The organism is Kitasatospora sp. NPDC096128, from assembly GCF_040303105.1.
Classification (GTDB): Bacteria; Actinomycetota; Actinomycetes; order Streptomycetales; family Streptomycetaceae; genus Kitasatospora.
In genome coordinates this window covers 1-54,105 of the sequence record NZ_JBEOSP010000029.1, presented here as the reverse complement: position 1 = coordinate 54,105, position 54,105 = coordinate 1, and the positions used below count along the sequence as shown (strand labels likewise).

At 70.8% G+C, this 54,105-nt stretch carries 59 protein-coding genes and 2 pseudogenes (1 of these 61 only partly in view); 33 read left to right on the top strand and 28 right to left on the bottom strand.

The window, feature by feature from the left end; genetic code table 11:
- Both ABTY61_RS28215 and ABTY61_RS28210 read left to right on the top strand, forming a co-directional pair.
- Positions 1-617, top strand: partial view of an alpha/beta hydrolase gene (locus tag ABTY61_RS28215; protein WP_350507906.1) — the 3' end only. The gene continues 1,045 nt to the left of window position 1, outside the view; only the last 617 of its 1,662 coding nucleotides appear in the window; its start codon lies off the left edge, out of view; the stop codon is at positions 615-617.
- A gap of 391 nt (positions 618-1,008) precedes the next feature.
- Positions 1,009-2,202: a tetratricopeptide repeat protein gene (locus ABTY61_RS28210; RefSeq protein WP_350507905.1), complete on the top strand. Its 1,194-nt coding sequence runs from the start codon at positions 1,009-1,011 to the stop codon at positions 2,200-2,202.
- Between the two features lie 256 nt (positions 2,203-2,458).
- Here the strand turns inward: ABTY61_RS28210 and ABTY61_RS28205 are convergent, their stop codons facing one another.
- Positions 2,459-4,351, bottom strand: a complete 1,893-nt coding sequence (locus ABTY61_RS28205; protein ID WP_502895448.1) for an alkyl/aryl-sulfatase — start codon at positions 4,349-4,351, stop codon at positions 2,459-2,461.
- Positions 4,352-4,652: 301 nt separating this feature from the next.
- The gene (locus ABTY61_RS28200) at positions 4,653-5,243 is read right to left on the bottom strand and encodes a TetR/AcrR family transcriptional regulator (protein WP_350507904.1); all 591 of its coding nucleotides are present in this window, start codon (positions 5,241-5,243) and stop codon (positions 4,653-4,655) included.
- A gap of 131 nt (positions 5,244-5,374) precedes the next feature.
- On the opposite strand from ABTY61_RS28200, the gene ABTY61_RS28195 reads away from it, so the two are divergent.
- From ABTY61_RS28195 to ABTY61_RS28185, 3 genes are all read left to right on the top strand, one after another.
- Positions 5,375-6,223: an SDR family NAD(P)-dependent oxidoreductase gene (locus ABTY61_RS28195; RefSeq protein WP_350507903.1), complete on the top strand. Its 849-nt coding sequence runs from the start codon at positions 5,375-5,377 to the stop codon at positions 6,221-6,223.
- 27 nt (positions 6,224-6,250) lie between these two features.
- A complete protein-coding gene (locus tag ABTY61_RS28190; RefSeq protein ID WP_350507902.1) occupies positions 6,251-6,670 on the top strand; it encodes a DUF6841 family protein in 420 nt (139 codons plus the stop codon).
- 595 nt (positions 6,671-7,265) lie between these two features.
- Positions 7,266-8,210, top strand: a complete 945-nt coding sequence (locus tag ABTY61_RS28185; RefSeq protein WP_350507901.1) for an alpha/beta hydrolase family protein — start codon at positions 7,266-7,268, stop codon at positions 8,208-8,210.
- 90 nt (positions 8,211-8,300) lie between these two features.
- Here the strand turns inward: ABTY61_RS28185 and ABTY61_RS28180 are convergent, their stop codons facing one another.
- Positions 8,301-8,510, bottom strand: coding sequence for a hypothetical protein (locus ABTY61_RS28180; RefSeq protein WP_350507900.1), 210 nt, complete (start codon positions 8,508-8,510; stop codon positions 8,301-8,303).
- Between the two features lie 207 nt (positions 8,511-8,717).
- Here ABTY61_RS28180 and ABTY61_RS28175 point away from each other — a divergent pair, with 207 nt between their 5' ends.
- Together ABTY61_RS28175 and ABTY61_RS28170 are read left to right on the top strand one after the other, a co-directional pair.
- Positions 8,718-10,520 carry a serine/threonine-protein kinase gene (locus ABTY61_RS28175; RefSeq protein WP_350507899.1) on the top strand — a complete coding sequence of 601 codons (1,803 nt, stop codon included), beginning with the start codon at positions 8,718-8,720 and terminating at the stop codon, positions 10,518-10,520.
- A 363-nt stretch (positions 10,521-10,883) separates the two neighbouring features.
- The gene (locus ABTY61_RS28170) at positions 10,884-11,969 is read left to right on the top strand and encodes a PIG-L deacetylase family protein (RefSeq protein ID WP_350507898.1); all 1,086 of its coding nucleotides are present in this window, start codon (positions 10,884-10,886) and stop codon (positions 11,967-11,969) included.
- Positions 11,970-12,146: 177 nt separating this feature from the next.
- Here ABTY61_RS28170 and ABTY61_RS28165 read toward each other — a convergent pair whose 3' ends face one another.
- Positions 12,147-12,467, bottom strand: a complete 321-nt coding sequence (locus ABTY61_RS28165) for a hypothetical protein (protein WP_350507897.1) — start codon at positions 12,465-12,467, stop codon at positions 12,147-12,149.
- Positions 12,468-12,638: 171 nt separating this feature from the next.
- Positions 12,639-13,202 carry a helix-turn-helix domain-containing protein gene (locus ABTY61_RS28160; protein WP_350507896.1) on the bottom strand — a complete coding sequence of 188 codons (564 nt, stop codon included), beginning with the start codon at positions 13,200-13,202 and terminating at the stop codon, positions 12,639-12,641.
- 36 nt (positions 13,203-13,238) lie between these two features.
- Between ABTY61_RS28160 and ABTY61_RS28155 the strand changes: the two genes are divergently transcribed.
- Positions 13,239-14,501, top strand: coding sequence for an alpha/beta hydrolase (locus tag ABTY61_RS28155; protein WP_350507895.1), 1,263 nt, complete (start codon positions 13,239-13,241; stop codon positions 14,499-14,501).
- A gap of 263 nt (positions 14,502-14,764) precedes the next feature.
- Here the strand turns inward: ABTY61_RS28155 and ABTY61_RS28150 are convergent, their stop codons facing one another.
- Positions 14,765-15,433 (bottom strand): hypothetical protein, encoded by a 669-nt coding sequence (locus ABTY61_RS28150; RefSeq protein ID WP_350507894.1) that lies wholly within the window; start codon positions 15,431-15,433, stop codon positions 14,765-14,767.
- Between ABTY61_RS28150 and ABTY61_RS28145 the strand changes: the two genes are divergently transcribed.
- A complete protein-coding gene (locus ABTY61_RS28145; RefSeq protein ID WP_350507893.1) occupies positions 15,410-15,988 on the top strand; it encodes a helicase associated domain-containing protein in 579 nt (192 codons plus the stop codon). The two genes, ABTY61_RS28150 and ABTY61_RS28145, sit on opposite strands and share 24 nt — an antisense overlap.
- A gap of 32 nt (positions 15,989-16,020) precedes the next feature.
- On the opposite strand, the gene ABTY61_RS28140 is transcribed toward ABTY61_RS28145, so the two are convergent.
- Positions 16,021-17,319: a pentapeptide repeat-containing protein gene (locus ABTY61_RS28140; protein ID WP_350507892.1), complete on the bottom strand. Its 1,299-nt coding sequence runs from the start codon at positions 17,317-17,319 to the stop codon at positions 16,021-16,023.
- Here ABTY61_RS28140 and ABTY61_RS28135 point away from each other — a divergent pair.
- Positions 17,318-17,626, top strand: a complete 309-nt coding sequence (locus ABTY61_RS28135; protein WP_350507891.1) for a hypothetical protein — start codon at positions 17,318-17,320, stop codon at positions 17,624-17,626. The two genes, ABTY61_RS28140 and ABTY61_RS28135, sit on opposite strands and share 2 nt — an antisense overlap.
- Positions 17,627-17,683: 57 nt before the next feature.
- On the opposite strand, the gene ABTY61_RS28130 is transcribed toward ABTY61_RS28135, so the two are convergent.
- Positions 17,684-17,983 (bottom strand): TopoII/MutL transducer domain-containing protein, encoded by a 300-nt coding sequence (locus ABTY61_RS28130; protein WP_350507958.1) that lies wholly within the window; start codon positions 17,981-17,983, stop codon positions 17,684-17,686.
- 80 nt (positions 17,984-18,063) lie between these two features.
- Here ABTY61_RS28130 and ABTY61_RS28125 point away from each other — a divergent pair, with 80 nt between their 5' ends.
- Complete coding sequence (locus ABTY61_RS28125) at positions 18,064-18,711, top strand: hypothetical protein (protein ID WP_350507890.1); 648 nt, start codon at positions 18,064-18,066, stop codon at positions 18,709-18,711.
- Between the two features lie 157 nt (positions 18,712-18,868).
- Here the strand turns inward: ABTY61_RS28125 and ABTY61_RS28120 are convergent, their stop codons facing one another.
- Both ABTY61_RS28120 and ABTY61_RS28115 read right to left on the bottom strand, forming a co-directional pair.
- Positions 18,869-19,033 (bottom strand): helicase associated domain-containing protein, encoded by a 165-nt coding sequence (locus tag ABTY61_RS28120; protein WP_350507889.1) that lies wholly within the window; start codon positions 19,031-19,033, stop codon positions 18,869-18,871.
- A 302-nt stretch (positions 19,034-19,335) separates the two neighbouring features.
- Entirely contained in the window at positions 19,336-23,574 is a 4,239-nt protein-coding gene (locus ABTY61_RS28115; RefSeq protein ID WP_350507888.1) for a hypothetical protein, read from the bottom strand.
- Positions 23,575-24,026: 452 nt separating this feature from the next.
- On the opposite strand from ABTY61_RS28115, the gene ABTY61_RS28110 reads away from it, so the two are divergent.
- Positions 24,027-24,809, top strand: a complete 783-nt coding sequence (locus ABTY61_RS28110; RefSeq protein ID WP_350507887.1) for an IS5 family transposase — start codon at positions 24,027-24,029, stop codon at positions 24,807-24,809.
- Here ABTY61_RS28110 and ABTY61_RS28105 read toward each other — a convergent pair.
- On the bottom strand, positions 24,775-25,302 hold the full coding sequence (locus tag ABTY61_RS28105; RefSeq protein WP_350507886.1) for a hypothetical protein: 528 nt from the start codon (positions 25,300-25,302) through the stop codon (positions 24,775-24,777). The genes ABTY61_RS28110 and ABTY61_RS28105 overlap by 35 nt on opposite strands.
- Positions 25,303-25,618: 316 nt before the next feature.
- Between ABTY61_RS28105 and ABTY61_RS28100 the strand changes: the two genes are divergently transcribed.
- Positions 25,619-26,851 (top strand): MFS transporter, encoded by a 1,233-nt coding sequence (locus ABTY61_RS28100; RefSeq protein ID WP_350507885.1) that lies wholly within the window; start codon positions 25,619-25,621, stop codon positions 26,849-26,851.
- A 62-nt stretch (positions 26,852-26,913) separates the two neighbouring features.
- On the opposite strand, the gene ABTY61_RS28095 is transcribed toward ABTY61_RS28100, so the two are convergent.
- The 7 genes from ABTY61_RS28095 to ABTY61_RS28065 form a co-directional block, all read right to left on the bottom strand.
- Positions 26,914-27,339, bottom strand: a complete 426-nt coding sequence (locus ABTY61_RS28095) for a hypothetical protein (protein WP_350507884.1) — start codon at positions 27,337-27,339, stop codon at positions 26,914-26,916.
- 32 nt (positions 27,340-27,371) lie between these two features.
- Positions 27,372-28,064 carry a phytanoyl-CoA dioxygenase family protein gene (locus ABTY61_RS28090; RefSeq protein WP_350507883.1) on the bottom strand — a complete coding sequence of 231 codons (693 nt, stop codon included), beginning with the start codon at positions 28,062-28,064 and terminating at the stop codon, positions 27,372-27,374.
- Positions 28,048-28,260, bottom strand: coding sequence for a hypothetical protein (locus ABTY61_RS28085; RefSeq protein WP_350507882.1), 213 nt, complete (start codon positions 28,258-28,260; stop codon positions 28,048-28,050). The genes ABTY61_RS28090 and ABTY61_RS28085 overlap by 17 nt, the downstream gene beginning before the upstream one ends.
- On the bottom strand, positions 28,257-28,406 hold the full coding sequence (locus tag ABTY61_RS28080; protein WP_350507881.1) for a hypothetical protein: 150 nt from the start codon (positions 28,404-28,406) through the stop codon (positions 28,257-28,259). Before ABTY61_RS28080 ends, ABTY61_RS28085 begins: the two co-directional genes overlap by 4 nt.
- 153 nt (positions 28,407-28,559) lie before the next feature.
- Positions 28,560-29,408: a helix-turn-helix domain-containing protein gene (locus tag ABTY61_RS28075; protein WP_350507880.1), complete on the bottom strand. Its 849-nt coding sequence runs from the start codon at positions 29,406-29,408 to the stop codon at positions 28,560-28,562.
- A gap of 24 nt (positions 29,409-29,432) precedes the next feature.
- Positions 29,433-29,957, bottom strand: coding sequence for a DUF6879 family protein (locus ABTY61_RS28070; RefSeq protein WP_350507879.1), 525 nt, complete (start codon positions 29,955-29,957; stop codon positions 29,433-29,435).
- Positions 29,932-30,195, bottom strand: coding sequence for a hypothetical protein (locus tag ABTY61_RS28065; RefSeq protein ID WP_350507878.1), 264 nt, complete (start codon positions 30,193-30,195; stop codon positions 29,932-29,934). Before ABTY61_RS28065 ends, ABTY61_RS28070 begins: the two co-directional genes overlap by 26 nt.
- Positions 30,196-30,642: 447 nt before the next feature.
- Here ABTY61_RS28065 and ABTY61_RS28060 point away from each other — a divergent pair, with 447 nt between their 5' ends.
- The 3 genes from ABTY61_RS28060 to ABTY61_RS28050 all read left to right on the top strand — a co-directional run bounded on the left by ABTY61_RS28060 (position 30,643) and on the right by ABTY61_RS28050 (position 32,102).
- The gene (locus ABTY61_RS28060) at positions 30,643-30,990 is read left to right on the top strand and encodes a hypothetical protein (RefSeq protein WP_350507877.1); all 348 of its coding nucleotides are present in this window, start codon (positions 30,643-30,645) and stop codon (positions 30,988-30,990) included.
- A 186-nt stretch (positions 30,991-31,176) separates the two neighbouring features.
- Entirely contained in the window at positions 31,177-31,701 is a 525-nt protein-coding gene (locus tag ABTY61_RS28055; RefSeq protein ID WP_350507876.1) for a hypothetical protein, read from the top strand.
- Positions 31,698-32,102 carry a hypothetical protein gene (locus ABTY61_RS28050; protein WP_350507875.1) on the top strand — a complete coding sequence of 135 codons (405 nt, stop codon included), beginning with the start codon at positions 31,698-31,700 and terminating at the stop codon, positions 32,100-32,102. Before ABTY61_RS28055 ends, ABTY61_RS28050 begins: the two co-directional genes overlap by 4 nt.
- Positions 32,103-32,116: 14 nt before the next feature.
- On the opposite strand, the gene ABTY61_RS28045 is transcribed toward ABTY61_RS28050, so the two are convergent.
- A complete protein-coding gene (locus tag ABTY61_RS28045) occupies positions 32,117-32,725 on the bottom strand; it encodes a hypothetical protein (RefSeq protein ID WP_350507874.1) in 609 nt (202 codons plus the stop codon).
- A 123-nt stretch (positions 32,726-32,848) separates the two neighbouring features.
- Here ABTY61_RS28045 and ABTY61_RS28040 point away from each other — a divergent pair, with 123 nt between their 5' ends.
- The 5 genes from ABTY61_RS28040 (at position 32,849) to ABTY61_RS28020 (ending at position 36,902) form a co-directional block, all read left to right on the top strand.
- The gene (locus ABTY61_RS28040; protein WP_350507873.1) at positions 32,849-33,610 is read left to right on the top strand and encodes a hypothetical protein; all 762 of its coding nucleotides are present in this window, start codon (positions 32,849-32,851) and stop codon (positions 33,608-33,610) included.
- Between the two features lie 185 nt (positions 33,611-33,795).
- Positions 33,796-34,023: a hypothetical protein gene (locus ABTY61_RS28035; protein ID WP_350507872.1), complete on the top strand. Its 228-nt coding sequence runs from the start codon at positions 33,796-33,798 to the stop codon at positions 34,021-34,023.
- A 120-nt stretch (positions 34,024-34,143) separates the two neighbouring features.
- Positions 34,144-34,716: a hypothetical protein gene (locus ABTY61_RS28030; RefSeq protein ID WP_350507871.1), complete on the top strand. Its 573-nt coding sequence runs from the start codon at positions 34,144-34,146 to the stop codon at positions 34,714-34,716.
- Positions 34,717-35,095: 379 nt separating this feature from the next.
- Positions 35,096-35,728: a hypothetical protein gene (locus ABTY61_RS28025; RefSeq protein WP_350507870.1), complete on the top strand. Its 633-nt coding sequence runs from the start codon at positions 35,096-35,098 to the stop codon at positions 35,726-35,728.
- An 835-nt stretch (positions 35,729-36,563) separates the two neighbouring features.
- Positions 36,564-36,902 (top strand): hypothetical protein, encoded by a 339-nt coding sequence (locus ABTY61_RS28020; RefSeq protein ID WP_350507869.1) that lies wholly within the window; start codon positions 36,564-36,566, stop codon positions 36,900-36,902.
- A 718-nt stretch (positions 36,903-37,620) separates the two neighbouring features.
- Here the strand turns inward: ABTY61_RS28020 and ABTY61_RS28015 are convergent.
- Both ABTY61_RS28015 and ABTY61_RS28010 read right to left on the bottom strand, forming a co-directional pair.
- Positions 37,621-37,848 carry a hypothetical protein gene (locus ABTY61_RS28015; RefSeq protein WP_350507868.1) on the bottom strand — a complete coding sequence of 76 codons (228 nt, stop codon included), beginning with the start codon at positions 37,846-37,848 and terminating at the stop codon, positions 37,621-37,623.
- Between the two features lie 289 nt (positions 37,849-38,137).
- Positions 38,138-38,581 (bottom strand): hypothetical protein, encoded by a 444-nt coding sequence (locus tag ABTY61_RS28010; RefSeq protein ID WP_350507867.1) that lies wholly within the window; start codon positions 38,579-38,581, stop codon positions 38,138-38,140.
- A gap of 375 nt (positions 38,582-38,956) precedes the next feature.
- Between ABTY61_RS28010 and ABTY61_RS28005 the strand changes: the two genes are divergently transcribed.
- The 3 genes from ABTY61_RS28005 (at position 38,957) to ABTY61_RS27995 (ending at position 40,715) form a co-directional block, all read left to right on the top strand.
- The gene (locus ABTY61_RS28005) at positions 38,957-39,883 is read left to right on the top strand and encodes a hypothetical protein (protein ID WP_350507866.1); all 927 of its coding nucleotides are present in this window, start codon (positions 38,957-38,959) and stop codon (positions 39,881-39,883) included.
- A gap of 28 nt (positions 39,884-39,911) precedes the next feature.
- Complete coding sequence (locus ABTY61_RS28000; protein WP_350507865.1) at positions 39,912-40,202, top strand: hypothetical protein; 291 nt, start codon at positions 39,912-39,914, stop codon at positions 40,200-40,202.
- A 255-nt stretch (positions 40,203-40,457) separates the two neighbouring features.
- A complete protein-coding gene (locus ABTY61_RS27995) occupies positions 40,458-40,715 on the top strand; it encodes a hypothetical protein (protein WP_350507864.1) in 258 nt (85 codons plus the stop codon).
- 51 nt (positions 40,716-40,766) lie between these two features.
- On the opposite strand, the pseudogene ABTY61_RS27990 reads toward ABTY61_RS27995, so the two are convergent.
- Both ABTY61_RS27990 and ABTY61_RS27985 read right to left on the bottom strand, forming a co-directional pair.
- Positions 40,767-40,976, bottom strand: a pseudogene (locus tag ABTY61_RS27990) (HNH endonuclease); the annotation flags it as partial.
- Between the two features lie 157 nt (positions 40,977-41,133).
- Positions 41,134-41,802 (bottom strand): GbsR/MarR family transcriptional regulator, encoded by a 669-nt coding sequence (locus ABTY61_RS27985; protein WP_350507863.1) that lies wholly within the window; start codon positions 41,800-41,802, stop codon positions 41,134-41,136.
- 148 nt (positions 41,803-41,950) lie between these two features.
- On the opposite strand from ABTY61_RS27985, the gene ABTY61_RS27980 reads away from it, so the two are divergent.
- Both ABTY61_RS27980 and ABTY61_RS27975 read left to right on the top strand, forming a co-directional pair.
- Entirely contained in the window at positions 41,951-42,838 is an 888-nt protein-coding gene (locus ABTY61_RS27980; RefSeq protein WP_350507862.1) for an ATP-binding cassette domain-containing protein, read from the top strand.
- A gap of 49 nt (positions 42,839-42,887) precedes the next feature.
- The gene (locus ABTY61_RS27975; RefSeq protein ID WP_350507861.1) at positions 42,888-43,646 is read left to right on the top strand and encodes an ABC transporter permease; all 759 of its coding nucleotides are present in this window, start codon (positions 42,888-42,890) and stop codon (positions 43,644-43,646) included.
- A 363-nt stretch (positions 43,647-44,009) separates the two neighbouring features.
- On the opposite strand, the gene ABTY61_RS27970 is transcribed toward ABTY61_RS27975, so the two are convergent.
- Positions 44,010-44,405, bottom strand: coding sequence for a hypothetical protein (locus ABTY61_RS27970; protein ID WP_350507860.1), 396 nt, complete (start codon positions 44,403-44,405; stop codon positions 44,010-44,012).
- An 84-nt stretch (positions 44,406-44,489) separates the two neighbouring features.
- Between ABTY61_RS27970 and ABTY61_RS27965 the strand changes: the two genes are divergently transcribed.
- The gene (locus ABTY61_RS27965) at positions 44,490-44,750 is read left to right on the top strand and encodes a hypothetical protein (protein WP_350507859.1); all 261 of its coding nucleotides are present in this window, start codon (positions 44,490-44,492) and stop codon (positions 44,748-44,750) included.
- Between the two features lie 651 nt (positions 44,751-45,401).
- Positions 45,402-46,412, top strand: a complete 1,011-nt coding sequence (locus ABTY61_RS27960) for a helix-turn-helix domain-containing protein (protein ID WP_502895449.1) — start codon at positions 45,402-45,404, stop codon at positions 46,410-46,412.
- Positions 46,413-46,559: 147 nt separating this feature from the next.
- On the opposite strand, the gene ABTY61_RS27955 is transcribed toward ABTY61_RS27960, so the two are convergent.
- Complete coding sequence (locus ABTY61_RS27955; protein ID WP_350507857.1) at positions 46,560-46,922, bottom strand: response regulator transcription factor; 363 nt, start codon at positions 46,920-46,922, stop codon at positions 46,560-46,562.
- 73 nt (positions 46,923-46,995) lie between these two features.
- Between ABTY61_RS27955 and ABTY61_RS27950 the strand changes: the two genes are divergently transcribed.
- Positions 46,996-47,256 (top strand): hypothetical protein, encoded by a 261-nt coding sequence (locus ABTY61_RS27950; protein ID WP_350507856.1) that lies wholly within the window; start codon positions 46,996-46,998, stop codon positions 47,254-47,256.
- Positions 47,257-47,388: 132 nt separating this feature from the next.
- Here the strand turns inward: ABTY61_RS27950 and ABTY61_RS27945 are convergent.
- Positions 47,389-47,481, bottom strand: a pseudogene (locus ABTY61_RS27945) (hypothetical protein); the annotation flags it as partial.
- 441 nt (positions 47,482-47,922) lie between these two features.
- Between ABTY61_RS27945 and ABTY61_RS27940 the strand changes: the two are divergent.
- The 4 genes from ABTY61_RS27940 (at position 47,923) to ABTY61_RS27925 (ending at position 52,030) form a co-directional block, all read left to right on the top strand.
- Complete coding sequence (locus ABTY61_RS27940) at positions 47,923-48,123, top strand: hypothetical protein (RefSeq protein WP_350507855.1); 201 nt, start codon at positions 47,923-47,925, stop codon at positions 48,121-48,123.
- Between the two features lie 7 nt (positions 48,124-48,130).
- On the top strand, positions 48,131-48,442 hold the full coding sequence (locus ABTY61_RS27935; RefSeq protein WP_350507854.1) for a hypothetical protein: 312 nt from the start codon (positions 48,131-48,133) through the stop codon (positions 48,440-48,442).
- Between the two features lie 203 nt (positions 48,443-48,645).
- Positions 48,646-50,466, top strand: coding sequence for a CHAP domain-containing protein (locus ABTY61_RS27930; RefSeq protein WP_350507853.1), 1,821 nt, complete (start codon positions 48,646-48,648; stop codon positions 50,464-50,466).
- Positions 50,467-50,593: 127 nt separating this feature from the next.
- A complete protein-coding gene (locus tag ABTY61_RS27925) occupies positions 50,594-52,030 on the top strand; it encodes a transglycosylase family protein (protein WP_350507852.1) in 1,437 nt (478 codons plus the stop codon).
- Here the strand turns inward: ABTY61_RS27925 and ABTY61_RS27920 are convergent.
- A complete protein-coding gene (locus ABTY61_RS27920) occupies positions 51,999-52,868 on the bottom strand; it encodes a helicase associated domain-containing protein (RefSeq protein ID WP_350507851.1) in 870 nt (289 codons plus the stop codon). The two genes, ABTY61_RS27925 and ABTY61_RS27920, sit on opposite strands and share 32 nt — an antisense overlap.
- Positions 52,869-53,278: 410 nt before the next feature.
- Positions 53,279-53,989: an SMI1/KNR4 family protein gene (locus ABTY61_RS27915; RefSeq protein ID WP_350507850.1), complete on the bottom strand. Its 711-nt coding sequence runs from the start codon at positions 53,987-53,989 to the stop codon at positions 53,279-53,281.
- Positions 53,990-54,105 lie beyond the last annotated feature (116 nt).

Here is a 54,105-nt window from a genome sequence, read left to right as displayed (position 1 = left end):
TCTACGTCGTCCAACCCGTCCCCGGATTCAGCGCCTTCCCCGGCTGGAGCGGACTCGCCACCCAGCTCCAGGCACTCTGGCAGGCCGGCACCGCCAGCCCGGCCCCCAGCAGCACCCCACCCGGCCCACAGGCCACCGCAGGCGCAGGCACCAGCGCCACAGCAAGCCCCGCACCCCAGCCCTACCACGGCGTGGAACAGCAACTCGCGGTCATCTGCGGCGAGAGCCCCAACCCGGCGACCGCGCGCGCCGCCATCGACCAGGCGCAGACCTCGCTCCAGCGGGCCGGGACCGCCGGCCAGAACTGGCCCTGGACCGCCTACTGCGTCAACTGGCCCGCGAAGGCGGCCTCCTCGTACCTCGGCCCGTGGAACAGGACCGACACGCCCATCGTGGTGGTCGGCACCACCGGCGACCCGGCCACCCCCTACAGCGACGCCCAGGCCGTCGCCAAACTCTTCCCCGGGGCGCACCTCGTCACCGTCAACGGCTACGGCCACACCGAACTCTTCAACCCGAGCTCGTGCACCCAGGCGCTGCTCACCGCCTACCTCGACAACGGCACCACGCCACCCGACGGCGCGACCTGCCCCCAGAACACCCAGCCCTTCCACTGAGGCGTTCCGCCGTCCGGGTGGCAGCGGCCGGGGGTACCGCTGCGGGGTGCGCCCCGGGGCCAGGTGGCGGGCGTGAACAGCCGGCCCTGGTCGAGGTCGCCGATCACCTCGACCCTCTGCACCCGGCCGCCCGGGTGCGCGGCCCCACGCCTCGAAGTCGGACCGCCGGCGAACCGCCAGGTACTCACCCGGACGAGCGAGCAGGTGCGAGGAGACCGGCCTCTCCCTCGTCAACAAGCCCGCATCGGCACCGTTTTGGCACGGGCGTCGACACCAGTGGCCACGGGCACGGTCACGGTGACGCACCGCAGAGCGCCATCGGGCCGCTCACACCATCCCCACACGTCCCGCTACCATCAGCCGATCACATGGGGAGACGGGGGAGGACGACATGGGGTTCGTGCGCAAGTGGCGGGCGCGCAAGGCGTGGGACCTGCACCAGGACGCGCTTCGCCTCCTGAATCTGGGACGCGCGCGGGATGCCGAGCCCCTGATCGGCAAGGCGGTCGACATCCGGTCGGCCGCGCTCGGCTCCGACGCCGCGGACACCCTGGAGAGCCGGGTGGTCCGGGCGAACGTGCTGCACCGTCTCCAACGCGGCGAGGAGGCGGAGACCGAGGGACGTGAGGTCCTGAGGCTGGCCGGCGGCGAGGCGGTCCAGCCGGGGATCGTGTGCCGGGCCCGGTTGCTGATCGGCCGGGTCTGCCTGGCCACCGGCCGCGCCGAGGAAGCCCGGACGGAGGCGGCTGCGGCTCTGGAACTCGCGGGCCGGTACCACGACGAGCCCATTCGCCACAGCGTCAGGATGTTCCATGCACGGGTGCTCAACGTCCTGGGCCGCCACGTCGAGGCGGCAACGGAGTTGGGCGCGATCGCCGCAGACGAGGCAGCCGGTTCGGGCCCCCGCAGCATCGGCGCACTCAACGCCCGGTCCGATCGGGCCCAGATCCTCGTCTATCTCGGCCGGTACGAGGAAGCCGAGGAGGAATGCCGGGCACTGATCGACATCGCACCCGCCACGCAGCACCGCGTGCCCCTGGGGCTCGCGGTGCTCAACGCCCTCGTACTGGCACTCGCCATGGGCGGCCGGGCCGTCGAGGCGGAAGCCGAGGCCCGTACCGCCGTGGAGTTCGCCGAGTCGGCCAAGGGCATGGATGCCCGGTTCGTCCTGACGGCCCGGCTGGGCCTGGCCCGGGCCCTGAACGCGCAGGACAGGTACGACGAGGCCCTGTCGTTGCTCGGGCCGAGCAACGACTTCCTCCCGGGGGACCTGGGCACCGAAGAAGAGCTCGCGGCGGCACTGCGCCTCGTCACGGCGACCGCGTTGCTCGGCCTGGGCCAGGACGCCGGAGGCACCGTCCGCGAGGCCGTGGCCGTCTGCGGCCGTATCCTCGGCCCGTACCACCACCGCGCGTTGGAGGCCGGCACCCTGCACGGCCGGGTCCTCGCCGCGCAGGGCCGGACCGCCGACGCACTGGAGCGGCTCGCCGCCAACGCCGCCGACTGGCGCGAACACTTCGGAGACGGCCACCCCGGCACCCGGGCAGCGCAGGAGGCCCTGTCCCACGTCTCGTCGGCATCCTGAACCCGCCCGGAGATCCACGGCGGAGCCGGTACCGGTGTGAGTTCTCACCGTGAGGGCGTAGCAGACGGCCATGGCCCGCTCGCCGCGGTCCGCCGCTGGACGCCCGGCGGGCCTGGGAAGCGCTGACCGGCCCGGCCGCGGTGGGAAGCCGGGGACCCGAACCGAAGAGGCTTCCACAGGTGCTGGCCAGTTGGAACAGACCTTCTCCGGTGCACAGGGTTCTGTTGCTCCTGATTCCACCGCGCACCGCCAGTGGTCAAGGCGTGACGATGGCGAAGTCCGGGACGGGAGCGTCGAGGAACGCGAGCAGACGTCCGATCGCGGTCCGGTCGCCGTCGATGGTGACGCCGGCGGCGGCGAGGGCGCCGGGATCCGCTCCGCCGGTCGCGACGGCGGGTAGCGCTGTGGCCGGCAGGTGGAGCACGGCGTCGGCAGGGGCCGTCTGCGCGGCGGCGGTGTAGGTCAGCACTCCGTTGCGCAGCACCAGGCGGTAGCGGGTGCCGATGTCGGTCAGGTCGAGGTCGAGTGCGAGGTGTTCGCGCCAGCACTGCCGGCTGTTCACGCGGACCGCGAGGGCGTCGAGCAGCTGTTCCGGTGTGAGCTGGGCGAGTACATCGGGCGTGACGGGCGACACGGGGGTGCCGAAGCCGCCGTGGCGCAGCTCGTACGCTCCGGAGAGGTAGGCGCAGCGCCAGGTGCCGTTCTCCGCGCCGTAGCCGAGTTGTTCGTAGGTGTCGGCGAGCAGTTCCCGCGCGGCCTCGTGGTCCGGCTGGGCGAACACCACGTGGTTGAGCACCTCGGCGACCCAGCGGAAGTCGCCGGCGTCGTACGACGTCCTCGCTTTGGCCACGACCGCGTCGGCGCCGCCCATGTAGTCCAGGTACCGGTGGGCCGCCTCGACCGGCGGGTGCGTCCACAGGTGGGCGGGGTTGCCGTCGTACCAGCCCATGTAGCGCTGGTAGATCGCCTTCACGTTGTGGCTGACCGACCCGTAGTACCCGTGGGCGTGCCAGGCGTCCTGCAGTGCCGGTGGCAGCTCGATGACCTCGGCGATCTCGGGACCGGTCATCCCCTGGTTGAGCATCCTCAGTGTCTGGTCGTGCAGGTAGGCGTAGAGGTCACGTTGCAGCGCCAGGAATTCCACGGCCCGCTCGCGTCCCCAGGTCGGCCAGTGGTGGGAGGCGAACACGACGTCGAGGTCCGCGCCGAACAGGTCGATCGCCTCGGTCAGGTAGCCGGCCCAGCGGTGCGGGTCGCGGACCAGGGCGCCGCGGATGGTGAGGATGTTGTGCAGCACGTGGGTCGCGTTCTCGGCGGTGCACAGCGCACGCCGATCCGGGAAGTAGACGTGCATCTCGGCAGGGGCTTCGCTGTCCGGCGCCATCTGGAACACCATCCGTACGCCGTCGACGACCTCCTCCTGTCCGGTCGCCGAGACGGAGAGCGTCGGTGGGATGACGGTGAAGGTGCCGGTGGACGTGGTCTGGCCGAGTCCTGTCCCGACCTGTCCCTGCGGCCCGCGCGGGAGTGCGGCTCCGTACATGTACCCGGCCCGGCGGGCCATCGCGGTGCCGGCGAAGACGTTCTCGCTCACCGCGTGCTCGATGAACCTCTCCGGCGCCACGATCGGCACGCGGCCGGCGTCGACGTCGCTCTGCTGTACGACCCCGCGGACGCCACCGAAGTGGTCGGCGTGGCTGTGGGTGTAGACCACCCCGGTCACCGGACGGTCGCCGCGGTGGCGGCGGTACAGGCCGAGCGCGGCGCCGGCCGTCTCCACGGAGATCAGCGGGTCGATCACGATGACGCCGTGCTCTCCCTCGACGAAGCTCACGTTGGACAGATCCAGGCCTCGGACCTGGTAGATCCCGTCCACGACCTCGAAGAGGCCGTGGACGGCCGTCAGCGTCGACTGGCGCCACAGGCTGGGGTTCACCGTTGCCGGAGCGTCACCGCCGAGGAACGTGTAGGAGTCGTTGTCCCAGACCACTCGGCCCGCGGCGTCCTTCACGGTCGCCGGCTCCAGTGCGCCGAGGAATCCCCGGTGCGCGTCGGCGAAGTCCTGCCTGTCATCCATCGGCAGCGACTCCGACAGCCGCCCGTGCGCCACGATGATCGGTTCGGTCGGCGGCTTCTGCGTCGTGTCCATGGATCTTTCCTCTGGGGAATCTCGACGACTGTGACCAGGCCTGCCGGGGCCGCACGTTTCACGCTACCCCTCGGGTGTTACCGCGTCGCGAGGAACCCCTGGAGCAGCACCGCCACGAAGACGGGCGGCCTCGCAGCAGCCCGCGGATCGCCGAACGGGCCGGCGTGATGGTGTCCTGGGCGGCCACCGCGTCGATTGAACGAAGCCGTCCTGGCCACTGCGGACCTGACCGGCCGCCACCTGGACACCGGCGAATGCCTGCCGGTACGCCGTCGGCGGTCGCGCGCGCCGACCCGCCCCGTCACGAGCCCGATGTCGGTCCGGATGCTCCGTGGCGGAGGCCGTCGAGGAGCAGGTCGAGGAGGCGGCCGGCCCGCTCCCGCTGGTCGGGGGCGCTGGTGACCAGCGCGATGCCGGCGAGGCTGAAGCCGATGTCGAGGGGGTCGACGTCCGAGCGCAGGAGACCGGCTTCGGCGCCGGCGTGCAGCAGGGTGCCGACTGCGGTGCCGAGCCTGTCGAGGCTCTCCGCGAAGGGGTCCGCGCCCGATGCCACCGCGGCGCGCAGGGCGTCTGCCATGCCGTGCTTGGCCGCGAGGTAGTCGATGAACCGGTCCATCCACAGGCGCAGTGCCCGGTCCGGGGTGTTGTCGGCCAGGAGCTCGGTGGCGCTGTCGCAGACCCGGGCCAGCTCGTTGCGGTAGGCGGCCTCGACCAGCGCCTCGCGGGTGGGGAAGTGGCGGTAGAGCGTGGCCGAGCCGACGCCCGCGGCCTTGGCGATCGTGTCGATCGCAACGTCCGCGCCCTTCTCGGAGAAGGCGCGCACGGCCGCTTCGAGGATGCGTTCGCGGTTGCGGCGGGCATCGGCGCGCAACACGCTCGGCTGGGTGGTCAAGGCTGGTCCCTTCGTCGGGGGACCAGTCTACTTGGACAACCGGGGAGTTCTCCGGTTACGGTCGAGGCTAATCGGGGAGTTCCCCGTTTTCGGGTTGCCGCCCGTACGCTCCACAGGCAAGGAAGACCCTCATGACTTCTGCGAAGACCGTCCTGATCACCGGCACGTCCTCCGGGATCGGCCTGGCCGCCGCCGTCGGCGCCGCACGGGCCGGCTGGACGACCATCGCGACCATGCGTGACACGGGCAAGGCCGAGGCGCTGCTCGAGGTCGCCGCCGAGGCGGGCGTGGCCGACCGCATCCAGGTCAAGCGCCTGGACGTGACCGACGCCGCCGGCATCGCCGCCTGCCTGGACGAGGTCATCGCCGAACACGGCCGCCTCGACGCGCTGGTCAACAACGCCGGCGCCGCGAAGACCGGCACCATCGAACTGATGAGCCTGGACGACGTCCGCGCCGCCATGGAGGTCAACTTCTTCGGCGTGGTCGCCGCCACCCGCGCCGCCCTGCCCCACCTGCGCGCCAGCCGAGGCCGGGTCATCACCGTCACCAGCATCGGCGGCGCCGTCGGCCAGCCCTTCAACGACGCCTACTGCGCCGCCAAGTTCGCCGTCGAGGGCTTCATGGAGTCCCTCGCCCCCGTCGCCGCGACGGTCGGCGTCGACGTCACCGTGGTCGAACCGGGCCCGGTCGTGAGCGAGTTCGTCGCCAACCAGAACCTGGACCGCCCCGCCGCGGTCGCCGCGGCCGGGCCCTACGCCCCGGCTCTCGAGGCGTACTTCGAAGCCGTCCGGGACGTTTTCCTCGCCGACGCCCAGACCTCGGCCGAGGCCGCCGCCCCGATCGTCGAGGCCCTGGCCGCCGACCGCCCGGCCTTCCGGCTCCAGACCTCCGCGTGGGCCCGTGACTTCGTCGCCACCACGCTCGCCGACCTCGACGGCTCCGCGGTCCAGGCCCTCACCAGCGCCTGGGTCCGCTGAAACAACCCCGGAAGGAGAAGACCACCCATGTCCACCGCGGACCTGTCGCGTGCCGAAACGGACGCGAAGCATTCGTTCGACCGCTACGCGGCCACCTTCATCGAACTCGCCGCAGCCGGCGGCACCGACCCGGCGCCGCTGCTGGAGTACTTCGCAGTACCCCTGACCGTGGCCACCGGCAGCGCACACACGGTCCTCACCTCGGCCGAGCAGCTGACCGCCGGGCTCGCCCACGAGCTGGCCGCCCTGCGCGACCTCGACTACGGCGGCAGCCAGGCACTGGACCCGACCGTCCGGGTGCTGAACGAGCGAGCGGTCACCATCGAGGTGAGCTGGGCCCGCTACGACCGCTCGGGCGCCGAGTTCCAGCGCCCCCGCGTGTTCTACTTCCTCGCCCGCACGGCCGAAGGCTGGCGGATCACCACCTCGGCGGTCCTGGCCGGCTGAGCCTGGCTGCGGGGGCGGAAGCCGACCAACCGCATGGGCCCGGATCTCGACAACCCGACGGCCGGTCACCTATCCGCGCGGCCTCTTATCGACAGGCCGTCATGATGAAGCAGACCTAGGTGACATTTGTCAGTCACAGTGGTGACAGCCGTCATCGGTGAAGGGGCGAGTCGACTTCGATACTCGGATCATGACCACTCAGCACCGGTGCCATGGGAGGCACCCCACGAATGCGCCGTCGCGCCGGTCCGACGGAACGGCAGCCCGGACAGCACTGACCCGGCAACCGTGGACGCGACGCAAGCTGATGACCGTCGGCGGTACCTTGGCGGTTGCCCTCACCGCGGCGGGAACATCCCCGGCCACTGCCTCTCCCGTGCGGCGTTCGGCCGCGTCCGTCCCAGGGGAACAGGCCCCGCCTCTACGCCTCGCACTGCCCATGCCGACCGGCAGACACGCGATCGGCACGCGCTCCCTGCGGCTCGTGGATCGTTCCCGGCGAGACCCATGGGTACCGGCCAAGCCGGCGCGGGAATTCATGATCCAGATCTGGTATCCCGCGGCACGGGTGACGGGTCGTCTTCGTGCCCCCTGGATGACACCGGCGGCGGCCCGACACTTCCAGAGTTCCGGTCTCCTGCCCACCGGGTACGTCACGCTCCCCGACTCGCACGCCGGACCGGACGCGCCCGCGCAGACGGCCGGCGGGCCCAGGCCGGTGATCCTCTACTCACACGGCCACGGGCAACACCGCAGCTCCGGCCTGGCCCTCGTCGAGGACCTCGCCAGCCACGGCTATGTGGTCGTCACCATCGATCACACCTACGACGCCGGGCAGGTCGAGTTCCCCGACGGCCGCGTCGAGACGTACGGAATGCCTGAGCTGTCCCCGACCCTGCCGCCCGCCGAGGAGGCACGCATCGTCGGCAAGGCCGTCCGGGTGCGGGTCGACGACGTCCGGTACACCCTGAAGGAGCTGGACCGTGCGCTCCGGCACGGAACACCCGACCTCCCTGTCGGGCTGCCGGACATCATGGACCTGTCGCGTACGGCGATGTTCGGCCATTCGCTGGGCGGCGCCACCACGGCCGAGGCCATGTGCGCAGGACTGCCGATCACCGCCGGAGCGAACCTCGACGGGGCCCTGTCGGGCGAGGTCGTCACGCGTGGCGTCGACAGGCCTTTGTTGCTGGTGGGGGCGGATCGGCCCGACGACCCGACATGGCTGGACACCTGGCCTCATCTGCGGGGCTGGCGCCGCTTCGTGCGACTGGCCGGGTCCGAGCACTTCTCCTTCACCGACTACGAGGCGCTGCTCCCTCAGGCCGTGGCGCGGCTCGGCGGGACCCCGGAACAACTCGCCTCCTTCATCGGCCCGTTGCAGTGGAGCCGCTCGCTGTCCGTGCAGCGGGACGTCCTCGCGGCCTTCTTCGGCCTGCATCTACGCGGCCACAGAGCACCTGTCCTCAACGGGCCTACCGCGCACTACCCGGAACTCGTCTTCCGGAAGGACCCTCGGTCAGGCCCGGAACCGCAGTGAAGCCGGGCCCGGTGCCCCCGTTCGCCCACGCGAGGGGCAGGCCTGGTCACGGGTCCGCCGGGCGGGTCGTGGTCGGCGTCGGTTCTTTCGTCAGATCACGGAGCCCAGCCCGAGGAAGCAGTACGTCCTGACGTCGGCCGGCGTCAGGACGCGGACGAAGACCCCGCGGTTCCTCCCGTGCGCCACCAGGCGCTCGTCCGCCAGCCGCTGGGCGGCCCCGGCCCCGGCCTGGGCCGGCCGGCCCCGGTCCGCCGCCAGGGCGCCGAAGTCGGGGGTGGGGGTCTTGTTGCTTCCGGCCATGGTGTCTTCTCTCCGAGCTGTCGGGCGACCCGCGTTCAAATCCGTTGAGGACGACCCTACTTCGCCCTTGTAGGATTGTTGAACAAAACTGTAGTCTCCTCTGCGCGGGCCGCCCAGGGCGCGGTGCCCGGCCCCGGCGTCGCGGCTGTTCAGCCAATTCGACTTTGAATCACGGTAGTTGACACACAGTAAGGATCTTCTCCGCTCATGCCTGCAGACGATCTGCACCACGTCGCATCGCCGCCGCCCGCCTTCCAGCCCCTCCAGGCGGACGACCCGGCCCAAGTCGCCGGCTACCGGCTGTACGCGCGGCTCGGGGCCGGCGGGATGGGCCGGGTCTACCTCTCCTACACCCCCGGCGGCCGCCCGGTGGCGCTCAAGGTGGTCCGCCCCGAGTTCGCCGAGGACCCGGAGTTCCACCGCCGCTTCACCCAGGAGGTGACCAACGCCCAGCGGATCCACGGTCTCTACACCGCGCAGGTGATCGACGCCGGCACCGAGGCCGACACCCCCTGGCTGGTCACCGCGTACGTGCCGGGCCCCTCCCTGCAGCAGGTGGTGCGCGAGCACGGCGCGCTGCCGGTGCGCACCGTGCTGCTGCTGATGGGCGGCATCGCCGAGGCGCTGCAGGCGATCCACGGCGTCGACGTGGTGCACCGCGACCTGAAGCCCGCCAACGTCCTGGTCGCCGCCGACGGCCCGCGGGTGATCGACTTCGGCATCGCCCGGGCCGCCGACGCCACCGTGCTGACCGGCACCGGCCTGCGGATCGGCTCGCCCGCGTTCATGTCGCCCGAGCAGGCCCAGGGCGCGGCGGTCACCCCCGCCACCGACGTCTTCGCGCTGGGCGCGCTGGCCGCCTACGTGGCCGGCGGCGTGCAGCCGTTCGGCGAGGGGCCGGACACCGCGGTGCTCTACCGCGTGGTGCACGAGCCGCCGGCGCTGGACGCGGTGCCCGCCGAGCTGCGCGCGCTGCTGGAGCGCTGCCTGGCCAAGTCGCCCGAGGACCGTCCCACGCCGGCCGAGGTCATCGAGGCCGCCCGCAACCACCCCGAGGTCGGCGGGCAGCTGCGGTTCGCCGACGACTGGCTCCCCGCGCCGGTGTCCTCCGAGATCACCCGGCGCTCCGACCTGCCCAGGACGCCGCCGACCCCCACCGTGCTGGACGCGGGGCTCCCGCCCACCCTCCCCGAGCCGCCGTCGGCAGCCGTCCCGCCGCCGGCTTTCGGCGAGCTGCCCACCACGCGGGCGCGGCAGCCGGAGCAGGCCGTCCCGGTCGGCGGGGCCGCGCCGGCCCCCGCGGTGGCGCAGGCCAGGACGGGAGGCGTCTCCTGGAAGGCCCTGCTGGCCGTCGCCGTGGTCGTGGCGCTCGGCGGCACAGTGGCCGGGGTGGTGCTCACCCACAACGACAAGCCGGCCGCCACCGCCCAGGCCCCGGCCGCCGGCAGCGCCGCCGCGCAGTCCCCGGCCGCGCCCGCCGGCACGCCCGCGGCGCCCGACGGCACGCCCGCGGCCGTCGCCACCGCAGCGGCGGGCCCCGGCGCGGCGGCGCCTGCGGGCGGCAGCGCGCCGACCGCCGGGGGGAGCTACACCCCGCTGGTGAGCAAGGTCGAACTGAGCATCCCGGCAATCCGGTTCGCCACCCAGGCGTACCAGGTGGACCTGGTCGGCGGCAAGACGGCCCCCGCCGTCACCACCCCCAAGTGGGCGCTCGCCCTGACGCACGAGAGCCCCGCCGGCAGTGCCTCGGCCGACTCCTTCAGCGCGGCCGGCTACGACCTCTCCGACTTCGCCGTGCTGACCGACCCGTCGTCCACCCCGGCCCAGTGCAACACCGCGATCAACACCAGGCCCGAGGCCCACGTCGGCTTCGGGGAGGTCAGCGGCGGCAGGCTGCTGTGCATACGCGCCCGCGGCACCAACAGCATCGGGATCGCCGTCATCGAGACCGCCGACCTGCAGACCGGCGAGGTCAAGCTCTCGCTGAGCACCTGGCAGCGCGGCTCCTGACCACGGTCACCCCGGGCCGGTGGGCCGCGCACCGCGGCCCACCGTTCAGACGGGCTCCTGTGCGACGAAGCGGGCCGGCAGCCCGTGTCATTGTCGCCGCCGGCCGTCGAGCTGGTACGGTGCGCCACCGCCGGCGCTGCCACCCCCGCCGGCGCTGCCACCGCCGATGGGCGGGCCGGGACCCGGGAGCACGGTCCCGGGCCGGGGCGGGGGCGGGAGTGCGGTCCCCGTTCCGATGAGTGACGACCGGTGACGGGTGCGCTCCGTAGTGTCGTGGATGTGACCTGGTGGTTCGTCCACCGTCACCGTCAACGCCCGTTTCCCGCGCCGCACCCGTGGCGCCGCTGCCCGAGGAGCCTGCCCATGGCCGATCGCCATTTCCGCCACCGTCTCGATCTCTCCGCTTCCACCGGCGACGGCGGGCCGGGGTTCGGGCCCGCCCGGTGGAGCGGGCCGGAGGCCGCGCCGGCGGACCTCGCACCCGCGGGCCTGTCCCGGCGGCGCTTGCTGACGGCGGGCGCGATGGCCGGGGCGACGCTTCTGGGCACCGGCCTGATGGGGGGCAAGGCCTCGGCCGCGTCCGCCCCGGCGATCTTCTACTCGCCGCACCAGGACGACGAGGCGCTGGGCCTGGCCGGATCGATCCTGGAGCACAAGGCGGCCGGACGGCCCGTGTACCTGGTGTTGGTGACACGGGGTGAGAACGACCAGCTGGCGGCCATCATGAACGAGTGGGCGTGGCAGAAGGACGAGAAGACGGGGGAGTGGAAGAAGGTCGACTGGTCGTGCAGGCTGCGCCCCTCGGGCCGGTGCGCGGCCCACGGCCCCCACGGGGTGGAATGGCCGACCGACGGTGACAGCATGGTCGTGCCCGCCCGGACCGCCGAGTTCATGGCCTCGGCGAAGGCCCTCGGCGTCGACAAGGTGATCAACTGGAAGATCCCCGACACCGCGTACGACGGCGACGACGCCTTCAAGAAGCTCACCAAGACGGTCAAGTCGAAGATCGCGTCCCTCGCGGACCAGTACCCGGGCGCCTCGCACAAGTTCACCGCGGGCTGGCTGGAGGTCACCCGGACCCACAAGGCGATCACCGACGCGGCCGTGGCTCTGGCGTGGGACGGCGTGCTCACCGACGTGCGCTTCAACTTCGTCTACGCCTACGACTACCCGGAGAGCTACCGCCGCAGGGGCGCCGCCTACGTGCTGGACATCCCCGACGAGCACATGAAGAAGAAGAACAACGCCATCCGCTGCTACAACGCCTGGAACCCGTCCAAGAACTTCTACGCGCTCGGATACCACAGCGTCCCGGAGAAGATGGAGAGCGCGGCGGCCGACCTGCACGAGTACGTCTTCGCCCTCCCCGACAAGAACAAGTACCAGACCGGCAACATCGACAAGGAGAGCAAGCGCTTCACCGGCGAGCCGCAGTGGGACTGGTCCTGACGGACCGCCGGGCGCCGACCGGCGCCCGGGCCGGCCGGCCGTAGGCTGCCCCGGGCGGTTCGTTTCCTGACCACCGTTCGGGTCGTTGAACGCTGCACCACGTTCTCGACGCAAAGCCCCCGGCGCCCGTTCGCCCCCGGCACGCCACCACCCGCAATTCCCCGGGGCCTGGCGGGCTCAGCCGTCGCCGAACGGTTCGTCACTCCACCTGAACCAAGCGCGACCGTCACTGATATGCAGGAGGAACTCTGCGACCGGACCCGCCGGGGCCACCAGCGACAAGGCGCCGGCGATCCGGTCGTAGGAGGCTTCGAACCGCCCGTACTCCTCCGTCTCCAGCAGAGCCAGCGAATCGTCGAACCACGGCTTCACCTCTTCGAACGCCGGCGTTGGAACGAAGCGCCCGTTCAGCCACGGAAAGTCGGCTTCGTCGATCACGATCTCGCCGAGCAGATCCTCCTGCCGCATCAGCCGCCAGACTTCGCCCTCGAAACCCATCCCGCCAGCTCTCCGATCCAGCTCTTGATGTCGCCGGCAGCCTCTCACGCAGCAAGGACAACCCGGCAGGAGCGCCGGTGTCGGCGGCCGGCTCGGATTCCCCGCTCACGGCCGGTCGGCGGGGAGTTATCCGGCCGCGGATGTCGCAACGCGTAGTCGTCAACGAGGTGGTTACCCGGTTTCGGTCGTCGGCTGCTCGGTTTCCTGCGGGCCTTCCACCGGGAAGTGGATCGGGCTGAGCAGGTATTGCGCCCGTTCGAGGCTGGGCGAGTTGGCCAGCCTCGGCACGATGGCCGCGCGTAGCTCGCCGATCAGCTCCGTCAGTTCCGTCGGGCTGAGCCAGAGGGAGTGCTGCCGGTAGCCCACCTGGTCGGCCACGGGGTCCGCCTCCTCACGGTCGAGATAGGCGTTGAACTCCGCGAGCAGGGCGGTCATCGCCGTGGTGAATGCCTGCCGATGGTCCTCCGGGGTGAGCGTGCGGACCGCCTCGGCCCCGACGACGGCCCGGTCCGGACGCAGCCGGTAGTGCCGTTCCACCGCCCCACGCACCCGGTGCTCCTCGGCGACCTCCAGGATTCCGCCGCTCACCAGTAGATCGATGTGGCGGTAGACGGTGGCCTTGGAGGCTTCCGGGATGCGCGCGCACAACTGTGCGGTGGTCAGCAGTCTTCCACCGCCCATCGCATGCACGATCCGCAGCCGGATGGGGTGGGCGAGCAGTTTCAGGGAGTCCATACCCGAACCTTCTCATAACTGCTACTGTTCTCAATCATGCGAATGGATGAGGGTGGGGTACCGGAGGTGGCGCGGGGCTTCGCCGCGCTGCTGCGGGCAGAGCGTTTCGACAAGATCGCGGAGCTCTTCGCGCCCCCGCTGCGGGCCATGGTCTCCGCTGAGGCACTGCGACTGGCCTGGGCCACCGAGGCCGCCGGCCACGGCGGGATCAAGGCGGTCCGGGAGCCACAGATCCAGGCCGGCGAAACCGACCCGATCCGCGTGCGCATCGCGGTCACCTGCGCCGACGGAGGCTTCGCCGTGGTCACCTCGGTCGGCGGCGACGGCCTGCTGCACGGGCTGCGCCTCGATCCGCACGATGGCGCCGTATGGCAACCACCGCACTACGCGCACGAGGACCGGTTCACCGAGCGGGAAGTCCTGCTCGGAACCGGGCCACTCGCCGTGCCCGGCACACTCACCCTGCCCGACGGTCCCGGACCGCGGCCCGCCGTGGTCCTGCTCGCCGGTGGAGGGCCGTTCGACCGGGATGAGACCAGCGGCCCCAACAAGCCGCTGAAGGACATCGCCTGGGGACTCGCCTCCCGCCAGGTGGCCGTGCTGCGCTTCGACAAGCCGACCTTCGCACATCCCGGCCACTTGCCCTCCGGCTTCACCATGGCCGACGAGTACCTGCCGCCCGCCCTCGCCGCCGTCCAACTGCTCCTGCAGCAACCCGAGGTGGCCTCGGACCGGATCCATCTGCTCGGCCACAGCATGGGCGGTAAAGCGGCGCCTCGGATCGCCGCCGCCGATCCGTCGGTCGCGGGCCTGGTGCTGCTCGCTGCGGACGCGCAGCCGATGCACCAGGCGGCCGTCCGGGTGGCCCGCCACCTCGCGGCCCTCGCCCCCGGCCCGAGTACCGACGAGGCGGTGGCCGCGCTCGCCCGGCAGGCCGCGCTGGTGGCAGGCCCCGAACTCACGCCCGAGACACCGCCGGACCTGTTGCCCCTGGGGTTCTCCGCCGCCTACTGGCTCGACCTGCGTGCCTACGACCCGGCGGCCACGGCGGCCGCGCTGGCCTGCCCGATGCTGATCCTGCAGGGCGGACGGGACTACCAGGTGACCGTCGCCGACGACCTGGCACTCTGGCAGCGCGCCCTGGCACACCGGCCCGGGGTGACGATCCGGATCCACCAGGACGCCAACCACCTCTTCTTCGCCGGCAGCGGCCATCCCACCCCAGCCGAGTACGCCCGGCCAGGACATGTCGCCCCTTCGGTGGTCGACGAGATCGCGACCTGGCTGGCACCACAATAGGGAGGACAAGGCTCCGACCAGGCCAATGCGTCGAGCCCACAGCGGTCACCGCCGGTTACACCCGTAACTGGCCGTCCGTGGGCCATTCCCGGTGGCCGCTGTCAGGCTTGGAACCGAGCATCGTCACCGACCTGGGTTCTGTCTCCGTGTGTCCGGAGGGGGATTATCCAGGGGTGGGGGAGTGTGAGGGACGTTTGTTCTGCCCCGTCCAGCAGTCGGCCACGCCCGCGGCCTGAGCCTGTCCGGCACGCCCGATCCCTCGTTCATACGTCCGCCACCGCGTAGCCGAGCGTGCGGGCGCGGTCGGCGTAGCCTCGAGGTCCGCCGCCGGGTTGGGCGATCTCGCGGAAGGCCTTGCGCGCGCAAGCGGGCTGACGGGTCAGTCGCTCCAGGACGATCGCAGTCGCGTCAGGGTTCGTGGCGGCCTTCGCAGCCACGCGGGGACCGTGGCGGTCGATCACGGCGAGCAGTCGTGCCTCGGTGAGACCCGGGTGCGGGGCGATCGCCTTGAGGGCCTTCGCGTCGCAGTCGCGGGCGAGCGTGTCGCGGATCGCGTCCGCCAGGTCGCCGCGCAGGGCGACCAGCATGCGCGGGGGCGGGTCGGCCGCCGTGGCGAGGCCGGCGACCTCGGCGGGCGTGGCCGCGGCGATGCGCGGGAGCGGCGGGGAGCCGGCCGGATCACCGAGCTGCGCGCCGGCCGCTCGCAGGGCACCGCGCACACCACCGCAGCCAAGCTGGCCGAGAGCGAGGCCGCCGAGGGCGAGCAGCAGCCGGCCCCGGTTGAGTCGCCGATCGAGTGGCTGCGGATCAACGCGAAGCAGCACGCGGCGAGGATCCTCCAGACCGTCAAGCTGCGGGCGTTCAACCCGCGTGCGGTCGAGTGGCAGCGGATGCACGCGGTCGCCGCCGTGTTCCACCTTCAGCACGGCCACCTCGACCTCACCGACAAGACCAAGCATGCCGAGCTGATCTCCTGGCTCACCCGCCAGCGCCACCTCTACGGCCAGGGCCTGCTCGACGCCGCCCGGGTCAGCGAGTTGGACGCCCTCGGGATGATCTGGTCGAAGAACGCCAACGCCTGGGAGCGCGGGGCCGCCTACGCCGCCGCGTTCCACCACCAGCACGGCCACCTGGCGATCCCCGCGACCGCGAAGCTGGATGACTACGCGGTGGGCGCGTGGATGCGCCGCCAGCGCAAGGCCGACAACCTCACCACCGACCAGGTCGCCAAGCTCGACGCCCTGGACGAGCTGTGGCGGCTGGAGCCGGACTGGAACCGCTCCTACCGCCGCCTGCTCGCCTACCTCGCCGCCGGCGGAACCCTCGACGGCCCGGCGAACCGCACCGGCCTCGGCGACGACCCGGCCTTCCGTCCCGGCACGTGGCTGCGCAAGCAGGACAAGGCCCGCGCCGACGGCAAGCTGACTAACCACCAGACCGCGCTCCTGGACGCGCTCTATCGGCACGCCGAGACCGTCACCGGCTGACCCGTCCGGTTCACCCCGCCGTCCCGGCCCGATCAAGCGCCAGCGAGTCCATCAGCTTCGGGCGGCTGCGGCTGCGGCTGCGGCTCGATCGGGAGCTGGAGGTCGGTGGGCGGTGCCTCCAGAACGCCGTCATCGAAGAGGGGCGGATGTGTCCACTGCGCGACCGCCCACATGATGATTCGTCCGCCGGTGAGGCTCATGTGGCGGAAGTCCACGGTGCAGCCGGCGAAGTGCGCCATGTGGAACTCCACACTGCCACCCCTGAGTCTCGCACCGCGAAGGTTCACACTGCCGTCGATGAACTCCGCGTAGTCGAAGATCACTGGGCTGTCCGAGAACTCGGCTTCATAGGCCTCCACCCTGCAGCCGGTGAACCTCGCTCCGGTGAAGGCCACCTTGCCACCGGTGAACCTCGCTTCGACGAAGCTCACCGTGCCGTCGGCGAACTCGGCCATGTCGAACGCCACCCTGCCGTCGTAGAACTCCGCGTGGAGGAAGGTCATTAGGCCTCCGACGAACTTTGCACGGGTGAAGTCCACCGAGGCACCGGAGAATCTCGCGTCGGAAAAGGACACTCCTCCGTCGGAGAAGGTCGCACTATGAAAGTTCACCGTGCCGCCGAGGAACTGCGCACCAGAGAAGTCCAGCCTGCCGCCGCTGACCTTGATGTTGGAGAAGTCCACCGTGCCGCTGCTGAACTCGGAGTTGGAGAAGTCCACGGTGCTGCCGGTGAAGCACGCGCCGGTGAAGGCACCGCCGTCGAATACGGCGCCGGTGAAGTCGAAGGCGTGTCCGGTCCAGGAGGTTGCGGACTCGCTGACCTCCTCTTGGAGGTGGTCGCAGATGACACGGAGCACGGTGTGGCGGACCTCGCGGTCGGCCCGCCAGGCCAAGTGCTTCTTGGCCGGCGCCTTCGCGCCTGGCTCAGTCGGGTACGGCATGCGCAGTTGAGCGCAGAGCACGTCAATGCAGGTCTGCCGCCGTTCATGCCAGTCGTCGGCCAGTCCGGCCATCGCGTGAACGCCGGCGAGCCGGTGGGCTGGCTCCGTGTGACCGAGGAGTTCGGATGCGGTGGCGAACCGCTCGTTGAGCAATCGGACCCGTTGTTGGCGCAGTTCGTGCCGGGCGCTCTTGCGTTGCTGCCGTGCTGTCGTCTTGGCGGCCCACAAACCAATCCCGGCACCGATCACCACCCCGACGAGGCCGAGGAGGCTCCCCACGAAGACCGTCCATTGGCTGCCCGCTGCGGCCCCTTGATGGCGGGGCTGGGGCGGCGGACCTGCGGCGAGTGCCGACCAGGTGCTGTCCAGCACGCTGAGTAGGGTCGTCATGGTTGCCACGGTAGGCCGCGGCCGTTCGCGGGCCGGGAAGGCGTGCCCGGACGCAAGTGCGGTCGCCATCCGCACCGGCGGCGAAGCCGACCCGGCCTTCCGCCCCGGCACGGGGCTGCGCACCGTCCAGACACGGCTCCTGGCGTTGCCGGACTGGTACGCAGACGGCCCGCTGAGCATGGACCACCGGTTCGTCCCGGACAAGACCACCCAGCGGACGATCGGCCTGCTCGCGGCCCTCCTGGATGGTGCCTCCCAGGGCCGTACGCCGCCACGCCCGCGGGTCCCGATGGCCCGCCGGCTGTGAGCTGCGCCAGGCGGTGAAGCACCGGGCGGAGGAGGAGTTCTGCCCCCACCTGTGCTGTCAGCGGCGGGTGGTCGTCGAGATCCGGGTGAGGACGGCCGTCGCCTGTGCCAGGTGGGTGCGGAGCCAGGCGGTCAGGTGTTCTCGGACGGCCTCGGCGACGCAGGCGCGGACGGGTTCGTTGCCCAGTCGGTCGCGACAGGCGCCCTCGAACGTGGGGTGGTCGAGCTTCACCGACACGACTGCCGTCAGGCCCGCGCTGAGCTGGGCGGGGGTGAAGTCGGGGTCGGACGGGGTGAGCAGCTGGTGCTCCCGGGCGTGGGCGTTGACCGCGGCCGCGAGGCCCTCGCGGAAGCCGATCCGCCGACTGCTGGCGCGGCCGGTGGTGCAGGGAGGTCCGCGACTACAACGACGACGGCTGGCGCGAGTACGACGACGCCGTGCCCATCGTCGCGACCACGCTGGAACTGCTGGCCGAGCACGGGCCGCTCGGGCCGGTGTGGTGGCGCTTCGGCCGCCCGGGCCGGCACTCCCTCATCGAGGCGCTGGAGAACCCGAACAACCGGGCCGCCTGCGACCAGCGCCAAGCCGCCCGCGAGGACGAGGAGCACAAGGCCCACCAGGAGCTGATGGACTCCCTGGTCTGCATCGACTGCGGCGAGGTTCCCGAGGAGGAGAGCACCTGGGAGTACGGCCGCCAGGGACAGGTCGAGTGGACCCGCCGCCCGGGTGGCCGCTGCTGGCCCTGCCACCAGGACCGCGAGGAGCGACTGGAACGGGAGGCCGAAGAACAACTGGAGGCCGCCCGCACGGCCAACGCCGCGCTGCGCCCGTGCTGGACGTGCCGGGGCTCCATCGGCGGCCAGGAGGGCTCGCTGCTGGAGCTGACCGAGAAGGCCGGCCCCGACCGGCTGGAGTGCCCGCAGTGCGAGCGGGACCGTGCCGAGAAGGACTTGGGCCCGCTGGTGCTGCCCGCCCCGACGAAGCGGGAGCGGGTGGCCGCGCTGGTCTCCGCCCCGGATGACCCGTGGTGGGAGGACCGGGTACTGCACGCCAGGCTCTACCCGGCGAAGGGCCGCCGGGTGTGACCTGTTGGTGGTTGTGGGGTGTTTTGGCCGTGTTGGCGGGGTTGCGCGGGCCGCCACCTGTGCGCGGTGCTGCGCCTCGGCCCGTCGCGGCCGGATCCCGATGGGGCAGGGCGGTGAAGGTGGCTCGCTCGGCGGCGGGCGCCGGGCCCGGCCGGGGTCAGCGCCAGTCGAGCCCGAGCGCCGCGAGCTGGTCGAGCTGCTCACCGGTGAGCTTGGCCCGGCGGGTCCTGGTGTTGGAGATCCACGCCCCGAGCTTCACCTCCACCATCGCGCCGTCGTCGCTGTCCCGGATTTCCTCGATGTGCTGGCGCGGCACGGTCACCGACCCGACCCCGGGACCGGGCAGCGACGCCGCGATCGCTGTGAGTTCCTGGTTTTGCCCGGCAAGCCGGTACGGCTGCCAGCTGTGAGTCCGTAGATTGGTCGGGAAACCTGGATCGCTCTCGGCTTGTGGTCTGATCTGCACGGATGGTGCATTGGTTGATCTTGCCTGGGCGTAGGAAGCGTCACGACCTGTGGCTCCGTCGCTTGACGGGGAATCACGGTTTTATCGCCGGAATCCCAACGGTTTCCTTCGCGTTTGAGCAGCTCAGTACCGGTACGGGGTGGGGGTGTGTCTTCTTCTCAACCTGCCTGCGGTGTTTGGTGGCTGCCGCGGTCGGCTTCGATGGCGGCGGTGAGGGCGAAGTTGAGCTTCGCGGTCGCCTCGTTCCCTTCGGGGATGATCGGATGGGTGACGTCGATGCCGGCCATGCCCGCAGCCAGGCCCGGTTGTCTGCCGTCTTCGTGAGCAACGAGGTCGCACAGTTCGAGGAGGGCCAGGGAGGCGATCAGTCGACATTGCCCGCTGTAGGGGAGTGCCTCGGCGTTTGCCTGGTGGGAGAGGACATCGGAGTGCGTGCGGGCGAACGTGTCGGCGATGGTGTGGGGCCCTGGCGGGTTGGTCGGATCGGATGTCCAGCCTGGCGTGCGGTTCGCCCGGCGTACCAGAGCATAGGAGTAGGCGCGCAGTTGCTCGGCCGGCTGCTGCAGGTCGGCCTGGGTGTCGTTGCCGCGCAGGGGTGCGCCGAGAGCGTCGGCGAGCGCACCCAAGTGCTCTTCGAGTAGGGGGAGGGGCTGTCCGAAGCCGTCGATGTGGATGCCCATCGGCAGGATTTCCTCGTCCTCGATTGGTACGAGCGCGATCCGACAGCGCATCCCGGCTGCTTCCCGGGCCTCGGGGGCCCAGGAGCGGATCGTTTCCAGGGCCGTGGGCCATTGTTCGAGCGGGACGCTGAGCGCCAGTTGTCGGTCGCGCCAGGGGGCTGCTGGAGCGCTGTCGGCCAGGACAGCAGAGTTGACCACGCAGACCCCGGAGTTGGCCAGCAGAGAGGTGACGGCCTGCAACGATGCGTCCAGGACGGCTTGCATGCTCGCGTGCACGGCCGTGCGGAGGCGGTCGCCGTCCTGGGTACCGCGTCGCAGTGCCGTAGCGACTGTAGGCTCGTCGACCGCGGACAGCAGTCTGGCGGTGTCCGTCAGCGCGGCGACCAGTGCGGGGGGAAGCGTGTCGCCGATCCCGGACAGTAGGGGACTGCCTTGGTCGATGGCGCGCCTCAGGTCGGGAAGGGCATCTGAGAGTCTGGCTCCGGCGCCGCGTAGGGCCTGCGCGTTGCCTTGAGCGTGGGCAACCTGCCGCAGGCTGGAGGCGATGGCTGAGAATGCCTTTTTGGCAGCGTCCAACTGAGGGGCCTCGCGCAGGGCCGCGTCTTCCTGGGCTGCGGTGTAGGACATCGAGACGGCGTCCGCTGTGGCCAGCAGGGGAGCGGGTTCGGCTGGGCGGGCCGGAAGCGCGACGGCGGCTTGGTGGGCGCGCTCGACGCGCGCTGTCCACTCCTGCCGGGCCGGAGTCGAATCCTTGGGCCGTAGCCGTGCCGGAATTTTCGCGAGCAGGGCGAGCAGATCGGTGGCCAGCAGGGCTTGGGCACGGCAGCGTTCTGTCCATGTCCCGTTTCCCGCGCTCTCCATGGCGGCGGCCTGCAGGGCGACGTTGCGGCTGGTCGCACGGGCGCGGCGCAGAACGCCGGCCCGCAAGCGGTTGACGCCTTCGGTGATGCCGACGACCTGCCTGGGTTGGTTGTGGGCGTGCCACAGTTCCGCGTCGACCATGTCTGCCTCGGGACATGCATCGAACAGGCGCCGTATCAGCACGATGATCTGGCCGTTCTCCGAGGCCTGATCGCCCCCTGGCTCTGGCGCGTACCCCGACGGCGCCGCTGGAGAGCCGTCGGGGCGTGCGTAGGAGATCGCACGCACTGAGCAGGCCAGGTCGCCAGCGTAGGTCCATGGCCGGGCCAGGCTGGTCGTTTCCGGGCCGAGTGCCGTCAAGGGAAGGAAGGTGACGTTCACGCTGCACCCGAACGGGTCGCTGGCTACGGCGTCGATGGCGCGCCGGGTCACGCCGCCGAACACCGCCGTGACGTCGGCTCCGCGAAGATCGGCCAACACGGCCAGCGAGGCTGTGAGCTGGGCACGCAGATCTGCCGCCACGCTGCTACCACTGCCGGGCGGGTCGGGTAGTACGGGGACGTGATGCCGATACCCGGTGCCGGCCTGCTCCGGGCTGAATGTGATCAGCCCTTCAGCTGCCTCGCACAGTCGTACGGCAGTGGTCAGTTGCGTGCTGCATACCAGACTGAGCAGAGCCGCGGAGCCCAGTGCGTTCCCGGCGGCGAGCGCGGTGTCTTCGCTCCGCGCCGGTAGCTGTCTTCCGAGTGCTTTCACGGGCTCGAACTGCGGAAGATCGAGGTCTATCTCCTGTGACATCCAGGCGGTCCACAGGAGTGTCGCTGCGTCGATGCCTGGCGGCCGTTCCTGCTCGACCAGGGGGAGGGCCGCGTAGACGTGCGCGACGCTGTCGATCCGGTCGGCCGCCTCCAGCAAGCCGGCCGCGTGGACGGCGGCGTCACCTACGGCGTCCGATCTCCCCGCGGCTGTGTGCCGCAGTTGCTCGGCGATGCACTGAGCCAGGGGGTGCAACGCGTGATGGATGCGAGTCAGCCTCTGCGAAGCGGTGAGCGTGTCCAGGTCCTGCGCGGTGGTCTTCGCCACACGCACGGCGGCGCGGCGCAGGGCCTGCGGGCGGGCGGGCGCCGCGAGCGCCGTGATTGCCATGGCGTACGTCGATGCGAGCGTGGGTAGCGCGTTGGCGTGCAGGAGGTCGAGGAGGACCTCGGTGCGCAGGTCGTGCAGGCCTTTCCACCCGTTGCCCTCGGTGTTGGTGACGAGGTGTTCGCCGACCAGTCGGTGGAAGACTTCCTCCAGGGCGTCAGGATCCTGGCCGAGCGCGGTGGGCAGTGTGTCGGTGGGGACTTCGAAGCCCAGCGCGTGTGCGGCGCAAACCAGTCGTAGTACCGATCGGTCGAGGCGTCGCGGAGGTTCGGCGAGCGCGTCGACTTGCTCGGCCAGGACCTCGCGCAGCCGCCGACCGGTGGTGGCCAGGGCGAGGAACTCCATCAGCAGCCCGTCGGCCTGCTTGACTGCTTCCTCACGGGCCATCACCAGCGGCACCCCGCTGTCCTGGACCGCGTGGTAGACCTGTTCGGCCGCGGTGGGGGTCAGCGCCGCATCCACGAGGGCTGCGCCCCGGGTCAGAGCCGGAGTCAGGTCTTCACGTCGTCCTGCGGCCATGATCGCGACACCGGGCATTTCGAGCAGTCGGTCGCGTGCCTCGATCCAGGAAGCCGTGCGGGCCCGGCCAAGGTCGTCGACGCAGACCACGACGCGGCACTGGCGTGATGGCTTGGTGCGCATCACGTGGCGTACGAGCAGTTCCGCGTCGTGCGAGGTGGCCACCCTCAGTACTCTCAGCAGGCGAGGCCCAGCCTCGATCAGGCGGGCGCACCGCCACAGCAACGCCGACTTACCGCTGCCGCTTGGGCCGGAGATGATGACCTGTCCACGGGCGGACAGGCCATCCAGAACCTGCTGAGACTCCTGGGGGCGCAGCACGTCCAAGCCTGCGGCAATGTGGCTTGGGAGCACACTGATGCCCTCGAAGAACCCTTGGGCGTCCTGCGGGGACGGAGCGAGGAAGTCCAGCGGTTCGCATACCCCGGCGGCGACTGCTTCGTCCAGGCTGTCGACGTCGATCTCCCTGCCGAGTGCGGCGGCCATCGCGTCAAGATCACTGGTCGTGCGGACCATGGCCTCGGCGAAGGCAGCATGTTGCTGCGCGGCGGCGACGTCGGCCAGATCGCACTGCAGACGGCTGCGCAGCAGCGCGGCCATTGAGGGGTGCAGCCCAAGCCCGTTCTGCAGCATTGACGTTGTGGCTTGTCCGAGGTCCTCGCTCACCTCGATCAGATGCGTCCGGGAGAGCGTCATCGGGGCGAGCGCGGGATCCAACCCCAGAATAGACAGCTGCTTCTTCAAGGCTGTCAGCAGCGTCGTCCGGGGCGTGGCTCCGGCGGCGAGTGCGGTCAGGGTGGTGTCGAGGTTGTCCGTCCACCCCGTGTGCGGAAGCGAGCTACCGAACCTTCCATTGGTCACAACAGCCAGACGTGCCGGGAAGGGCGCCTCCACCTTGTCGAGGACCTCTCCAGCCGCTGCGCCTTGCTGCTCTCTCTGCAGCATGGTGGCCTGGTCGGATAGCCAGAGCGTCTGAGTGGCATGAGCCATGATCTCTGCGAGTTCCGCGGCCGCGATGTTCTGGGCGCCGGGCCCACGCGCTTTGCTCTGCACGAACAGCCGCGAACCGTCGGTCAGGTGGCAGTCGACGTCTTCGAATCCTTCTGGACACACTGCGCCGACAGGTAGCCCCGGAATGTGGCCAGCACGGCCTGTGGACAGGAGCATCGCTGACAAGGAGACCTGGAATGTCACCCCGGCGACGTTCGCGGCTCCTGAACGCAGCCGTGCGAACTGCTCCGTGAGGTCGCCGGCCGGGACCGATATCTTCTTCTGGCCCTTGGCACACCCCGCTCCGCTGTCGCATGCCCGTGTGTTCCGCTTTGAACTCACCAGTGCACCGCCGTCATTGAGGACCTGCTCACGGCAGGCAGCATAAGAAGCCGTTGTCGTACCGCTCGTGGGACGTGTCGATCGAACGGGAGTCTCGTTCGGGTGATCGCCGGTCGGCGGACGCATAGAGGTAGGGCCTCTTGGTAGCTCGAAGGTTGTCGAGACGTTCGAGGTTCCAGGAGGCCCTGGTGTCACAGTCTTCCGTGCGGGTGCGGGTGGAGTCCAACTCGGTTGCCCGATCGTGTGATTGCCTCGCGCACGTGTACGGGAACGCGGCCGATCGTCCCGAGCGGCGGCGCCGGTACCCCTCGGACATGACGGACGAGGAGTGGGCGGTTGTTCGTGCGTCGTTGCCGGTGCCGGGGTGGCTGGAGGGCCGGGGCGGTCAGCCGGAGGGCTATTGCCACCGGCAGATGTTGGATGCTGTCCGCTACCTGGTCGCCGGCGGCATCTCCTGGCGGGCGATGCCCGTCGACTTCCCCGTGTGGGATCGGGTCTACGCCTTCTACCGGCGCTGGCGCGACCAGGGCTTGGCCAAGGAACTGCACGACCGGCTGCGTGGAAGGGTCCGCGAGGCGGCCGGGCGGGATCCGGAACCGACCGCGGGGATCATCGACTCGCAGTCGGTGCGGGCCGCCGCGTCGGTGCCGAGGGCGACGTCCGGCTACGACGGCGGGAAGAAGGTGCCCGGGCGCAAGCGGCACATCGTGGTGGACAGCCTCGGACTGCTGCCGGCCGTGATGGTCACCGCCGCGTCCGTCACCGACCGCGAGGCCGCCCGAACACTGCTGGCCCGACTGCGCGAGCGGTTCTGGCGCCTGACCCTGGTATGGGCGGACGGCGGCTACACCGGGCGCCTGGTCGACCTCGCCGCGAGGACCTGGCGCATTGCGCTGACCGTGGTCGAGCGCGGTGCCGACACATCCGGATTCGCCGTGCTGCCGAAAAGGTGGCTGGTGGAGCGCACGTTCGCCTGGCTGATGCGCTCACGCCGCCTCGCCCGCGACTACGAGGCCCGCACCGACACCGCCGAGGCGATGATCTGGTGGTCGATGACCATGGTCATGAGCCGCCGCCTGGCCCGCCGGCGATACTGAACCGGCCCGGCACCCTTTCGGCCAGCCAGCCCCGCTCGACCAGGCGCTTCGCCTTCGACCGCACTCCTTCGACCTTCGCCGCAACCACCTCCAGCCCCAGCACGGCCGCCATCTCCTGGCAGCCCATCGCCTCGCCCGCGGCGGACCGTTGATGGTCTGCCAGGAGATTGACGATCCGCTGGTAATCCGGTGCCAGCGCGGACACGTCCAGTCCTTCCCGGCGCACCGGCACCACCGAACCGACCGCGGGCGTCCGAACCGGAGCCGGCTCGGCCTGCCCGGAGTGCTTGTCCTCCGGCACCGTCGGCATCTCCTGCCCACACGGCGCGGACAGGACCTGACCGACCCTCTCCCGGGCGATCACCCACCGCTCCCAGTCGCTCTCCGCAGCAGCCAGCTCGGCCAGGATCCGCTCCGCCGCCTCGCGCAGCGACTCCATCCGCTGTCGCGCGGCCAGCTCCCGTTCCTCCAGCAGCCCCACCACCGACGCCATTCGGCACCTCCACCGACGAGACCATCCCGATGGATCAGGCCTGCCGCGCAACCACCGGCACTATGCCTCACCAGCGGAAATACGTCGATCACGTCCGATAAGACAACGGCTTCTCAACGACCAGCTGCCACGGCGGGTACGGGCAGGCGGTGATCGGGCGCGGTCTGGTGGGCGCGACCGCACGCTGCCGCGGATGGGACAACCGGGGAGTCTGCGACAGGTGATCTTCAACTTGCCCTAGGGTTAAGGGAGTTCCCGGTGGCAAGCCTGCTGCCGGGACTTCGTGCTTTCCGGAGGGCGAAAGATCTTGCGATACGTGCGGCTGCTTCGGCGGGGCCCGGTTCTTCTCCTGTGGGGCGCGCAGACGGCGTCGGTCTTCGGTGACCGGCTGTACGCGCTGGCGGTGATGTGGCTCGCCTGGGACAGATCCGGAGGCGCGGCGATGGGTCTGGTGGCCATCGCGGAGTCGGTGCCGTACATCGTGCTCGGCACCGTCGGCCGGCCGTTGATGGAGCGTTTCACCACGCTGCGCTCGCTCGCCGGGGTGGACGTGGTCCGCATGGTGCTGGTCGCGGCGCTGCCATGGACGTGGGGGGTATTCGGCACGCCGGGGCTGCTGGTGTCGGCCGGCCTGCTCGGGGTCGGCGGGGCGCTGTTCGATCCGAACCTCGGCGCCCTGGTCCCGGACTTGGTGCGTGCGGAGGAGGTCCAGGCCGTCAGCGGGCTGATGGACTCGACCAATCGGATCGCGCGGGTCGCTGGCCCCGGGTCGGCCGGGGTGCTGCTCGCGGTGATGCCGATGGCCGGGCTCTTCTGGCTGGACGCGGGCACGTTCGCACTCTCCGCGCTCGCACTGGCAGTGCTGGGCGCCGGTGCCGCGCGCAGGCAGGCCGGGCCGGCCGGGGCGACCGCGGCGCCTGCTGTCCGGCCGCGGGCCCGGGCATTGGTGCGCACTCATCCGGAGACCGGGGTGGTGCTGGCCGTCCACGGGATCGCGATCTTCGCGGGTGCGGTGTCGATCGTGATGCCCGCGCTGGTGGCGGTACGGCTCGGCGGCGGGGTCGGCACGTACGGCGTGATGCTGGCCGCCACCGGGGCCGGGTCGATCCTCGGTAACGCGGTCGCCGGGAACGTCCGTCTCCCCCGGGCCCTGCCGGTGTTCTACTGCGCCGCGTGGTCCGTCTCCGGGGTGCTGATGGCGGCGACCGGGTCGGTGAGCACGGTGGCCGAGCTGGTGGCGGTGTCGGCCGCGTACGGGGCCGTCTCGCCGTTCCTGGCGGTGTCGCTGTCCACGCACCTGGCGCAGTTCCCGCCGGCCGCCCGCAGGCGGCTGCTGACGCTCGACCAGACGGTGATCCGGACCATGGGCACCCTGGCGATGGCGGGGATTCCCGCGCTGGCGGCAGCCCACCCGAGGGCGGGGTTCACCGCCGGCGGTCTTGTCACCGCCGTGGTGGGCGTCGCCGGGTGCGCGGTCGTGGTGTGGTGGGCGAAGACCCGTACGCCGCTGCCGGGTGCGGAGCCGGTGCTGGAGAGCGTGCGTGGCTGAGGACGCGAGCGGGGCCGGCCTACCCCAGAGGGAGGCCGGCCCTTGGCGCTGTCGGTCTCAGATCACGCGATCAGGGACCAGTGGGTGACGGTGATGTCCTCCAGCGGGATGCCCAGCTGCTGGTAGATCCGCTGGTGCATGGCGCCGAACCAGGCGTCGCGCCGGTCGGCGAAGAACGCCGGGTCGTACCAGGCGACGCCGAGCAGCACGGTGCCGCCGCCGTTGGGGTTGCCGGGCTCGGCCTCCCAGTAGGTGCACTGCCAGTCCCAGAGCATCAGCTCCTCCGGCCGCCGGCGCAGGCGCTCGTCGGACTCGCGCAGCGCCTCGATGCACCGCTCGGCGGTCGCGGCGTCGGGGCAGTAGTAGGTGCAGTCGGACTTGCCGATCGGGGTCTTGTCGGCGCGGCGGGCCGCGTCGGCGTCCTCCCCGGTCAGGACGCGCACGCGGGTCACCGCGGTCGCCTGGTCGAGCGTGTCGAGGATGGTCACAGTGGTGCTCTCCTCTCCCTTGTCCTGCCGGACTACCAGCCCGTGCCGCTGATCGGCACGACGCTGGGGCTCTGGGGGTCGCGCCGCACGATGCCGCCCGGCGCGGTGTAGCGGACGTTCAGCCCGATACGGGCGCCGCTACTGGTGTTGGTGCCGGAGCGGTGGACCAGACGGCTGTCCATGAGGACGGCGCAGCCGGCGCGCAGCGGCACGGGGATGGTGGTCTCGGGGGTGAAGCCAGCTACCTGGTCGGCCCGGCCGCGCTCGGCGCCGTTCGAGGGTTCCTTCTCTACCTGCAGGTAGCCGGCGCGCTGGGAGCCCGGGGCGACGTACAGGCACCCGTTGGTCACGGTGGCGTCGGTGACGGCCAGCCACGCCGAGACCGACCGCTCGGGGTGCAGCTCCAGGCGGTCGTCGATGCCGTCCTGGTGCCAGGGGATCTCGAACTGCCGGCCCGGCCACTTCACGACGAGGAACGTGTTCTCCACCGCGACGTCCGGCCCGAGGACGGCCTGGACTGCGGCGAGCAGGTTCGGGGAGCGGGCGGCGAAGGCGGCCCAGTCCTCGGTGAGGTGCGGGTTCGGGACGATCTCGCGGCCGCTCGCGCGGTGCTCGGCGACCAGGAGTGCGGCCCGGCCGCGTGCCGCTCCGGGCGTTGACCACTCGATGGGCGAGCTCATGCCGCGCCGGCCGAGAAGGCCCTCAATCTCAGTGGGGACGGTCACGGTCTCCTCCGTGGACGGGGCATGGGCAGAACGGCCAGATGGCCGCGGGGTGGCGAGCGTCGGGGCTCACGTCGTCGGGGTTGAGGGTGACCGTGCCGGTGTCGTCGGAGCGGGTGCCGTCGACGGCGAGTCGGTACGTGCGGATGGTCAGGCCCCGTCGGCGCTTCTCCGGCGGGACGAAGTCGGCGCTGTTCACCGCGGTCCCCGGCCGCGCAGCTCGCGGAACAGCCGGGCTCGGCGGTAGGCGACGCTGTGGTTGGCGATGTGGACCACCGTCCTGCCGTCGACCGTCACCACCAAGTCGTCGCCGGGGTGTCTCAGATGCGGTCTGCTCGCGGGCATGGCGGTACTCCAGCGCGTGCGGGGGGAGTGGGCGCCGCCCAGCGCGTCCACGGTGCCGAGGGGGATCGGTCAGGTCCTCGCACCGGGCGGCATCAACGACGGTAGGGAGTAGCGGAACGCTCACTCAACGTGTTTGCACGCGTTTGCAGAATTTCAGGCCAGGGAGTCAACGGCCCTGGAGATCAGGGCCCGCGCCCGCGCGCCGTGCACCGCAAAGCCTTTGAGTCGGTCGAACGCCTGGGCGTAGAGAGCGATTTCGCTGGGCGCGGTAACGGTCACCTGGGCGGACAGCAGCTCCACGCCGGCTTCCGCGTCGTCGAAGATGTTGAACGTCTCCACCGGCCACATGGTGCGCTGCGCGGTGAAGGGGATGACGCCGAGCGAGACGGCCGGCAGCGCCATGGCGGCCCGCAGGTGTGCCAGTTGCTCGGCCATCGTCTCGACAGTGCCAAGGCGGTAGTAGAGGACGGACTCCTCGACCAGGATCGCGAAGCGGTGGTGACCGGTGCGCACGACGCGAGATCGGGCAAGGCGGGCCTTGACGGCCTCGGCGACGTCGTTGGGGGTGCGGCGGAAGTCGGCGACCGTGGCGAGCAGGGCGGTAGCGTACGCCTCGGTCTGGAGGACGCCCGGCACGACGCGGGAGGAGTAGGAGCGGAAGTGCCGGGTGCGCTCGTAGAGGGGCGCCGCGGACTCCTGGAGCCGGCGCAGGCCGGTGCGGGTGAGGCGGCGCCACTCGACGTACATGGAGTCCACAGCGCGGTTGGCAGCGATCAGGTCCTCGGCCTGGTCGTCGGCGCCGCAGGCCCGGCACCAGGTGCGGATGTCGGCGTCCGAGGGCGCGGTCTTGGCGTTGATGATGCGGGAGGTCTTGGCGCCGGCCCAGCCGCACAGGGCAGCCAGCTCCTGCCCCGTCAGGCCCGCCTCCTGCATGATCTCGCGCAGCCGCGCGGCGACGGCCAGGCGGGCTTCCTGGGCGCTGGAGGACGGGGATGCGGGCATGGAGCTGGTCGTCCGGCCGGGGTGTCAGACGATGTACTGCTCGTGCGGGACGGCGCGCTCCCAGACCGCTTCGAACGCGTCGGCGCAGAGCTTGGCGACAGCGGGGTCCTCGCACATCTCCGGCCCGCCGGAGGCTCCGTCGCCGGTGAAGTGGTTGAAGCGGACGATGCTCCCGTCGAACAGCCAGAAGTCGTTGCCGGGCAGTGCGAGGTCGGAGGCCCGGCGGCGCGGCAGCCAGCGCACCTGCTCGCCCGCGGCGAGGTTGACCACGGTTCCGGCGTGCTCGTAGCGGATGTACTCGGTGACCGGCTCGGAGACGATGCGGGCCCGGCGCACCACGACGCCGCGGGCGACAGCGGCCCTCACCATCGACACCCAGCCGGACCAGCCCTCGCCCTCGGGGTCGAGGTCCGGGTGGACGCCGGTCCGCTTGAACTGCTCGAACTCCGCGGCCTCGCTGGCGATGCCGTAGGAGTCGCGCATCTCCAGGTGCACCGCGGAGTGCCGGGCGCCGGCCAGGAGCTCAGAGAAGGCCGTCACGTTCGGCATCGTCGAGCGCCTTCCTGATGATCGCCGCCATGCGCAGCGGGATACGGGTCACGTTCTCGTGGTCGGGGGTGCCGACCGTGTGGCCGGGCACCCATTCGGTGGTACCGATTTCCGTCAGGAGTTCCTCGCCGGGCTTGAGGCCCTGGAAGACGAGCTCCCTCTTGGCGTCGTCCACCCACACCATCGGGCTCTCGTCCTTGCCGGTGTTGGGGTCCACCCCGGCGAACCGTAGCGTCATGATGCCCTCCCGTGCCAAGTCGGTTGCGCAGTTTTGGACGACGCTCCACCCACCGGTGACGGCACGTCAAGGGCGCGCGGGCGCCGCAGGGCCGCACGCACCGTGCCCGCACCCGAGGCGACCTTCCTCCTCAGATTCTTCACCAGGCCAGGCGGTGCGGATCTTGCTTCGGTCATCAGGCCTCCGATGTAGCCGGGGCCCTCTGGCAAGCCGGGTAAGGCCCTGCCCGCCGGCGCGGGCACGAACAAGACGTGCCTGTCGCACCAGTACGTCGCCGCGCTGACGGGCGCCAGCACCAGCCAAGTCCAACGGTTCGCGGCCCAGCATGACCTGGCCCCTCTCGTGCAACGGACTCCGGGCCCCTGCCCGCTTCCGACCCCGGCTCGCGCGACGCTCGACGGCCTGCCTTGGCGCGAGAGCATCGACTTCCACGAAGTACCGCACCTAATGCGCCACCTCGGTACGGCCGCCGCGGTGATCTGCCTCTACCTCACCGGCATGCGGCCCCAGGAGGTCCAGAGCCTGCGCTCCGGCTGCTGCCCCGACCCGCAGCCGGCCCCAGACGGCGCGCTCGGGCGCCACCTGATCCGCAGCCACCACTTCAAGAACGTCACCGACAGCGACGGCAACCACCTGTCCGCCGGTGAGATCCGAGCCCTGCCCTGGGTCGCGATCACACCGGTCGTCAACGCCATCCGGGTCCTGGAGAGGATCGTGCCCGAAGGCGAACTTCTCCTCGGCTCCTCCTACCACTACGCCCAAGAACGCGTCGGCTCCTCAAGGCCGACACCCTGAACGCCCGGATCAAGGACTTCACGGCCTGGGTCAACCACGAGGCCGCCGCCAGGAACCTGACCGGCCAGCACATCCCCGACGACCCGCACGGTCCCGTCACCACCGGCCGCTTCCGCCGCAGCCTGGCCTGGCACATCGCCCGCCGCCCCGGCGGCCTGGTCGCCCTCGCCATCCAGTACGGCCACAATGCGCACCGTCCTGGACGCCCGTACCTCCACCGGCTACGGCACTCGCAGCCGCGGCGGCATCCACACTGTGCTCGACGTCGAAACCGCCCTCGCCGCCGCCGACACCGCCGCCCGCCTGCGCGACCAGCTCGCCGCCGGCGAGCGCATCTCCGGGCCAGCCGCCCAGCGGGCCCTGACCGCCGCCGCCGATGTGCCCCGCTTCGAAGGCCGGATCGTCCCGCGCACCTTCGCCGCCAAGGCCCGCGCCTACCTTGCCCGCGACGGCATCGTCCTGTTCGACAACCCCGACGCCTTGCTGATCTGCGCCTTCAAACGCGACACCGCGCTGTGCGAACCGGACCCCGGAGCGAACACGCCCCGCCAGTACGACTGCCGGCCCGGCTGTGCCAACACCGTCCGCATCGACACCCACGCCCGCCTGCCACCACCGGTCGGCCGTCGGCTACGGACCAACGCCGACCGGCTCCGCGCCGCGGCCAACACCCACGACTCCACCGCCCAGACCGCCGAGGCCCTGCGATGACCCCGAATCACCAGGACGAGCGCACCCACATCAGGCAGGCCATCGACCGGCTCCTGAGCGGGCAGGCCACAGCCTCCAACGGCAGCCTCACCGCCGCCGCCCTCGCAGCCGAAGCCGGCGTCCACCGCATGGCCCTGATGAAACGCCACGTCGACCTGAAGAACGAGTTCTACGAGCGTGTTCGCGTCGAGACTGCCCAGACTCCGGAGACCGAGAAGCGCCTGCGAGAGACCGTCGTCAAGCTCAAGCAGACCGTCGCCGACAAGAATGCCGAGATCCTCGAACTCCGTCAGCAGATCACCCGGCTCACCTTGGCCGGCGCCGTACTCACCGAGCGCCTGAACGACGTCGGGGACCGGTCCGGTGCCGCTAACAATGTCGTGCGTCTCCCGGTCCCCTGACCGGGGGTCAACGGCTACTGGTTCTTCGACCAGTCACCCCGAGGGCGATAGGCACGGCTGTCACCGAACTGCTTCATCCCGCCGGGAACGACATCCCCGTGGTACGGATACTGTTCGGTCACCGCCGCCAGCAGGAACTCCAGGAAGCCGCCCTCGAACACGTCCCACTCCCACAACGAGTGGAACTTGGCGGCCACCGGCCACCGGTCCGGATCCGGGCCCCGCATCAGCCAGAAGAAGTGGTCGGAATTGTAGTTGTTGCCCCACTTCAGCAGGCCGCCCTCGGCCGGGAACAGCGGATACGGGCACTCCCTGTAGTCCCCGTCCCGGTAGCACTCGGCTAGCCAGGCACAGTATCCGTAGGGCTCCGTCGTGTCGTACAGGAACCCCTCGAAGCCGGACGGCACCGCGGCGTGGGGACTGGGGACTTCCGTCGGTGTGAAAATGTGCAGCTCGTCGCTGATGCTGACAGACCCGTACCGGTCGGCGAACGCCCGGTAGTCCGCGGGCAGCTGGAAGCCGATTGCCGCAGGTGCGAGTTCCCACGGGACCGGGGTCACGCCGTCCGCGGGCGGTGGCCCGATCACCACGCCGAGTCGGTCCAGCATCTCCTCGATATCCATGCCCGCTCCCATCGGTCGCCCGTTCCCGCCGGAGGCTATCCGCCTGCGGTGACACCGCAGGCGGTAGGGCCCAGCCCCGCAGCGTCATGTGCAAGCTGCGACTGGGTCCGCGATCATTGGCCGATGACCATGGAACCGGACCTTCTCAGCCTGAGCATCGTGTGCCCGCCGCCCGAGGAGGGCGTCGTTGAGGTCCGCCCGATCGTCAATGGCCGGGATCTGCTGGCCGACGTGTTTCCCGGTGGCGTGGGAGGCTCCCGGTACCTGGGAGTAGGCCCCCGGTATCTGTTGGGCCGGGAAGGGCCGTTGCATGCCACTGCGACACCCCACGAGACTCGTCTCGCTTGGTCCGGCTGTGGCGTGGAGGAGTGCTGCGGCGCCCTGTACATGACGATCAGGCGTGACGGGGAGCATGTTGTCTGGGAGGGCTGGCGTGACCCGGCCAATCAGGACTTCGACCTGCCGAAGCTTCGGTTCACCGCAGGTCAGTACGAGACCGAGGTCCAGCGAGCCGGGGAGGACCGCAGTTGGGAGTGGCCAGCGGGAGCGGTTGCGCGGCTGCTTGAGGCGGGGCTGAGGGGACGCGGGGACTGGCTGGCCAGGTGGGACTGCGAGTTGGAAGGCGTCTGGTCCTCCCGCAAGGAACCCGATCAAATCCACGTCGTCCTGGTCCATCCCAGTAACAGGGCCGATTCAGATCGGCCCTGGCTCCAGTTCGGGATGGCCCTCCCGATCTCCGCAGACGACCCATCGGACCAGGCCAAGCACCTCGAAGCGCGGCTGACCGCAGGAGATCCCCGTGCCACCGCCGAGGTCTGGGGAGGTTCGCATGATGCCGAGCAACTGGGTTACCCGTGGCCGCCGGTCGACCCGCTGTCCAAGTGAACGGCTGGGAGAGACGACCTTGGGCCTCTCCTCCCCTTGGGCATCCACTCGCAACCGCCATCCCCATAGGCAACGTGACCGTACGGGTGGGGAATTGCGTGACGCTGATCTATAGATCGTGGGGAATCATGACTGCCGACACGATCACCAAGCTCGATTGAGCAGCGGCTTCTGAACACATTGACTTGACAGGGAAGGAGACCAGCCCGCGGGCCCGCCGTGCCCGGATCGAGGCGGCCACCCGGCCGGTGCTCCCCGCCCTGGAGCCGTTGCTGCCCGAGGGGCGCCTGCCCAAGGGGACTGTGGTCGAGGTCCTGGACCCCGGGCTGCTGCTGGCGGTCGCGGCCGGGCCGGCGGCCGCGTCGCACGTGCTGTGGACGGCGATCATCTTCCCCGTCAAGTCGGCATGTTGAACGGATGTCCCTCTTGCCTCGCGGTGTCGTGAGTGTGTGCTTTCGGAAGGTGGGGGCGGCGGTGGCAGGGTGCGGCCCTCGCACGGGCGGCGAGCTGCTCGGTGTGGCATGCTGCCTGGCGTGATCGCCACTCCCGATTTCGACGCCTCGGGCGGGACGTGGTCGTTCGCGACCGCACGTGAGCCGGCCGAGTTCCCTGCGGTCGAGGTCGAAGGCGTGCCCGGTGTTGAGCACGCCGGGGGCAGCGGCCGTACCCTGTGCGGGATCCGCGGCCGGTACCTGAAGCTCTTCCTGCACGACTTCCGGCCGCTGGCTCTGGCCTCGTGCCGCAAGTGTCGAGCGCTGGCCGAAGGGGCGCCGTCCCGGCCGTGCGGGCAGGAACGCCTGCACGACCTGCTCCTCCAGGAGGCCGACGACGGGCCGCTGCGCACGGACCTGCTGGCCGCGCTGCGCCGGGGCGCGCGGATCGCGATCTGGATCACCGGTCCGGCAAAGGACCTCACCTGCTTCCACTCGCGGATCGACCGGATGACGGAGGCGGCCGGCCCGGCCACCGAGGCGCTCGCGGCCGGAGGTCTCTCCATCACGCTGGCCCGCGTCGAGGACGCCGACCGGCAGTACCTCGTCGTCCTGCCGCCCGACAGCCGCGCCCGCATCGCGCGCGGGGCGGTGGATACCCCGCCCCGGACATAGCCCAGTCCTCCTCCGACTCCACCGAGCCTCTCGAGGCACTACCCCTTCGTCCGGCCGTACGGCGAATACCTCGCTGCGCCCGTGCTGGACGTGCCGGGGCTCGATGGGCGGGAAGGAGGGCTCGAAGCTGGAGCTGCGGGAGAAGGCCGGCCCCAACCGGCTGGAGTGCCCGGGCTGCGAATAGGTCCTCCGCCCCGGACGACCAGTGTCAGGTGGTCAGACGGGGGCTTTGGAATGCGGGCGATTTCGTCGTCGGTGATGAGGAGGATGTCGTCATCCTCGAACTCGGAGCAGTCTGGGTAGCGGTCTTCCGGCGCGGACTGAGGCTTCGTCCGATGGGGCCGGTCCGTGTGTCGGTGGAGGGTTCTAGGGTCGGCGGGTGACGACGACTTCCGGTCCGTACCTGGGTGTCCCCGTGCCGATGCCCGTTGTTCTGCCGGATCCGTGGGTGGTGTTGCGGGGTACGGACTGGCGGTCGCTGGGTACGGCGTACGGGACCGCGAAAGGGCTGCCCCGGGTACTGGCCCCGCTCCTGGGCCCGGACCTGACTGTGGAGGAAGCCCGGCGGGCTCTCAATGCCCTGGAGCCGGTGCAGCACCAGAACACGATCTACGAGGCGACCGCGCCGGTCGCGTTGTGTGTCGCGGCGGTCCTGGGCCGTCGTGCCGAGCACCACCGCGGGGCGGCGGACAGGGTGTGCGCTCCGCTGCTAGGCTTTCTGGCCGGTGTCGCCTGCGACAGTGACGATGCCTGTGTGGCGGCCCATCAGCGGTACTTCGAGGAGGACTTCCTGGAGGGTTACCCGCCCATGGTGGCGGTGCGTGCGCTGAGGCCGGTGCTGTTCCAGGCCGTCGCGCCGTTCCTCGACGACTCCGACACCGCCGTTCGCGAGGAGGCGCTGTGCGCCGCTCTGGCGTTCGCGGAGCACCCTGACCTGGCCGGTCACCGTGACGGCCTGGCCGGCCGCGTCCGTCGTCTCCTGCTCGTCTGCGACACGCGGTGGCGTCGGTGACGGGCCCTTGATGCCCTGACTGCGTGGGGCCACGACACCACAGGCCTCGCCCGGCCCGGCGACGACGACCGCAGCCCGTACCTCCCTAGCTCCGCCTGGCCTCTCGGCGACGGAGATCCTGACAACCCGCCCTTCTGACCATCCCAGCGCACGAGAGGGTTTGCTGCTGGAGCTGACCGAGCAGGCCGGCCCGGATCGTCTGGAGTGCGCGCAGTGCGAACAGGACCGCGCGGTCAAGGACTTGGGCCCGTTGGTGCTGCCCGCCCCGACCAAGCGCGAGCTGGTGGCCGCCTTGGTCTCCACTTCGGACGATCCGGGGTGGGAGGACCGCGTGCTGCACGCAAAGCTCCTCCCGGAGAGGGGCCGCGGGTGTGACCTGTTGGTCTTGGTGGGGGTGGAATGGCCGATTAGGCCGGGTTGTCTGGACCTTTGGTTGGACCTGTTGGGGTGTGGGTCGGGGGTGGGTGTGGGTCGGGGTTTGGTTACTTTGTGTGGCGGCGGGTAGGGGTCGAGGGTGCGGTGGGGCCGGTCGAGGGCCGGTGGGGTGTTGTGGGCCGCTTTTCGGGTGTGAATTCTGCCGGGTATTCCGCTCGACTGTTTTGGCGGATTTGTTGTTGGTGGTATTCTGAATTCAGGTCGGAATTGCGGGGGCTGGGGTGGTGGCCGGGGGGTGTTCGGTTGGTGGTGCCGTCCTGGCCGCCGTTGCCTGTCTGCTGCGCCTTCGTGTGGTGCCCGTTGCTGTGCCTGGTGGCTGAGGGATGAGTGGGTATGTGATCGGTCCCGGCTGAGTAGTCGTGCTCATGTGTGGTTCGGTTCGGCGCGGTGGGATCGGTTCATGGACAACATCCCGGCCGGAGCCGCATCGTCACCGCACGACCGTGACTCGTGGAAGTTCCCGCTCGTCGCGACGGCTCTGCTGCCGCTCTGCCAGATCCTTTACTGGTTCTTCGCACTGGTGCGCGCGGTTGAGGTCGACCAGTGCGTGCAGCGGGGTGCCTGCGGGCGGGACTGGGGTCTGCGGTACGACGCCGCCTACGGTCTGGTGGGCGTACAGCTGGTGCTCATCATGGTGGCCTGGTGCCTGCCGCGCCGGATGCGTTGGGCTCCGTGGCGCTTCGTCGCGTCCGCCGTGAGCGTGGTGTGCGGCCTGGCATGCAGTGCGGTGATCATGTAGTGATCCAGAACAGGGAAGTCGTCCGGGCCGCGCGTTTGCCCCGCCTCGGTGCGCGCCTCGGTGGGGCGTGTGAGTGTGCGGGGTGGTGTCAGCGGGATTGTGAGTGGGTGGGGTGGTGTCAGCGGGGTGGGCAGCACCCGACCGGGGCCCGCAGCGAGAGCATTGAGCTCGGGCGTTCTCGGTTGATGTCGTGGATCTTGGCTGTCACAGGGTGACTCTTCGGCTGTCGTGAGGCAGAGAACAGGCCTGGCACACCCAGTGGATGGCTGACATGGGGTTGCCTGTTCCTGTGCGCTCGGCGGCGCGGGAGAGTCTGCTGGACTCCCTGCGCAGCAGAGTGCGGCCGCCCCGCCAACCCGGCCCGCACCCTCGACGGCCTGTGCACTCCGTGCGGCGAGCAGCGCGACGACAGCGCCCTGCCCGCGCTGCGCCGAGCGCGGCAAGCAACCGGCCAACCGGCCCAGCGGCTGTGCTCTCCCTGCCACCGAGCCGCCGCCGTGTGGCATGTTCGCGGCCGAAAACACGCAGGTCAGAGCCCTTCTCATCGCCGATCGGCAGGTCTAGCATTCCCGCCACGGCGGCCCCACCCCAGCATCGCCGGGCCGCCGGGCAGAGCAGCAGCGCCGCGGCTTGACGCTGCTCGTCTCCCCGCCGGCCGGGCCCCGCGGAACACCCCCCTGCTTCCCCGGGACCCGGCCCTGCTGGGCCCGGCGGCGAGTCAGGCCGCCGACGCCGATGCGTCGGCGGCCGGGCGTGCGGCCTGCTTGAGCTTCATCTCGTGCCGGTTGCCCACGGTCGCCCAGTGCTCGTGCGCGTACAGCTCGGCGCTGACCGCGGCGAACGCGAAGCGCTTGTCGTCGGTCGGGTCGGCGGCCCACTCGGACTCGGCGGCGTACCGGCGGCGCTGGAGTTCGAGCAGGTCAGCGGGGAAACCGGAGTCGGACATACCGCCATCGTAAGTCGCACGCCAGTACGCCCGGTGGCACCTCGCCCCCGGAGCCGCCGGGCGGGGCCGACCGACCGGCCCCAAGACCCGCTTCACCCCGCGCCAACCCGGCCGGCAGGGCTGCACCCCGCTACGCTGCACCTCGGCGCCCGCCGGACCCGAGACGCACACACTCCGGGCCATCACCGGCGGGCGCCGGCCCGCGGCCGATCTCGGTCCTGGCCGATGCCATCGCTCGTATGGGACCGTCGACGTCGCCCGCCGTGTTGCCCCAGCCCCCGCTACAGGCTCAGCGGATCGACCCCGGCGAGCTGGAGTTGAGCCAGGAGGTGAGCAGGGCGAGGACCGCGGCGTGCCGCGGGACGTCGTACTGCTTCAGCAGGATCCAGGCGGTGGTTCCGTCGCCGGCCAGGTGGAGCTGCAGGACGCGCTGGGCGAGGACGGCGAGGGTGTCGTCCTGGCGGTCGCCCACGGCGACGACCTCGCCGTTGGGCAGGGTGTTGTGCAGCAGTGCCTTGGAGGCGACCTCGATGGCGCCGCGCAGGGGTTCGCCGTTGGGCTCCTGCCGGACCGGGCCGAGGACGTGCTTGGTCGTGGCGCTGTCGCCGGCGTCCGGTCCGGTGGCGGCCATCGCGGCGACGTGGGGAACAGTCCGGCGCTGGCGGGGAAGGACGGCTGCGTCGACGGGCCGCGCCTGGAGGGCGGCCGCCTGCGGGGGAGGGAGAGTGGGCACGAGCCGGACCGTAGCCGGTCCGCAAGCCGTTGGTGCCGTGAACAGCAGAACGGTCAACCTTGCCGCCGTCTTGGTGAAGACCTGTGTTCAAAGCTCCTGACGGCATCTGTTCAGTTCGGGGATCGAACACCCCTGGGCCTGTGGGTAGAACGAGCCGGGGTGAGGCATTGAAGGTCAGATGGTCGTCAAGCAGGTCACCCGCCCAGTCGAACATCGAGGACTTAAGTCCTGTTTTCTCACGAAGATCATATTTACTCCTTCCGTGCCCTTCACCCGAAATGACAGAGTCTCGGTCAAGGCCACTGGCACCAGCGCAGGCAAGGGCGTCTTTGCTGCTGTGTGACAGTGGGACAGCTCGGATCCCGGGAGACTTTCATGAACCAACGTCAGCGCGTTGCCAGCGGCCTCGTCGTCGCCGTCGTCACTGGATCGCTCGTTCTGGGCCTTGCTCCGGCCGCACTGGCCGACGACACCGGCTCCGTCGCCAAGCAGGTGGCTTCCGTTGTCGAGCGGGCCACCGGGACCGAGGACCTGGCCGCCGGTGCGGCCGGCAGCACCGTCACCAGCGGCGAGGACGGGCAGACGAGCGTCACCATCCCTGACGCGTCCACAGACAAGGCGGCGGTCACCGCGGCGGACGGCTCCGCCGTCGCGCTCAGCCTCCCGCAGACCAGGAACGTCTCCGGTGTACGGGCCGGGGCGGGTACCGTCGTCTACCCCGATGCCGCCACCGGTACCGATCTGGCGGTCCAGGCCACCACTGACGGTGGTGCCCGGGCTCTGGTCACCCTCAAGAACGACAAGGCGCCCACCACTCACGACTTCAGGCTCGACCTGCCCGAAGGAACTGACCTCGTCCCCAACGAGCAGGGCGGCTACGACATCGCCAAGCACCTGCCCGCCGGCGGAACCGTCGTCATGGGCCAGGTCGACGCCCCCTGGGCCAAGGACGCCACCGGCAAGAGCCTCCCCACCCACTACAACCTCAACGGCACCACTCTCACCCAGACCGTCGACACCGCTAATGCTGCCTTCCCCGTGGTTGCCGACCCCAAGGTCACGTGGGGATACGTGACCGGCACGATCTACTTCAACCGCGGGGAGACTCGCAGCATCGCTCTCGGCGGAGGCCTGGGCGCCACGGCGATCGCGGCGATTCCCGGCGGAATCACTACCGTGGTCGGAGTCACGATGGCGGCGATAACCGCGCGGGCGGCCGCAGCCTACGATCGGGGCAGGTGCCTGAAGATCAAACTGCCGCACGTGTACCCGGACCACTACGCGGGCGGCTACTGCCAGTGATCTCCGGGCGCGATGAGAGGACCTGCTGATGTCCGTGTTCCTGCCGATCTTTGTCGTCTCGGCCCTGTGCGTGTCGGAAGCCGTAGCGATGCGCAGGCGTCCTGACCGCTCCTTCCTCCTGCTGCTGAAGAACGACAGGGCCGCCCTGGCCGTGGGATTGCTCTGGTGGGGCTTCGCGATCGCCGTGTCCATTCCCGACGGGAACGCCCTGGGAGGCGCGCTGTTTGGGTTCCTGAGCGCCTGCGTCGTCGGCTGCATCGTGGCGACGATCCGGCGGAACAGGTCCCGCCGCCGTGCGGCCAACACGACGAACACCTGACCACGGCGACCGGTCCGGCTGGCCGCTCGCCTGTGCCACGGCGGTCCCGGCCGACGTGGTGGCCATGCTCCGCCCCGCCGGCCGGTCTCGGCCGCCAGGGCGAGCGCCTCGTTTACTGCTTGCTGCCGTGCCCGGTCCCGGTCCCGCTCCTGCACCTCGCCGTCCTGGTCGTGCGTCCCGGCGGGGGCGGTGCCCGCGCCGCCCGGCGCCGGCGTTCGTGCCGGGCCGGATGCCCGGGGTGACAGGCTGTCAGCCATGAGTGATCAACCCGGCCGCGCCCGGCGCCCGCTGTCCACGCCGTTCTCGCGCTCCGATGCCGCGGTCGACGAGCCGCTGGGCGAGCGTCTCCTGCCGATCGAGCGCCACGGCGCCCCCTTCGCCGTCCCGGCCCCGGCGCCGGCCGCACGTCCCGTAGTCGGCGGCCGGCGCCCACTGGGGGAGGGCGGCCTCCGGCAGGACAGCCGCCGACCGGCCGAGCCCAGCGGCCGCCGGTACGACGGGCCCCCGTTCTGACCCGCCCGGCCGGCCCGCCGAACCTTGCGGTGGGCCGCCCGGTGACGTCCGTTACTGGCAGGTGTCGAGCATGGTGTTGAGGGCGGTCTTCTCCGGGGCGGTGATGCTCAGGCTGTAGGTGTACTTGACGTCGCCCCAGGCCCGGGCGTAGGTGCACCAGTAGGCGGTGGCCGGGGGCTTCCACTGGTCGGGCGACTGGTCGCCCTTGCTCCTGTTCGAGGTGGCGGAAACGGCGACGAGCTGCGAGTGGACGAGGTCGTTGGTTATCTACGGCTGTCAATCTGATCTCGCAGGTCAGCGGCGAACATGCTGTTCTGTCACATGAGGCACGGGGAAGGCGCGTCAATTCGGTGGTGGCTCGGTTCTGGTGTTGACCATCCTGGGCGGATGGCCGACCGTGCGAACTTAGAGTGCGGTGTCACCTCAGAAGGTCGCGCCACCGGGCCGCCGACTCCAACGCGTCCAGGCTGATCCGCTCCAGGAACGCCCCGCTTTTCGCCAACCGCGCTCCGGCAGGCGTGTTGAGGCCGATCTGCTCCGCGTACTGGACCGCGACCTGTGCCGCATGAAGCGTCTGCTCCGCGCCGGTCACCGTCGACTGGAACCAGGCGTCGTTGTCGACCACGTACACGTCCCGGCGTCCCTGGGCCTCGCGCCGGATCAGCTCCTGGCGGATCAGATACCCGACCGCCGCCGAGACCGATGCCGGGCTGACTCCCAGCTCCCGGGTCAGCTCGGCGGCTGTGAGCCTGCCGTCCGCACTCAGCCACAGCGCGATCAGGACCCTGGCCATCATCTTCGGCAGCCCGGTGCCCACCGCCAACTCCACCGCCTGGTCCTGGGCGTCCGTGTGCCCGGCGCCGCCCGTGTGCCCGGCGCTCGGCGTGCGACGGCGTGCCCGGCGCTCCGTCGCCTGGTGCGCGAGCTCGGCGCGGTAGCCGGCCGGACCGCCGTTGCGGCCGATCTCCCGGGTGACCGTCGAGGTGGTCCGGCCGAGGCGCCGGGCGATCTCGGCGTAGGAGAGCCCCTCGACGAGTCCGGCGGCGATGCGGTGGCGGTCCTGCTGGGTCAGTCTTCCTCCTGGCATGGCCGCAGTCTTGCATTCGGCGACACCTGTTGCAATGCCAATGGTGCATTCGGCGGCATCGTCATTGCATCAAAATATGGCTACTGAGCTGCGGTTATGCTGATCTATCTGTAGACACTTTCTCTGAACGCAACGTAGCTTTCAGCCCGTGCTGAATACAGATGCCATCATCTCCGCCACTGGACTGCGCAAGTCCTACGGCGCCCACCTCGTCCTGGACGGCGTCGACCTCACCGTCGCGCAGGGCACGATCTTCGCCCTGCTCGGCCCCAACGGCGCCGGCAAGACCACGATCGTCCAGATCCTGTCCACCCTGATCAAGGCCGATGCCGGCGAGATCCGCGTGGCCGGCCACGACCTGGCCCGGGCCCCCGACGCGGTGCGCGCCGCGATCGGCGTCACCGGCCAGTTCTCCGCAGTGGACGACCTGCTCACCGGCGAGGAGAACCTGCGCCTGATGGCCGACCTGCTGCACGTCGGCCGCTCGCGGCGCCGCCCGACCGTGCAGGCGCTGCTCGAACGCTTCGACCTCGCGGCCGTCGCCCGCAAACCCGTCGCCACCTACTCCGGAGGCTTGCGCCGCCGCCTGGACCTCGCCATGACGATGGTCGGCGCGCCCCGGCTGATCTTCCTCGACGAACCAACCACTGGCTTGGACCCGCGCAGCCGCCGCGAACTGTGGCGCACCGTGCGGGACCTGGTCGAGAACGACGGTGTCACCGTCTTCCTGACCACCCAGTACCTGGAGGAGGCCGACCAGCTCGCCGACCGCGTGGCCCTGCTCAGTGAGGGAAGGCTAGTCGCCGAGGGGACGCCGGACGAACTCAAGCGCCTGATTCCCGGCGGCCACATCGCCGTGCGCTTCGCCGACGACGTCGAACTCACCGTCCAGATCCCGGACGGCGGCGTGGCCGAGGCACTGAGGGCCGTTGTGGGCCAGCTGGACGCGATCGACGCAGAGGTGGCGGGGCTGACGGTGCATACCCCGGACCTCGACGACGTCTTCCTCGCCCTGACCAAGTCCTCCTCACCCTGACCGACGACACCAACTCCACCAACGACATCGCTGTGAAGGAACCCGCCCGATGAAAGCCGTCGCCGACTCCGCGACCATGCTGCGCCGCCAGCTCAAACACGTCCGCCGCTACCCGACGCCGCTGCTGACCTACACCGCCGTCCCGGTGATCATCCTGCTGCTGTTCGTCTACGTCCTCGGTGGCGCCATGGGTGCTGGCATCGGCGGCGGCCGCGCCGCCTACGCCGGCTACCTCACGCCCGGCATCATGGCCACGACCATCGCCGGCGCCGCCCAGGGAACCGCCATCGCCGTTGCGATGGACATGACCGGCGGGATCGTCGCCCGGTTCAAGACCATGGCCATCGCGCGCGTCTCCGTCCTCACCGGGCACGTGCTGGGCGCCCTGGTGCAGAACTTCCTCGCGCTCACCGCGACCACCGCCGCCGCCTTCGCGATGGGCTTCCGGCCCGCCGCCACCGCCCTGGACTGGCTCGGTGTCATCGGCATCCTGGCCCTGTTCACCTTTGCCATCACCTGGCTGTCCGTCGCGCTCGCCATGATCGCCCGCAACGTCGCCACCGCCAGCAACCTGCCGATGCCCTTACTGATCTTGCCGTTCCTCGGCAGCGGCGTGGTGCCCACCGCGTCGATGCCGACGCCGCTGCGCTGGTTCGCTGACCACCAGCCGTTCACCCCGGTCATCGAGACCCTGCGCAAGCTGCTCGCCGCCCAGCCGGCCGGCGCCGACCTCGCGAAGGCCGTCGCGTGGAGCGCGGTGATCGCGCTCGCCGGCTACCTGTTGGCACGCAAGCTCTACAACCGCTGAGACTGCGCGTCGGTGAGGTCCGTGGGACAGACCGCAGCGCACATCGGGCGGTCGGCGGCATTGCCCTGCCAGTGCCCCGACAGCCGCACTGGCACGGCAACGCCGGAGAACCCGCGGACGTTGCTCTCGGAACCGGCCGCGGCGTAGGAAAGGACGACGGGGCCTCCTGGTGCTTGGGACTCGACATCCACGAGCTACACAGAAGGCCCTGTCTTTATGCGTACCTTGACATCAACCAACCCGAACGAAGCCAGGCCAAAGGTCATGTTCGGAAAGACAGGACGCTCTGAGGCCGAGATCTCAGGTGCCAGAAGGTGAGTGGGCACGAGAACATGGACCGTGCGGGTTGGTGACTGGGCTCGGTTACGAGGGCGATGCGGGCAGGACCGCTCTGTCTCGCATCATCTGTGTGATTCCGGCTCGGGCCCCCGCCAGGTCGAGCTCCGTTTCTTCGAGCTTCTCCTGAGTCTCCTTCAGATGCTTGAGCGCGGTCGATAGGCGTTCTTCAAGCTGGCGGTTGGCGATAAGAAGCTCGTCAAGCCTGGTCTTGAGGTCACCCGAGTCGACCTGTTCCAGCTGTTGTCCCAGGTTGCGCCTGAGTACGTCCTTCAACTTGTCACGCTCTTCACGCAGGCCGCGGATTTCCGTACGGGCGAGTTCGAGGTCAACGGCAAGGCTGGCCGAACTCGCCGACCTCCCTCCGGACTTCTCCCGCGTGACCCTGGACTCTTGGCCTTTGCGGGTCTTGTCGATGTACACCTTGATCTCCGGCTGGTAGACCAGCCAGTTGGAGACGCCGGCTGCCCGGACCAGCAGTCCGCCGAGCCCGGGAGCCAGCCGCTCGTGACCTCCGGGATCACCGCGGGCCCGGGCGGCGTCATGACCGTCGAGGTCGGCGTCATCACCGGCGACCTCGCCCTGCGCACCACCTGGGACGGTCACCAGGCACTCCTGGACGTGCAGTACGACGGCGCCGACGAGTGGTACACCGTGGAGGCAAGCCCCCTTCCTGCCCCGGACGTGGCCTCGGTCCTGGCCATTCATGAGGCGATGATCCAAGCCGTGAGGCACGGCGGCGGGACCGGGGCGCAGGACCTGCCGTGAGCCCAAGCCCACGCACCCGAACCCCCGAGCGGGCGCGGACCGGCGAGCCGGGACGGTCAGCGCCAGAGTACCTCGACGTGCTACGCCCGCCTGGGCCGCCGCCCCGCGCCGACCGGGCCGGCCGCCCGCTCCCGGCAGCCGGAGCCTCTCGGCCAGGGCTGGGGATCTGGCGCCTGTCGTACTCGTCCATGACGTGTTCCTCTCGCGTCGTACGGATGGACACGGACCTGGGGTCGGCGCGGTTCGATCGCGTCGGCGGAGGTTGTGCGGGTCCGATGGCCGTGGACCGTAGGCGGGTGAGGGCGCCGGTCAAGGGGCGCTGGGAGCGGATTTTGCTCATGGAAAACTGGGCGGGCGCGGGGGTGAAACCGGCGGGGTGTATGCGCTCCTGTCGGCCGGTCAACCCCCGGTTCGGTGAACTCGAGAAAATGCCGGGGTCGTTACAAGAGCATCCGTAGCTGATGCTGGATGCGGGTTACGGCTACCGTTGCGTCTACGAGGACCTGGCGGGCCGACAGCTCACCGCGCAGATTGCGAAGCGCGGCGAGCCGGTCGTCGGAGGGGGCCGGTGGCGGCGGGTGCCTGGGGCCCTGCCCGCGTGGCCGGGGAGTGGCCTGAGGGCAAGGAGCGGTGTTCGTGGGGGCTGAGAGCATGGCGCAGGACGACGGTCTGTCAGGGCGGGAACGTTTCGAGCGCTGGCGGGACCTGGTCGGGCGGACGCGGGTGACCGACACGACCAGTGCCCATGTCGAGACCTTCACGGCGGAGCTTCGGATGCTCGACATGGGGCCAGCGACGCTGATGGCCTCGGCTTTCCCGTCCGCGCGGTTCAGGCGCAGCGAGCGCATGATCCGAAGCTCGGACAAGGAGTTGTACCACCTGACCCTGCTGACGGCGGGACGCCACGCCCTCGGGTGTGCCGACGACCAGCGGGAGACACATCGCGCCGGAGATCTGTGGCTCGTCTCCAGCTCGTACCCCTACGACGGCCGGTTTGCCGGATTTAAATCCTCTGGCCCGGCGGACCCTCGGGCCACGGGGATCAGCGTTGACCTGCCCATCTCGCTGCTGCCCGTACCGCCCGACCGGGTGCGCAGCCTCCTCGGCCGCGCACTCTCCGGTCGTGACGGGACGGGCGCGGTGTTTGCGGACTTCTTGCGCGGGCTGGACCGTCAGGCCCACGTGCTGCGGCCGGTGGAGGCGGCCCGGCTCGGGGAGGTCGCGGTCGACCTGATGGCGGCCTGGGTCGCCCGGGAACTCGACGCCGTCCCCGCACTGCCGCAGGAGGTCCGGTCGCGGGCCCTGATGGAGAGTGTCCGCAGGTTTATCCGGCACAACCTCCACGACCCCGGTCTGACCCCGGCCACGGTCGCCGCCGCCCACCACATCTCCGTCGGCCACCTGCACAGCCTGTTCACCCGGCACAGCGGCGGCGAGACCCTCGCCGCCTCGATCCGCCGACAGCGCCTGCACAGGGCCCACCGCGACCTCGCCGACCCCGCGCTGCGCGCCCTGCCGATCCACGTCATCGCCGCCCGCTGTGGCCTGCTGCGCGCTTCGGACTTCGGACGCGCGTTCAAGGCGGCTTACGGTCTCACCCCGAGTGAACACCGCCGCGCGGCGCGGAGCGGGTCTGTCGCAGAAGTGACGGAGAGCGCATAGCCGACGACGCGGTGGGGAGTTCCCGCCTGGCCCGCCGTTGCCGTCGTTCCCCTTGGGCAGGAGCCAGGAGGTGGTTCAGTTTCCGTGCGGACAGCGATCAGCTCTCCGGGTCGGACTTTTCCGATCGCCGGCTACTTTTTCAGGGGGTCAGAGCCATCCGCGTTGGGCGGCTTTGATGCCGGCTTCGAAGCGGCTGCTGGCGCCGAGGCGTTCCATGATCGAGGACATGTGGCGGCTGACGGTGCGCGAGGAGATACCCAGGCGCTGTCCGGCGGCGTCGTCGGTCAGCCCGGAGCCGAGCAGGCGCAGCAGCTCGCGTTCGGTGGCGGTGAGTCCGGTGCGGGTGTCCTCGGGCAGGGTGGCGCCGAGAGGGACGGCGGTGTTCCAGGCCTGGTCGAAGAGGTCGAGGAGTGCTGCCAGGATGCCGGGTTCGGTGACGTAGAGGGCGCCTTTGCGGTTGTCCTCGGGGTCGATCGGGACGAGGGCCTCCCGGCGGTCGATGATGACCATGCGCGGGGGGGATGGTGGCCGCGGTGCGGACCTCGCCGCCGTGGCTGAGGAGCCAGTGGGCGTAGGTGGCGGCGTGCGCCTGGTTGCGGGTGGAGTCCTGGTAGAGGGTGCGGATGGCGATGCCGCGGGAGAGGGCCTCGGCGTCGGTGGCGCGGCTGGCGATGAGGTCCTCGGGCCGCTGGTTGCCGGGCTGGCTGCCGAGTGCTTCGGTGGTGGCGCCGTGGCCCATCCGCTCCAGCCGGGCGTGGATGGCGTCCATGCCCATCAGGCGCTCGCCGTGGGTCGCGCGGTGTTCGGCGCGGTCGGCGACCATGCGGGTGACGGCCGCCCGTGACGCGGCCAACTGTGCCTGCCGGGCGGCGAGTTCGGCCTCCTGGGCGGCGAGCATGTCGGCCAGGCCGATGTCGGGGCTGACCGCGCGCAGCTCGCCGGGGCGCTCGGCGGAGGCCCGTACGAGGGTGAGGCGGCTGAGCTCGTCGAGGTGCTCGTGCACCTGGGCGGGGCTCAGGCCGCAGCTCGCGGCGATCTCGTCCACGTCGTGGGCGGGGTGGTCGAGCATCGCGTGGTACACGGCGGTGGCCCCGGTGGTCAGGCCCAGTACTTCCAGCATGTCGCGCCCCCCGGCACTCGTCGGCCGTGCTCCGGTCGGGCGGCCGGGCGTATTCAAACAGAGGTGCGACGGACCGTTCAAGATCCGAATCGGGGCTTTTGGTGAGACATGGCGGTGTCTGAGAGGAAAAGGCCCGACGCGGAGCGGCTGCGCTCCGCACGCAAAGCGGAGGAACTTGACGTGGACTCGTCACGGTGTCGGGAGTTCGCCAGGCGACTGGGCGCCAGCGGGAAGCCCTTCCGGCGGCACCGCAGAGCGACGAGAGTAGTGATCGCCGCCAGACGGGCCCGACAGGAACGGCCCGGGGCGGCAGTCGGACGGAGCGTCAACCGCGGGACGCCTCTGACCGGATCGGCACACCCCTCCCGTCCATCCCAGAAGGGCCCCGTCATGATCCGCACCCGTATCGCCCAGGCCGCCGCGGTCGCCGCCCTCTCGCTCACCGCCCTCCTGGCCGCCCCGGCCGCCTTCGCCGCCGCCGCCCCGGCCACCACGACCACGACCACGACCACCGGCTCCGACAGCATCGGCTGGGGCGGCACCCCCGCCGCCACGCCCGCTTCCACCGACAGCATCGGTTGGGGCGGCTGAACCCCCGGTGGAGATCGTCTACGCACGCCTGCGACGCCGGCCCGGCGGGACGGCGGGAGCGAACGAGGCGGCCGAGGTCGTGGACGCCCTGTGGGCGCACGCCTTGCCCGGTGACGGACTCCAGCACGCCTACGCCGAGCCCGCCGACGACCGGATCGACCTCCTGGTCTACCTGCTCTGCCGAGAACCGTCCGACCGGCCCGACGCCGTTCGCCGCGCGTTCAGCCTGATCGCCCGCAGCCACCGCTCCTCGCCGGCGCTCCACCGCGGCTACCTGCCCCCGCAGCCCCCGCAGGCCAGGGACCGCACCGCCGGCTGACCGCGGCACCCGTCCCACCGGCCGCACCCGCCGGGTGAATCCTTGCGTCCTCGCACCGCCACGCCGTACGGCTCCCGCGCCGCCGTCGACCGCTGCTCCTGCAGGGCAGCCGTCCGCCCGGGCGTGCCCCCGAACCTCCAGCCCGCATTGCGCGGCCGAGCACACCGAACCCGCCATCCTTCCCACCACCGAGGAGCACCGCCATGTCCAGCATCACCCGCAAGCTCGCCAAGACCGGCATAGCCACCCTCGTCGCCGCCACCGCCATGACCGGTCTGACCGTCCTGCCCGCCCACGCCGACGCCTCCGGTATCGCCGCCACCGCCAACGGCGAGGTCAACAACGGGCCCTGCGCCCACGGCGGGTACGTCCCCGGTGACGGTTCGAGCAACTCGTGCGGCTCCGGCGGCGGTTCGGCCGAGGCATGGTGCGCGGACTTCGCCGGATGGGTGTGGGCCCGCAACGGCGTGGCACACCTGGGGGACCTCAGCCCCAGCGCCGCGAGCTTCTTCGACTACGGGCGCCGCTACGGCACGCTGCACAACACCCCCCAGGTCGGTGACGCCGTCGTCTTCAACTACAACTACGGCACCGACCGTGCCGACCACGTCGCGCTGGTCGTCGCGGTCGGAGGCGGCAGCGTCACCTTCGTCGGCGGCAACGAGGGCCACAGCTCCGGCCACCGCTCCGGGATCGTCCAGCAGGACACCCCCCCGCGGTGGGGCGTGGGCCAGGCCCCGTACGGCCAGACCATCAGCGGCTACATCTCCCCGGTCTTCACCAACACCCCGGCGGCCAACCCGAACCCGTCCACGCTGCCCACCGGCACCCTGGTGAAGTCACCCAACGGCCCCGGCGTCAAGGTGATCATCTCGGGCTCCGGCGTCCCGATCGCCGGCTCGGACGTGGCACCCGACGGCTACGACCTGAGCAGGATCGTCCAGGTGGACGACGCGGCCTTCAACGCCCTGCCGACCTCGCCCCCCACCGGCACGGTGGTCCACGACATGGCCGGCGGCGCGGCCCGCTACGTGGTGGTCAACGGCGTCGCGCTGCCGATCTCCGGGGCGGACTGGACCTCGGGCGGCTACAGCACCCGCCAGGACATGGGCGTTCCGAGCAGCTGGCTGCAGGGCGCGGTCCAGGGCACACTGCCCTCGGGCTGGGTGGTCATGGACCAGTCCGGCACCGACGCGAGCCGCTACGTGATGGTCAACGGCTCGGCCCTGCCGATCTCGGGCTCCGAGTGGACCGCCGACCACTACGACCAGCGGATGCTGATGGGCGTCCCCGGCGACTGGCTGCGCGCCGCGGCGGCCAGGCCGCTGCCCAACGGCACCGTCCTGATGGACCAGAACGGCACCGACCCGAGCCGCTACGTGATCGCCGGCGGCGCCGCGGCGGCCATCGCGGGCTCCGAGTGGTCCGCCGAGGGCTACAGCAACCAGCCGGCGGTGGGTGTGCCGGGCGCCTGGCTGGGGCGTGCGGCCGCCGCCACCCCGGCCGAGGGCACCCTGATCAAGGGACAGGCCGGCACCGACCCGAGCGTCTACGTGGTGGCCAGGAACACCGCGCTGCCGCTGACCAACGCCGAGTTCAGCGGCCCCTACGCCGGGCGCGACATCGTCGCCGTCCCCGAGACCTGGGAGGGCAAGCTGACGGCCCGCCCGCTGGCCAACGGCACCGTCGTCAAGAACGTCTCGGGCGCCGACCCTTCGGTGTACGTGATGGCGGGCGGCATGGCCGTGCCGTTGAGCGGCGCCGACTACACGGGCCTCGGCTACGACAAGCGGCCGCTGCTGGGTGTCCCGGGGGCCTGGGAGGCGTCGGCCGCGGCTAAGGCCGCGCCCGGTGACGGCACGCTGCTGCTCTCGCCCGACAGCAGCACCGTCTGGCAGGTCGTCGGCGGGGGCAGCAAGAAGGCCCTGACGGCAAGCGACTTCGGACCCGGCAAGCTCGACCTGAACGACGTGGTCAGCGTCCCGACCGCCCTCACCGCGAAGCTGCCGACCGTCACCCAGTAACCCGCAACACCCGCCCAGGGGCAGCCCGGCCCTCGCCGGCCGGGCTGCCCCCGGGGCGCGGCGTACGCCGCCGACCCTCACGCACCAGACACCTCATCAGCCCACTGTGTTCCGGGGGGAACCACCCATGACCGCTGTCACCCGCAAGAAGTCCGCTCTCGCCCTCGCCGCCGCGCTGCTCGCCCTGACCGCCCCGCTCACGCTCTCCGGCCAGGCGTCGGCCGCCTCGGTGTCGTCCTGGGACAAGGTCGCGCAGTGCGAGAGCGGAGGGGACTGGTCAATCGTCTCGAGGGGCAGCATCCCCTACTACGGTGGCCTCCAGTTCGACCAGAGCACGTGGCTCGCCTACGGCGGCAGCCAGTACGCGCAGTACGCGAACCGGGCCACCAAGCAGCAGCAGATCCTGATCGCCGAGAAGGTCCTCGCCAAGCAGGGGCCCGGCGCCTGGCCGAACTGCCACGGGCCGCTGGTCGGCGACCACGCCGACCCCTACCCGGCCACGACCTCCTACCCGGACCCGGCCTCGCTGGCCGGCGGCACGCTGGTGAAGTCGCCGAACGGTCCGTCCGTGAAGGTGATGATCGGCGGCGCGGGCGTAGCCGTGGCCGGCTCGGACGTGGCACCCGACGGCTACGACCTGGGCAGGATCGTGCTGGTGGACGACGCGGCGTTCAACTCGCTGCCGACCGTGCCGCCGGCGGGCACGGTGGTGCACGACATGGGCGGCGGCGCGGCCCGCTACGTGGTGGTGGCCGGTGCAGCGCTGCCGATCTCGGGGGCGGACTGGACCTCGGGCGGCTACAACTCCCGCCCCGACATGGGCGTTCCGACCGCCTGGCTGCAGAACGCGGCGGCGAGCGGACTGCCGACCGGCCTGGTGGTGATGGACCAGTCCGGCGCCGACGCGAGCCGCTACGTGATGGTCAACGGCTCGGCCCTGCCGATCTCGGGCTCCGAGTGGACCGCCAACGGCTACGACCAGCGGATGCTGATGGGCGTCCCCGGCGACTGGCTGCGCGCCGCGGCGGCCAGGCCGCTGCCCAACGGCACCGTCGTGATGGACCAGAACGGCACCGACCCGAGCCGCTACGTGATCGCCGGCGGCGCCGCGCTGCCGATCTCGGGCACCGAGTGGACCGCCAACGGCTACGCGAACGCCAACCTGATGGGCGTGCCCGGCCGCTGGCTCGCCGGCACGGTCGCCAAGCAACTGGCCAACGGCACCGTCGTCAAGAACGTCTCGGGCGCCGACCCTTCGGTGTACGTGATGGCGGGCGGCATGGCCGTCGCGTTGAGCGGCGCCGACTACACGGGCCTCGGGTACGACAAGCGGCCGCTGGTCGGTGTCCCGGGAGCCTGGGAGGCGTCGGCCGCGGCTAAGGCCGCGCCCGGTGACGGCACGCTGCTGCTCTCGCCCGACAGCAGCACCGTCTGGCAGGTCGTCGGCGGGGGCAGCAAGAAGGCCCTGACGGCAAGCGACTTCGGACCCGGCAAGCTCGACCTGAACGACGTCGTCAGCGTCCCGACCGCCCTCACCGCGAAGCTGCCGACCACGAACCGGTAACGACGTGCCGCACGCCGCCCCGCCCCACCAAGGCGAGGCGGCGCACACGCGCCCGGTCCCTTGCTGCCCACCCAGGAAGGACACCAACCTCGGCCAGAATCTCGTCCCACCAGGCCACCCCCAGGGCCTCCAACTGCCCGAGCTGCTCGGGGCTGAGCTTGGCCCGGCGGGCCTTCTGGTTGTTGAGCCAGGTCCCCAGCGACGTCCCGCCCTCCTTGTGGGTGCGCGGGACCCGCGCGTGCCCTTCGCGTTCGACGAAGGCTGCGAGCGCCGCCAAGCCGACACCGAACCGGTCGGTGCGGGAGACCTTCGGCTTCGCCGCGGCGGCTGCTCGCGCGGCGGCGAGCTCCTGGTCCTCCTCGATGTCGAGCGCCGTCAGCAGGTCCTGCTGCTCCTGGTCGAGCGCGGCGAAGCCGGCCCGCTGCGCCCGCACCCACCGCCCAAGCTGCTCGCCCTCGAACTCCGTCTCCACGGACAGGTGTGCCCAGTCGACCCGGCCGTCCGACTCCAGCCACCACTGCCGGGCCACCGCGTACGAGCGCTGCCAGGTGATCGGCCAGCGCGGGCACCACCACGGGTCGATCTCCTCCAGCGCCGCCCGCCGCTCCGGGGCCAGCGCCCCGGGCTCGCCTTCGGGTACCTCGGCCGCCGCCCTAAGGCCGGAGAGCCAGGCCCCGATCGCGTATCCGCCGACCGCGGCCCGCGCCGGCGCCGCCAAGCTCCCCCCGTGCTCCGCTGCCCACACCCGCGCCCAGTCCAGGCCGGCCTCGAACCGCGCGTCCGAGACGGACCAGATCATGCCCAGCGCGTCGAGCATGTCGACCCGGTGACGCGCCAATTCACCATTTCCATATTCCACCCGGCGCTGCGTGAGTGATGATCAGCGTGTGGTTTTCACTGGGCTCGGCGCAGTCGTTCACCGGTCCGGGGTGGCGTGTTTTTGGCTGGTGGCGGGCTGTTTCGGGTGGGGTGTGGTGAATGGGTGGGCCGGGACCGTGGTGAAGCATTCCGCTGTATCGCGGTGAAAGGCTGACGCTGATCGTTATCACAGGGTCGGTGCTTGGTTCTGCTGCCGGGATGCAGGACTGGCCGTCCTGCTGGTGCGCCAAGCCCTGGAGGAGGGCCTGATCGACGCCGACGCCTCCCCGGTCCTCCGCTGACCGGCCGGTGCATCTTGTGAGGCGTCTTCTCGAACACCTTGCCAGGCGCCTTGTGGAGTACCTACCCGGGTGTCTACCTCGCCGGACTTCACATCGCCGCCATCTTCAAGCCCTTGGGGCTTCTGGTCCAGGGCATCTCCGTCGACCCGGACGCCGTGAATCCGGTGGCGCCCCACTCGTCGCCCCAATCCCTGCCGGCCCAGTCACGGTGGGGCGACCAGAGCGGCCGGGGCTTCTCGGGGCCCCACACCGCAGGGTCCGCACGTACCAGGAGTTCGGCCTCCGCGGCGTATCCGCCCGTCAGGACGGTCACCAGGAAGTCCGCGAAACCGCCGTCGAAATGATCGAGCCGATCCTGGAAGAACACCGTCACCGGCCACTTGTCGGGATCCGGTCCGATCGTCCGCCAGCAGCACTGGTCGTGGTTGCTGTTCGACCCCCAGGGCAGCAGGCCACCCGGGTCCGGGAAGATCGGCGTGGGACCCGGTAGCTCCCACCGGTGTTCCTCGCCCTCGACCTGATCGCGAAAGCTGATATCGGTGTCGTAGCGCCACCAGGCCAGACCACTCGGCTCCCCGAGGCGCGGTTGCGATGTCGGGGTGTCCACACCCCACTCGCCGTTCAGCACCACCCCGCCGTACAGGTCGATGAACGCCCTGTAGTCCGAGGGGAGTTGGACACCCATTTCAACGGGCGCCAGCTCCCACGGAACCCGGGCCGGGACGTAGAGCGGCTCCCCCATGATCGCCCGAAGTCGATTCCACGCCTCAGTCATCCCCTTGCCTTCCTGCCGATCCATTGGACACACCGATGCGCACCCTAGTACTCCAGCTGTAGATCACGATCAGGCTGATGCCGCGGCTCGGCGTCGGTAGTGGCTGGCCTGGGAGCGGGCCTGATGGCGGCGTCTCCAGA

What these genes read in the sequence shown, in the direction of transcription:
- ABTY61_RS28210 (WP_350507905.1), top strand. Translation starts at nt 1,009, where the DNA reads ATGGGGTTCGTGCGCAAGTGGCGGGCGCGCAAGGCGTGGGACCTGCAC.
- ABTY61_RS28205 (WP_502895448.1), bottom strand. Translation starts at nt 4,351, where the DNA reads ATGGACACGACGCAGAAGCCGCCGACCGAACCGATCATCGTGGCGCAC.
- ABTY61_RS28195 (WP_350507903.1), top strand. Translation starts at nt 5,375, where the DNA reads ATGACTTCTGCGAAGACCGTCCTGATCACCGGCACGTCCTCCGGGATC.
- ABTY61_RS28190 (WP_350507902.1), top strand. Translation starts at nt 6,251, where the DNA reads ATGTCCACCGCGGACCTGTCGCGTGCCGAAACGGACGCGAAGCATTCG.
- ABTY61_RS28185 (WP_350507901.1), top strand. Translation starts at nt 7,266, where the DNA reads ATGACACCGGCGGCGGCCCGACACTTCCAGAGTTCCGGTCTCCTGCCC.
- ABTY61_RS28180 (WP_350507900.1), bottom strand. Translation starts at nt 8,510, where the DNA reads ATGGCCGGAAGCAACAAGACCCCCACCCCCGACTTCGGCGCCCTGGCG.
- ABTY61_RS28175 (WP_350507899.1), top strand. Translation starts at nt 8,718, where the DNA reads ATGCCTGCAGACGATCTGCACCACGTCGCATCGCCGCCGCCCGCCTTC.
- ABTY61_RS28170 (WP_350507898.1), top strand. Translation starts at nt 10,884, where the DNA reads ATGGCCGATCGCCATTTCCGCCACCGTCTCGATCTCTCCGCTTCCACC.
- ABTY61_RS28165 (WP_350507897.1), bottom strand. Translation starts at nt 12,467, where the DNA reads ATGGGTTTCGAGGGCGAAGTCTGGCGGCTGATGCGGCAGGAGGATCTG.
- ABTY61_RS28160 (WP_350507896.1), bottom strand. Translation starts at nt 13,202, where the DNA reads ATGGACTCCCTGAAACTGCTCGCCCACCCCATCCGGCTGCGGATCGTG.
- ABTY61_RS28155 (WP_350507895.1), top strand. Translation starts at nt 13,239, where the DNA reads ATGCGAATGGATGAGGGTGGGGTACCGGAGGTGGCGCGGGGCTTCGCC.
- ABTY61_RS28135 (WP_350507891.1), top strand. Translation starts at nt 17,318, where the DNA reads ATGGTTGCCACGGTAGGCCGCGGCCGTTCGCGGGCCGGGAAGGCGTGC.
- ABTY61_RS28140 (WP_350507892.1), bottom strand. Translation starts at nt 17,319, where the DNA reads ATGACGACCCTACTCAGCGTGCTGGACAGCACCTGGTCGGCACTCGCC.
- ABTY61_RS28110 (WP_350507887.1), top strand. Translation starts at nt 24,027, where the DNA reads ATGACGGACGAGGAGTGGGCGGTTGTTCGTGCGTCGTTGCCGGTGCCG.
- ABTY61_RS28105 (WP_350507886.1), bottom strand. Translation starts at nt 25,302, where the DNA reads ATGGCGTCGGTGGTGGGGCTGCTGGAGGAACGGGAGCTGGCCGCGCGA.
- ABTY61_RS28080 (WP_350507881.1), bottom strand. Translation starts at nt 28,406, where the DNA reads ATGCCCGCGAGCAGACCGCATCTGAGACACCCCGGCGACGACTTGGTG.
- ABTY61_RS28075 (WP_350507880.1), bottom strand. Translation starts at nt 29,408, where the DNA reads ATGCCCGCATCCCCGTCCTCCAGCGCCCAGGAAGCCCGCCTGGCCGTC.
- ABTY61_RS28070 (WP_350507879.1), bottom strand. Translation starts at nt 29,957, where the DNA reads ATGCCGAACGTGACGGCCTTCTCTGAGCTCCTGGCCGGCGCCCGGCAC.
- ABTY61_RS28065 (WP_350507878.1), bottom strand. Translation starts at nt 30,195, where the DNA reads ATGACGCTACGGTTCGCCGGGGTGGACCCCAACACCGGCAAGGACGAG.
- ABTY61_RS28060 (WP_350507877.1), top strand. Translation starts at nt 30,643, where the DNA reads ATGCGCCACCTCGGTACGGCCGCCGCGGTGATCTGCCTCTACCTCACC.
- ABTY61_RS28055 (WP_350507876.1), top strand. Translation starts at nt 31,177, where the DNA reads ATGCGCACCGTCCTGGACGCCCGTACCTCCACCGGCTACGGCACTCGC.
- ABTY61_RS28050 (WP_350507875.1), top strand. Translation starts at nt 31,698, where the DNA reads ATGACCCCGAATCACCAGGACGAGCGCACCCACATCAGGCAGGCCATC.
- ABTY61_RS28045 (WP_350507874.1), bottom strand. Translation starts at nt 32,725, where the DNA reads ATGGATATCGAGGAGATGCTGGACCGACTCGGCGTGGTGATCGGGCCA.
- ABTY61_RS28040 (WP_350507873.1), top strand. Translation starts at nt 32,849, where the DNA reads ATGACCATGGAACCGGACCTTCTCAGCCTGAGCATCGTGTGCCCGCCG.
- ABTY61_RS28020 (WP_350507869.1), top strand. Translation starts at nt 36,564, where the DNA reads ATGGACAACATCCCGGCCGGAGCCGCATCGTCACCGCACGACCGTGAC.
- ABTY61_RS28015 (WP_350507868.1), bottom strand. Translation starts at nt 37,848, where the DNA reads ATGTCCGACTCCGGTTTCCCCGCTGACCTGCTCGAACTCCAGCGCCGC.
- ABTY61_RS28005 (WP_350507866.1), top strand. Translation starts at nt 38,957, where the DNA reads ATGAACCAACGTCAGCGCGTTGCCAGCGGCCTCGTCGTCGCCGTCGTC.
- ABTY61_RS28000 (WP_350507865.1), top strand. Translation starts at nt 39,912, where the DNA reads ATGTCCGTGTTCCTGCCGATCTTTGTCGTCTCGGCCCTGTGCGTGTCG.
- ABTY61_RS27995 (WP_350507864.1), top strand. Translation starts at nt 40,458, where the DNA reads ATGAGTGATCAACCCGGCCGCGCCCGGCGCCCGCTGTCCACGCCGTTC.
- ABTY61_RS27985 (WP_350507863.1), bottom strand. Translation starts at nt 41,802, where the DNA reads ATGCCAGGAGGAAGACTGACCCAGCAGGACCGCCACCGCATCGCCGCC.
- ABTY61_RS27975 (WP_350507861.1), top strand. Translation starts at nt 42,888, where the DNA reads ATGAAAGCCGTCGCCGACTCCGCGACCATGCTGCGCCGCCAGCTCAAA.
- ABTY61_RS27960 (WP_502895449.1), top strand. Translation starts at nt 45,402, where the DNA reads ATGGCGCAGGACGACGGTCTGTCAGGGCGGGAACGTTTCGAGCGCTGG.
- ABTY61_RS27955 (WP_350507857.1), bottom strand. Translation starts at nt 46,922, where the DNA reads ATGGTCATCATCGACCGCCGGGAGGCCCTCGTCCCGATCGACCCCGAG.
- ABTY61_RS27940 (WP_350507855.1), top strand. Translation starts at nt 47,923, where the DNA reads ATGATCCGCACCCGTATCGCCCAGGCCGCCGCGGTCGCCGCCCTCTCG.
- ABTY61_RS27930 (WP_350507853.1), top strand. Translation starts at nt 48,646, where the DNA reads ATGTCCAGCATCACCCGCAAGCTCGCCAAGACCGGCATAGCCACCCTC.
- ABTY61_RS27925 (WP_350507852.1), top strand. Translation starts at nt 50,594, where the DNA reads ATGACCGCTGTCACCCGCAAGAAGTCCGCTCTCGCCCTCGCCGCCGCG.
- ABTY61_RS27915 (WP_350507850.1), bottom strand. Translation starts at nt 53,989, where the DNA reads ATGGATCGGCAGGAAGGCAAGGGGATGACTGAGGCGTGGAATCGACTT.